At 60.2% G+C, this 57,522-nt stretch carries 52 protein-coding genes and 1 pseudogene (1 of these 53 only partly in view); 21 read left to right on the top strand and 32 right to left on the bottom strand.

Annotated features, from left to right (window positions below; all coding sequences use genetic code 11):
• Positions 1-186: the start of a YbfB/YjiJ family MFS transporter gene (locus M0808_RS23920; protein ID WP_247842638.1), read on the bottom strand. 1,005 nt of this gene lie to the left of the window's left edge; the window shows 186 of its 1,191 coding nt (coding positions 1-186); it begins with the start codon at positions 184-186; its stop codon lies off the left edge, out of view.
• A gap of 111 nt (positions 187-297) precedes the next feature.
• On the opposite strand from M0808_RS23920, the gene M0808_RS23915 reads away from it, so the two are divergent.
• Both M0808_RS23915 and M0808_RS23910 read left to right on the top strand, forming a co-directional pair.
• Positions 298-1,173, top strand: coding sequence for a LysR family transcriptional regulator (locus tag M0808_RS23915; RefSeq protein ID WP_247842637.1), 876 nt, complete (start codon positions 298-300; stop codon positions 1,171-1,173).
• Positions 1,174-1,344: 171 nt separating this feature from the next.
• Positions 1,345-1,833 (top strand): hypothetical protein, encoded by a 489-nt coding sequence (locus M0808_RS23910; RefSeq protein ID WP_247842636.1) that lies wholly within the window; start codon positions 1,345-1,347, stop codon positions 1,831-1,833.
• A 52-nt stretch (positions 1,834-1,885) separates the two neighbouring features.
• On the opposite strand, the gene M0808_RS23905 is transcribed toward M0808_RS23910, so the two are convergent.
• Complete coding sequence (locus tag M0808_RS23905; RefSeq protein WP_095136690.1) at positions 1,886-2,608, bottom strand: pirin family protein; 723 nt, start codon at positions 2,606-2,608, stop codon at positions 1,886-1,888.
• A 220-nt stretch (positions 2,609-2,828) separates the two neighbouring features.
• On the opposite strand from M0808_RS23905, the gene M0808_RS23900 reads away from it, so the two are divergent.
• Both M0808_RS23900 and M0808_RS23895 read left to right on the top strand, forming a co-directional pair.
• Positions 2,829-3,779, top strand: coding sequence for a GlxA family transcriptional regulator (locus M0808_RS23900; RefSeq protein WP_247842635.1), 951 nt, complete (start codon positions 2,829-2,831; stop codon positions 3,777-3,779).
• A gap of 90 nt (positions 3,780-3,869) precedes the next feature.
• Complete coding sequence (locus M0808_RS23895; RefSeq protein ID WP_247842634.1) at positions 3,870-5,339, top strand: winged helix-turn-helix domain-containing protein; 1,470 nt, start codon at positions 3,870-3,872, stop codon at positions 5,337-5,339.
• On the opposite strand, the gene M0808_RS23890 is transcribed toward M0808_RS23895, so the two are convergent.
• Positions 5,304-8,111 carry a winged helix-turn-helix domain-containing protein gene (locus M0808_RS23890; protein ID WP_247842633.1) on the bottom strand — a complete coding sequence of 936 codons (2,808 nt, stop codon included), beginning with the start codon at positions 8,109-8,111 and terminating at the stop codon, positions 5,304-5,306. The two genes, M0808_RS23895 and M0808_RS23890, sit on opposite strands and share 36 nt — an antisense overlap.
• A 354-nt stretch (positions 8,112-8,465) precedes the next feature.
• Here M0808_RS23890 and M0808_RS23885 point away from each other — a divergent pair, with 354 nt between their 5' ends.
• Complete coding sequence (locus M0808_RS23885; RefSeq protein ID WP_027611586.1) at positions 8,466-9,035, top strand: flavodoxin family protein; 570 nt, start codon at positions 8,466-8,468, stop codon at positions 9,033-9,035.
• A gap of 34 nt (positions 9,036-9,069) precedes the next feature.
• Here the strand turns inward: M0808_RS23885 and M0808_RS23880 are convergent, their stop codons facing one another.
• Positions 9,070-9,525: an AraC family transcriptional regulator gene (locus M0808_RS23880; protein ID WP_210558979.1), complete on the bottom strand. Its 456-nt coding sequence runs from the start codon at positions 9,523-9,525 to the stop codon at positions 9,070-9,072.
• Between the two features lie 118 nt (positions 9,526-9,643).
• On the opposite strand from M0808_RS23880, the gene M0808_RS28525 reads away from it, so the two are divergent.
• The 6 genes from M0808_RS28525 to ycaC all read left to right on the top strand — a co-directional run bounded on the left by M0808_RS28525 (position 9,644) and on the right by ycaC (position 14,567).
• Positions 9,644-9,775, top strand: coding sequence for a hypothetical protein (locus tag M0808_RS28525; RefSeq protein WP_263399141.1), 132 nt, complete (start codon positions 9,644-9,646; stop codon positions 9,773-9,775).
• Between the two features lie 57 nt (positions 9,776-9,832).
• Entirely contained in the window at positions 9,833-10,756 is a 924-nt protein-coding gene (locus M0808_RS23875; RefSeq protein WP_027611588.1) for a LysR family transcriptional regulator, read from the top strand.
• A gap of 214 nt (positions 10,757-10,970) precedes the next feature.
• Positions 10,971-11,387, top strand: a complete 417-nt coding sequence (locus M0808_RS23870; RefSeq protein WP_098964597.1) for a DoxX family protein — start codon at positions 10,971-10,973, stop codon at positions 11,385-11,387.
• Positions 11,380-12,006 carry an antibiotic biosynthesis monooxygenase gene (locus tag M0808_RS23865; RefSeq protein WP_095136682.1) on the top strand — a complete coding sequence of 209 codons (627 nt, stop codon included), beginning with the start codon at positions 11,380-11,382 and terminating at the stop codon, positions 12,004-12,006. The genes M0808_RS23870 and M0808_RS23865 overlap by 8 nt, the downstream gene beginning before the upstream one ends.
• 30 nt (positions 12,007-12,036) lie before the next feature.
• Complete coding sequence (locus tag M0808_RS23860; protein ID WP_247842632.1) at positions 12,037-13,875, top strand: amidohydrolase; 1,839 nt, start codon at positions 12,037-12,039, stop codon at positions 13,873-13,875.
• A 68-nt stretch (positions 13,876-13,943) separates the two neighbouring features.
• A complete protein-coding gene (gene ycaC, locus M0808_RS23855) occupies positions 13,944-14,567 on the top strand; it encodes an isochorismate family cysteine hydrolase YcaC (RefSeq protein WP_007961287.1) in 624 nt (207 codons plus the stop codon).
• A gap of 302 nt (positions 14,568-14,869) precedes the next feature.
• On the opposite strand, the gene M0808_RS23850 is transcribed toward ycaC, so the two are convergent.
• On the bottom strand, positions 14,870-16,297 hold the full coding sequence (locus tag M0808_RS23850) for a mechanosensitive ion channel family protein (protein ID WP_247842631.1): 1,428 nt from the start codon (positions 16,295-16,297) through the stop codon (positions 14,870-14,872).
• A 204-nt stretch (positions 16,298-16,501) separates the two neighbouring features.
• Positions 16,502-17,518 (bottom strand): alpha/beta hydrolase, encoded by a 1,017-nt coding sequence (locus tag M0808_RS23845; RefSeq protein ID WP_247842630.1) that lies wholly within the window; start codon positions 17,516-17,518, stop codon positions 16,502-16,504.
• Between the two features lie 129 nt (positions 17,519-17,647).
• Between M0808_RS23845 and M0808_RS23840 the strand changes: the two genes are divergently transcribed.
• Complete coding sequence (locus M0808_RS23840) at positions 17,648-18,535, top strand: LysR family transcriptional regulator (protein WP_096796201.1); 888 nt, start codon at positions 17,648-17,650, stop codon at positions 18,533-18,535.
• Positions 18,536-18,935: 400 nt separating this feature from the next.
• Complete coding sequence (locus tag M0808_RS23835; protein WP_247842629.1) at positions 18,936-19,742, top strand: class I SAM-dependent methyltransferase; 807 nt, start codon at positions 18,936-18,938, stop codon at positions 19,740-19,742.
• Positions 19,743-19,858: 116 nt separating this feature from the next.
• Here the strand turns inward: M0808_RS23835 and M0808_RS23830 are convergent, their stop codons facing one another.
• The 18 genes from M0808_RS23830 to M0808_RS23745 form a co-directional block, all read right to left on the bottom strand.
• Positions 19,859-20,059, bottom strand: a complete 201-nt coding sequence (locus tag M0808_RS23830; RefSeq protein WP_103483590.1) for a transcriptional regulator — start codon at positions 20,057-20,059, stop codon at positions 19,859-19,861.
• A gap of 262 nt (positions 20,060-20,321) precedes the next feature.
• Complete coding sequence (locus tag M0808_RS23825) at positions 20,322-21,014, bottom strand: N-acetyltransferase (RefSeq protein ID WP_247842628.1); 693 nt, start codon at positions 21,012-21,014, stop codon at positions 20,322-20,324.
• Positions 21,015-21,069: 55 nt separating this feature from the next.
• A complete protein-coding gene (locus M0808_RS23820; RefSeq protein WP_247842627.1) occupies positions 21,070-21,861 on the bottom strand; it encodes a ChbG/HpnK family deacetylase in 792 nt (263 codons plus the stop codon).
• Positions 21,833-23,017 carry a GNAT family N-acetyltransferase gene (locus M0808_RS23815; RefSeq protein WP_247842626.1) on the bottom strand — a complete coding sequence of 395 codons (1,185 nt, stop codon included), beginning with the start codon at positions 23,015-23,017 and terminating at the stop codon, positions 21,833-21,835. The genes M0808_RS23820 and M0808_RS23815 overlap by 29 nt, the downstream gene beginning before the upstream one ends.
• Before the next feature lie 4 nt (positions 23,018-23,021).
• Complete coding sequence (locus M0808_RS23810) at positions 23,022-23,711, bottom strand: N-acetyltransferase (RefSeq protein WP_134786787.1); 690 nt, start codon at positions 23,709-23,711, stop codon at positions 23,022-23,024.
• A gap of 219 nt (positions 23,712-23,930) precedes the next feature.
• Positions 23,931-25,850 carry a hypothetical protein gene (locus tag M0808_RS23805; protein WP_247842625.1) on the bottom strand — a complete coding sequence of 640 codons (1,920 nt, stop codon included), beginning with the start codon at positions 25,848-25,850 and terminating at the stop codon, positions 23,931-23,933.
• A complete protein-coding gene (locus M0808_RS23800) occupies positions 25,847-27,151 on the bottom strand; it encodes an oligosaccharide flippase family protein (RefSeq protein WP_135296944.1) in 1,305 nt (434 codons plus the stop codon). Before M0808_RS23800 ends, M0808_RS23805 begins: the two co-directional genes overlap by 4 nt.
• Complete coding sequence (locus tag M0808_RS23795; protein WP_135296170.1) at positions 27,148-28,149, bottom strand: polysaccharide deacetylase family protein; 1,002 nt, start codon at positions 28,147-28,149, stop codon at positions 27,148-27,150. The genes M0808_RS23800 and M0808_RS23795 overlap by 4 nt, the downstream gene beginning before the upstream one ends.
• 13 nt (positions 28,150-28,162) lie before the next feature.
• A complete protein-coding gene (locus tag M0808_RS23790; protein WP_134786786.1) occupies positions 28,163-29,299 on the bottom strand; it encodes a glycosyltransferase family 2 protein in 1,137 nt (378 codons plus the stop codon).
• Positions 29,292-30,260, bottom strand: coding sequence for a glycosyltransferase (locus M0808_RS23785; protein WP_098964579.1), 969 nt, complete (start codon positions 30,258-30,260; stop codon positions 29,292-29,294). Before M0808_RS23785 ends, M0808_RS23790 begins: the two co-directional genes overlap by 8 nt.
• On the bottom strand, positions 30,257-31,627 hold the full coding sequence (locus M0808_RS23780; protein ID WP_247842624.1) for an O-antigen ligase family protein: 1,371 nt from the start codon (positions 31,625-31,627) through the stop codon (positions 30,257-30,259). The genes M0808_RS23785 and M0808_RS23780 overlap by 4 nt, the downstream gene beginning before the upstream one ends.
• Entirely contained in the window at positions 31,624-32,715 is a 1,092-nt protein-coding gene (locus tag M0808_RS23775) for a glycosyltransferase family 4 protein (protein ID WP_247842623.1), read from the bottom strand. Before M0808_RS23775 ends, M0808_RS23780 begins: the two co-directional genes overlap by 4 nt.
• Positions 32,712-34,304 carry a Wzz/FepE/Etk N-terminal domain-containing protein gene (locus M0808_RS23770; protein WP_202370310.1) on the bottom strand — a complete coding sequence of 531 codons (1,593 nt, stop codon included), beginning with the start codon at positions 34,302-34,304 and terminating at the stop codon, positions 32,712-32,714. The genes M0808_RS23775 and M0808_RS23770 overlap by 4 nt, the downstream gene beginning before the upstream one ends.
• A 17-nt stretch (positions 34,305-34,321) precedes the next feature.
• Positions 34,322-35,347: a polysaccharide biosynthesis/export family protein gene (locus tag M0808_RS23765; protein ID WP_098964572.1), complete on the bottom strand. Its 1,026-nt coding sequence runs from the start codon at positions 35,345-35,347 to the stop codon at positions 34,322-34,324.
• A 21-nt stretch (positions 35,348-35,368) separates the two neighbouring features.
• Positions 35,369-36,016 carry a CpsD/CapB family tyrosine-protein kinase gene (locus tag M0808_RS23760; RefSeq protein WP_007961335.1) on the bottom strand — a complete coding sequence of 216 codons (648 nt, stop codon included), beginning with the start codon at positions 36,014-36,016 and terminating at the stop codon, positions 35,369-35,371.
• Positions 36,016-36,762 (bottom strand): sugar transferase, encoded by a 747-nt coding sequence (locus M0808_RS23755; protein WP_247842622.1) that lies wholly within the window; start codon positions 36,760-36,762, stop codon positions 36,016-36,018. Before M0808_RS23755 ends, M0808_RS23760 begins: the two co-directional genes overlap by 1 nt.
• A gap of 18 nt (positions 36,763-36,780) precedes the next feature.
• The gene (locus tag M0808_RS23750; protein ID WP_247842621.1) at positions 36,781-37,818 is read right to left on the bottom strand and encodes an NAD-dependent epimerase; all 1,038 of its coding nucleotides are present in this window, start codon (positions 37,816-37,818) and stop codon (positions 36,781-36,783) included.
• Positions 37,815-39,167: a UDP-glucose/GDP-mannose dehydrogenase family protein gene (locus M0808_RS23745; protein WP_247842620.1), complete on the bottom strand. Its 1,353-nt coding sequence runs from the start codon at positions 39,165-39,167 to the stop codon at positions 37,815-37,817. The genes M0808_RS23750 and M0808_RS23745 overlap by 4 nt, the downstream gene beginning before the upstream one ends.
• A 389-nt stretch (positions 39,168-39,556) precedes the next feature.
• Here M0808_RS23745 and M0808_RS23740 point away from each other — a divergent pair, with 389 nt between their 5' ends.
• From M0808_RS23740 to M0808_RS23710, 7 genes are all read left to right on the top strand, one after another.
• Positions 39,557-41,254 carry a sulfatase-like hydrolase/transferase gene (locus M0808_RS23740; protein WP_247842619.1) on the top strand — a complete coding sequence of 566 codons (1,698 nt, stop codon included), beginning with the start codon at positions 39,557-39,559 and terminating at the stop codon, positions 41,252-41,254.
• Between the two features lie 304 nt (positions 41,255-41,558).
• Positions 41,559-42,212, top strand: a complete 654-nt coding sequence (locus M0808_RS23735; protein WP_096796218.1) for an ABC transporter ATP-binding protein — start codon at positions 41,559-41,561, stop codon at positions 42,210-42,212.
• The gene (locus M0808_RS23730; protein ID WP_247842618.1) at positions 42,209-44,680 is read left to right on the top strand and encodes an ABC transporter permease; all 2,472 of its coding nucleotides are present in this window, start codon (positions 42,209-42,211) and stop codon (positions 44,678-44,680) included. Before M0808_RS23735 ends, M0808_RS23730 begins: the two co-directional genes overlap by 4 nt.
• The gene (locus tag M0808_RS23725; protein WP_247842617.1) at positions 44,670-45,740 is read left to right on the top strand and encodes a lipocalin-like domain-containing protein; all 1,071 of its coding nucleotides are present in this window, start codon (positions 44,670-44,672) and stop codon (positions 45,738-45,740) included. The genes M0808_RS23730 and M0808_RS23725 overlap by 11 nt, the downstream gene beginning before the upstream one ends.
• Positions 45,741-45,891: 151 nt before the next feature.
• A complete protein-coding gene (locus M0808_RS23720; RefSeq protein ID WP_097088770.1) occupies positions 45,892-46,134 on the top strand; it encodes a hypothetical protein in 243 nt (80 codons plus the stop codon).
• Between the two features lie 11 nt (positions 46,135-46,145).
• On the top strand, positions 46,146-46,328 hold the full coding sequence (locus M0808_RS23715; protein ID WP_095136647.1) for a hypothetical protein: 183 nt from the start codon (positions 46,146-46,148) through the stop codon (positions 46,326-46,328).
• Between the two features lie 85 nt (positions 46,329-46,413).
• On the top strand, positions 46,414-46,998 hold the full coding sequence (locus M0808_RS23710; protein WP_247842616.1) for a hypothetical protein: 585 nt from the start codon (positions 46,414-46,416) through the stop codon (positions 46,996-46,998).
• Positions 46,999-47,327: 329 nt separating this feature from the next.
• Here M0808_RS23710 and M0808_RS23705 read toward each other — a convergent pair whose 3' ends face one another.
• Positions 47,328-48,134 (bottom strand): glycosyltransferase, encoded by an 807-nt coding sequence (locus M0808_RS23705; RefSeq protein WP_247842615.1) that lies wholly within the window; start codon positions 48,132-48,134, stop codon positions 47,328-47,330.
• A gap of 215 nt (positions 48,135-48,349) precedes the next feature.
• Here M0808_RS23705 and M0808_RS23700 point away from each other — a divergent pair, with 215 nt between their 5' ends.
• Positions 48,350-49,162, top strand: a complete 813-nt coding sequence (locus tag M0808_RS23700) for a VanW family protein (RefSeq protein WP_247842614.1) — start codon at positions 48,350-48,352, stop codon at positions 49,160-49,162.
• Between the two features lie 38 nt (positions 49,163-49,200).
• Here M0808_RS23700 and M0808_RS23695 read toward each other — a convergent pair whose 3' ends face one another.
• From M0808_RS23695 to M0808_RS23665, 7 genes and pseudogenes are all read right to left on the bottom strand, one after another.
• Positions 49,201-49,698 carry a hypothetical protein gene (locus M0808_RS23695; RefSeq protein WP_247842613.1) on the bottom strand — a complete coding sequence of 166 codons (498 nt, stop codon included), beginning with the start codon at positions 49,696-49,698 and terminating at the stop codon, positions 49,201-49,203.
• A 903-nt stretch (positions 49,699-50,601) separates the two neighbouring features.
• Positions 50,602-51,048: an SMI1/KNR4 family protein gene (locus M0808_RS23690; protein WP_247842612.1), complete on the bottom strand. Its 447-nt coding sequence runs from the start codon at positions 51,046-51,048 to the stop codon at positions 50,602-50,604.
• A gap of 62 nt (positions 51,049-51,110) precedes the next feature.
• Positions 51,111-51,353: an HNH/ENDO VII family nuclease gene (locus tag M0808_RS23685; RefSeq protein WP_247842611.1), complete on the bottom strand. Its 243-nt coding sequence runs from the start codon at positions 51,351-51,353 to the stop codon at positions 51,111-51,113.
• A 235-nt stretch (positions 51,354-51,588) separates the two neighbouring features.
• Positions 51,589-51,990, bottom strand: coding sequence for a hypothetical protein (locus tag M0808_RS23680; RefSeq protein WP_247842610.1), 402 nt, complete (start codon positions 51,988-51,990; stop codon positions 51,589-51,591).
• Positions 51,987-56,642 (bottom strand): polymorphic toxin type 47 domain-containing protein, encoded by a 4,656-nt coding sequence (locus tag M0808_RS23675; protein ID WP_247842609.1) that lies wholly within the window; start codon positions 56,640-56,642, stop codon positions 51,987-51,989. The genes M0808_RS23680 and M0808_RS23675 overlap by 4 nt, the downstream gene beginning before the upstream one ends.
• Complete coding sequence (locus M0808_RS23670) at positions 56,642-57,379, bottom strand: DUF4123 domain-containing protein (protein ID WP_247842608.1); 738 nt, start codon at positions 57,377-57,379, stop codon at positions 56,642-56,644. The genes M0808_RS23675 and M0808_RS23670 overlap by 1 nt, the downstream gene beginning before the upstream one ends.
• Positions 57,369-57,522: pseudogene (locus M0808_RS23665) on the bottom strand (Rhs element Vgr protein); the annotation flags it as partial. The gene M0808_RS23670 and the pseudogene M0808_RS23665, both read right to left, overlap by 11 nt.

Raw genomic sequence — 57,522 nt, 5'->3', positions numbered from 1 at the left:
CAGGGCGCCGATCAGATAGCCGACCAGATTGGCTGCGCCGAGGTAGACCACGTCGTTGGCAGAAAACCACTGCGCCTGAATCAGCGAGGGAATAAGCGGTGTGTAGGCAAAACGCGCCAGACCAATGCCGACCAGGCTGGCGCAGAGTCCCGAGAAAATCGGTAACGCTGAGGTGGATGTACGCATGACAGCATTCCTGAGGAAGGTCTATGGCGCTCAGGATATCGGCTATCTTTGCTGCGGTAATGCAGCGATTTGGCTTTATAGTGATGCAAATTCGCATCGGTTAGGGGCAGCATGAACTGGGATGATGCGCGGGTATTTCTCGCAGTATGCAGAGAGTCGACCTTACGCGGCGCAGCGCGGGTTCTGGGGGTGGATCAGGCGACCGTCGGGCGACGGATCACGGCGTTGGAAAAGTCCCTGAGCGCGACCTTGTTCCTGCGCACCTCCGACGGCTACGCACTGACCGCGGTCGGCGAGGCCGCGCTCAAAAGCGTGGAAAAAATGGAGCATTCGGCGCTGGAACTTGAGCGGCAGATTCAGGGCCTGGATGATCGTTTGACCGGCACCGTACGCGTCAGCACCACCGACTCGCTGGCCATCGACTTCCTGATCCCGGCCATTAGCCGCCTGCACGCGCAGCACCCGGACGTGCGTGTGCAACTGGACGCCTCCACGCAGATCCTCAGCCTGGCCAAGCGCGAGGCCGACATCGCTGTGCGCAATACCCGGCCTGACAATCCCGATCTGATCGCGCGGCGGATTGCGCGCTGGCCCGTGGGATTGTTCGCATCACAGGCGTATATCGACGCCCATGGCATCCCGCCTCAGGGTACCGCGTTCGAAGGCCATGATCTGGTGGTCTACCAGCCGTATTTGCAGGCGCACAAAGACATGACGCTGGTTTGCGAACCGCTGCATCGCGGGCGGATTGTCGCCAGCCTGAGCTCCAGTCTGCTGGTACGCCGCTCGATTGCGGCTGGCCTGGGCGTAGGAGAAATTCCGCTGTACATGGGCGAGCGCGATGGCCTGATCAGGCTTTGGCCGGAGCGCAATCGCCCGCAACCGTATGAGGTCTGGCTGGTGACCCACGCGGACTTGCGCCACACCGCACGGGTCAGGGCGGTGATTGAGCAGATTGTCGAGGCGTTTGCACTGGAGAATGAGTGACGGCTCAAAGCGCTTTGGAGAAGCTACATCGTCTGACGAAACGCCCTACATCCACAGCAGAATCTGCCGGCTTGTGGGCTTGGAGCGCCAGTCCTAAGGTTGATGCAACTCGCAGCGCCAGGAAATCGGTGCGCCAGAGAAGGTATCGCTAACCCAGGGAAGGGGATCGGATTGAAAGCCAGGGAATTCGAGCAATATCAAAGCTTCGACACATTGAGCAAAGGTCGTAACACACAAGCCATGAACGCTATCAGCCGTGAAGAATTCAACGCCAGGATCGAGACCATCGAGGCAAGGATGGATGCTCGGGTAGAGCGAGTGCATGCAGATATCCGAGAGTTCCTTTGCTCCCAGGCAGAGCGAGACAAGGCGAATGAGCGCATTCAGGTCGAACGGGATAAACGCTACGACTCGATGATTCAAGGCATTGCCATCGAGTCCAGAGAGGCGCTCAAAAAGGCGGGTACCGTCAATGCCAACGTCTGGATGGCAACGGCTGTGCATCTGTTTGGTGTGGTCAGCATTGTCGTGGGTGGCTATTTCGCCAGTCAGGCCAACCTGTATGCAGCGATACAAACAACCTTGGCGGCGGTTCAGGCGGGCAAAGAAGTCGGCGCAGCCAAGCCTGCCGAGCAGCCATCACCGGTGTTGCCAAAATAAAAAAAACGGCCTTCAATCGAAGGCCGTTTTTGTTGGCTTTGGAAACCCTGCCTCATGGCATTTGCGGCAGCTCTTGCGGACGCAGGTCGAACACCAGGACTTCGGCATCCACGCCATTGCTCAGGGTCAATGCCTGTTCCTCGCGAACCCGCACGCCATCACCTTCCTGCAGCAACTGGCCATTGAGTTCAACACTGCCGCGAGCGACATGCACGTAGGCGTAACGGTTGGCCGACAGTTTCAGGGTGGCGCTTTCCTTGCCGTCGAACAACCCGGCGTAAACCCGAGCATCCTGGCGCACTGTCAGCGAACCATCGCTGCCGTCCGGCGAGATGATCAGTTGCAGGCGACCACGTTTTTTTTGCGCACTGAAGTGCTCCTGTTGATAGCGCGGTTTGGCGCCGCTGATCTCCGGCACAATCCAGATCTGCAAAAAGTGCACGGGCTTGGTGGCCGAATGGTTGAACTCGCTGTGCGCCACGCCGCTGCCGGCGCTCATCAGTTGTACGTCGCCAGGGCGGATCACCGAGCCGGTGCCCAACGTGTCTTTATGTTCCAGCGCACCTTCGAGCACGTAGGAAAAGATCTCCATGTCGCGATGCGGGTGCTGGCCGAAACCTTTTCCGGCGGCAACGCGGTCATCGTTGATCACCAGCAGGTCGGAAAAACCCTGTTCACGCGGGTCGCGGTAGCTGGCGAAGGAAAAGGTGTGGAACGACTTCAACCAGCCATGATTGGCGAGGCCACGATCTGAGGCTTTGCGAAGAGTCAGCATGATGAAATCTCCTTGGGGGACGTGAATTCGTCCGAGTGAGGAGAAGGTTACTGTTTACTCTTCGGGGTAATAAGTAGATGGAAATTGAAATACTGTCCCTTTCTGGTTGACAGTTGTGTGCGCTTGATCACGTATTTTTTTCCGACGATTGTGTCGCAGTTGGCCATAATGCTCAGCCAGTCTTGTCCGTCCATTTTTCATTATCAGTGATGTGTACCCCATGAAAACCGTGGCCATGGTGTTGTTCCCCGACTTTCTGCTGCTCGACATGGCCGGGCCGCTGGAAGTGTTTTCGGTGGCCAATCGCTATTTGAAACCGGAGTCGCACTATCAGCTGACGACCCTTGGCACCGAGCGCGGGCCGTTGCGTGCGTCCAACGGTGTGCTGGTACACACCGACCGGCATATCGAACAAGCCCTTGAGCGCTACGATTTGCTGCTGGTGCCAGGAGGGCCGGGGGCTTACAACGAAAAACACCCGGCGTTGCTGGCCTGGCTGAAAGCGGCGGTGCCCTGTGCCGAGCGATATGGTTCGATCTGCACCGGTGCCTTCGTGCTCGGCCATGCCGGGTTGCTCGACGGCTATCGGGTGACCACTCATTGGAACTACACCGAACGCCTGATCAAGGCATTTCCAAAGGCGAGCGTCGCCACCGACCAGATTTTCATTGAGGATCGCAATCTGATCACCTCTGGCGGGGTCACGGCCGGCATCGACCTGGCGCTGGCGCTGGTGGCGCAGGATCACGGCAAGAAGTTGGCCCAGGACGTCGCCAAAGTGCTGCTGGTGGTGATGAAACGTCAAGGCGGACAGGCGCAGTTCAGCCCCTTGATGGCGGCAGTGGCGCCTCAGGAAACACCGATCACCCGAGTACAGAATTACGTCCTGGACCATCTCGACGAAGTGTTCAGTGTCGAGCGCATGGCAGGATTGGCCAACATGAGTGCACGGCACTTCGCGCGGACGTTTGTCCGCGACATCAATATGACGCCGATGGAGTTCCTGCAAAGTGCGCGTATCGACTGCGCACGAAATCTTTTGGAAACCACTGACCTGCCTTTCAAAACCGTGGCCTACAAGAGTGGTTTTGGCAGTGTTCGGCACATGCGTCTGTTGTTCGCGGAAAAACTTGGTCTTACCCCTGTGCAATACCGCGAACAGTTCAGCTAGAGCGGTTCTGTCCGTTGTGCGCACCCGGATGTCCGTGCTGCGCCCTGTGTGAAGGTTGTGCCGTCATCGCAGGCTGCCAAGATAGTTGGCATGAACAGCCTCAACGATTTGCACTCGGCGTCAGTCCTGTATTTCGGCCCTTACGCCTTTCATTTGCGCCAACGGCTGATCCTCGACGGGGATCGGCAACTGCGCATGGGCGGGCGTGCGCTGGACATTCTGCAGGTGCTGGTCGAGCGTGCAGGCCGAGTGGTCAGAAAGGAAGAGTTGATTGCACGGGTCTGGCCCACTTCGGTGGTCGAAGAGATCAATCTTCGCGTCCACATTGCCGCCCTGCGCCGGGCGCTCGGTGACGGTGAGAACGGCCAGCGCTACATCGTCAATGTGCCGCAATGTGGCTACAGCTTCGTTGCTCCGGTGCACGGCGACAATTTCGAGCACGTGGCCCTGGAACACCTGCAAGCGCCACAACACAACTTGCCTGTGCGGCTGACGCCGGTGACCGGTCGCGATTCAGTGGTGGGCTCGATGGTGCGGCAATTGCCACTGTGCCGATTGATGACCGTGACGGGGCCTGCGGGTGTCGGCAAAACCACGGTGGCGTTGCGTGCTGCAGAGTTGCTGTTACAGCATTTTCGCGACGGGGTCTGGCTGGTGGACCTGGCGGTAGTCAACGACGCCACGCCACTGCTCGATTATCTGTTGCACACCCTCGAAACCGATCTCGTCACGCTGGCAGCGCGTCACAGCTTGCTGGTGCTGGATAACTGCGAGCATCTGCGTGAAGCCTGCAAGGCTCTGGTTGAACGTTTACTGGAGGCCGCGCCACGGTTGTCGATTCTTGCGACCAGTCGCGAAGCATTGCAGGCCAGTCTGGAGACCGTGCAAACCCTGCCGCCACTGGCCATTCCCAAGTCCTCAGCGTTGGGCAGTGTCGAAGAGACCATGAGCTATTCGGCCGTGCAATTGTTTGTCAGTCGTGCCCGAGCCCGGCAGCAGGGTTTTACCCTGCGTGAACAGGATCTCAATGCTGTGCGCGACATCTGTCGGCGGCTCGATGGGCTGCCACTGGCGATTGAACTGGCGGCGGCGCACATTGATGCGCTGGCGTTGGTCGGCTTGCAGTCTCAACTCGACAATTGTTTACAGCTGCTCAGCCATGGTCGGCGTACTGCCGTGCCACGCCATCAAACCCTGAAAGCCGCGCTGGACTGGAGCTATCAGCACCTGAGTGAGCAGGAACAGCGGGTGCTGCAACGCCTGTCGGTCTTCAAAACGGCGTTTGCCATTGATGCGGCGATGGGTGTCATCAGTTGCGCGCAATTACCCCCGTCGACGTTGGCCCTGATGATTGATCGGTTGGCGCAGAAGTCTTTGCTGGCGGTGGAGCGGGGCAGTGCCGGGTTGCGCTATCGCATGCTCAACACCACCCGTCGTTACGCCCGCGAACAACTGGAACGCAGCGGTGAATCCAACGAGTACGAGCGTCGGCATGCGCGCTTCGTCAGCCGCAGTCGTTGGGTGTCAGGCTCGCAGTTGGCGGCCCAACTCGTCGAGTAACCAGCGCACCTTGCGCAGGTCCGGGGTGGCGTAGCCCTCGGTGAAGCGTTGATAGATCGGGTTCAATAACTCCAGTGCTTCGCGGTAGCGGTTCTGCCGTTGCCACAACTGCGCCAGCGAAGTAGCACTGCGCAGTTCCCAGGCCAGGGCGCCCTGGGTTTGCGCGATCGACAGTGCCTGGAGCAAGACCTTTTCGGCTTGCCGGGTGCTGCTGTCGGGGCAAGCCGAATCTTCAATCAACATCTGATCGGCCCGAGCCCGCAGAATCTCCGCCGTGCTCCAGCCTGCTGCTCCGCTGTGTGCCCGCTCAAGCAACGCGTCATCAACAAAACTGCTGTCCAGGGTGACCATGATCTCCCTGATCAGGCCGCTGTCTTCGGTCGCTATCGGCACGGCGGCATCGGCGTCGAGAACCTGCGCGTACTGGCATGCCCAGCGATAGAACAGCAATACGGAATGCTTCTGCGCCTGCTCCAGCAACAGCTGCAGCAAAGCACGGGCGTTTTGCGGGTCACCGTTGTAATGAGCAATCAGGCAACTGGCCAGCGCCAGGGTGTAGCAGATCGAGGTGCCGTGGTTGATTTGCACGGCGATGTCCAGTGCCTGCCTGGCCGTGCGCCAGGCCTGTTCAGGGAAACCTTGCAGCCACAACACCCGGGCCAGCACCGTCAGCGAGGCGACGCTCTGGTCGTACTGCACGCCGAAGCCATGGGTGAAGCGGTTGGGGTTGCCGTTTTGCGCCATGCGCTGAATTACTTGCTCGGCATGCAGGCGTGCCTGCTGCTGGTCGCCGGCGTAATGCAGCGCCAGCACCCGCAGGCGATGTGTGCTCAGCGACAGCTGCGGGTCGCCGTGCAGGCCGAGTCGATCGAACTGTTCGCTCTGTTCCAGCGCCGACCGATAGTTGCCACAGCTGAGGTTGACCGCCATGTGCCCGGACACTGCACGCAGTTGGCCAGCCACGTCGTCGTACGCTTGCGCCAGCGCATGGGCATCGACGAATGCGGCGATGGTTTCCGGGGTACCACCCCAGGTGTGGTAGCAGGCGCTGCCGAGCGCCAGTTTCAGCGCGATCTTCACCCGAGGGCAAGGTTCGGCAGCGTTTTCCAGCAGGGCCAGCGCCTGACGCACGTAACCGCCGTATTCCTTGAGCAGCGACAACTCTTGCCACAGGGGCGCCGAGGTCGCGGCCAGATAAATCCCCACATCATTGGGGCCTGCACCGTTCAGACTCCAGTCGAGCGCCGCGCGCAGGTCTTCCAGACCGCGTGCGTAGCGTTCGATCCACAGGGCGGTTGAGGTCGTTTCCCAATCGGTCTGCGCCTGATACATAAGCGCCAGACAACGTTCAGCGTGGCGTTCGCGGGTTTCGGCGAGTTCGGCGCCTTGCTCGAGTTTTTCCAGGGCATAGCGGCGCGTGGTGTCGAGCAACCGATAGAACACTTCTTCGTCACCGACTTCGACGTTGAGCAACGATTTGGCGACCAGTTGGGTGATCGAACCGAACACCTCGCCGGGCTGGAGGTGCTGTCCACCGATCACCGCAGCGGCGGACTCCAGCGTGAAGCCGCCCCGAAACACGCCGAGCCGGCGCAGGCAGGTCTGTTCGCAATCGGTCAGCAGGTTGAAGCTCCAGTCCAGCGTGGCACGCAGCGTCTGGTGGCGCTCCACGCTGCTCTGATTGCCGGCAGCCGATACCGGCAGACGCCCTTGCAGCTGGCTGAGCAAACCCTGCAGGCCGAGTTCTCCAACCTGCGCCGCCGCCAGCTCCAGCGCCAGCGGAATGCCGTCCAGGCGTCGACAGATTTCAAGCGCATCGGGCAACTCGGCGTCGCTCAATTCAAAGCCCTCGTGCGCGGCCAGGGCGCGTTCGGCAAACAGTTGCAGTGCCGAAAAACTCAACGCCTGCGCACGATCAAGCACGGCAATCGGCGGCGGGTAATCAAGGGACTCGAGACGTTGCACATACTCGCCTTCGGCACGCAGGCTCTCGCGGCTGGTGGCCAGAATGTGGATCTGCGGCGCACCGCGCAAAATGCTCTCGCTGAGCAGTGCCATGGCGTCGATCAGGTGTTCGCAATTGTCGATCACCAGCAGCATCTGGCGCTCGCGCAGCGCATTGACGAGGTGGGTCAGCGGGTCGTTGTCATGCGGCACCACATCCAGCAGGGCCGCCAGGTGCGAGCAGATCATTCGTGCGTCGTTGATCGGCGACAGATCCAGCAGCCGGATACCGTCCCGATAGTGGCCGATCATCTGCTCGGCAACGCGCAGGGCCACGGTGGTTTTGCCGATGCCGCCGGGGCCGACCAGCGTGATGCAGCGCTGGCGTGGCAACTGCCTGATCAGGCTGTCGACCAGCGGCTGGCGGCCGATCATTCGCGTGCGGCGCAGTGGCAGGTTATGCCGGGTGCCGGTCTCTGCGCAGGTGTGCTGTTCGATCGATTGCAGCCTGATCGGTGCGACAAAGCTGTAGCCGCGCTGCGCCACCGTGACGATGTATCGCTGCCCGCCCTGACCATCGCCCAGGGCTTTGCGCAACGCCGCCATGTGCACCCGCAGATTGATGTCTTCGACGACGCTGTCCGGCCACACGCCGGCAATCAGTTGCTGCTTGCTCACGACATCGCCGGCATGCGCCAGCAGGATCAGCAGAATATCCATGGCACGTCGGCCCAGGCGTAACGGCTGCTCGCCCTCAAGCAGCAGCCGTTTGCCCGGCTGAATCCGATAGGGGCCGAAACCGAGGGCCTGATTCGGGGGAAGACTCAACAGCTCACTCCTGCGAAATTTTTATAATCCTGCCCACGGCGTGTGAAGCCTCCGTGAAGGGCAGCGCGGATCAGCGTCAGCGGCACGCAGCCTTCTAATCCGCAGTTTTGCGGACATATTCCGCAGGTTCTGGCGTCAGTGCAACGTGCAGATTGCCGGCAATGCTCGAAAGTGATGCAGCGATCGGCATTTTTGCCCGCTGCAATGTTCAGACCAGCGCTTTGTCTCGCGGACAATTAACAACGATTAACTCGTCTGTGTTCGCTTCAACCCCAAAAATCCGCTGAATCAAGCCTGGCCTCAGGCCAGGACCTGATGGCTGCAATGGAGTGCACCCGAGCGGAGGACGGCGCAATGAGCAACGTGGTGGTGGTCTATCACAGCGGCTATGGCCACACTCGCGTCATGGCAGAAGCCGTGGCGCAGGGCGTCGAACGGCACTTGGGCAGTACCTGTCGGTTGGTGGCGGTAGAAGAAGTCGAGTTCTATTGGGATGAGTTGCACCGCGCCGACGCGATCATTTTCGGTGCGCCGACTTACATGGGCAGCGCGTCGGCGGGCTTCAAGCATTTCATGGAGGCCAGCGCGGCGTTCTATCTGGCAAAACCATGGCGCAACAAGGTTGCCGCCGGGTTCACCAATTCCGGAAGCCTGTGCGGCGACAAGCTCAATACATTGCTGCAAATGGCGGTGTTCGCCGCGCAACATTCGATGATCTGGGTGGGTCTCGACCTGCTCCCGGCGCGCTCGGTGGCGGGCTGCTTCGATGGTCAGTTGAATCGTCTGGGCAGCGCGCTCGGGGCCATGTCCCAATCCAATGTCGAACAGCCCCCCGAGCAGGCGCCGCCGCTCGAAGACCGGCGCACGGCGGCACATCTGGGCGAGCGGGTGGCGCAAGTGGCGCAGCGCTTGAGGCAGCAATGACGCGAAGGGAAATGAGCTTGGCGCGCGACAGCGTCTAGACCGCCAGGCGTATGCCGACAGGCGCGGCCGCTGATTGCGGTCTTTCGGGCTTCATGCCCGGCACCTCACGACACCGCCAGGCGAAAGGGCTGATCCCTTCGCTGCGGGTGAAGATATGGCAGAAATGTGCCTGATCACAGAAGCCACATTCCAGGCTGATCTGCGTCAGGCTCAAGTGGGTGAGCCGGATCAACTGCTTGGCGCGAGCGATGCGCTGGGTGCGGATCCAGTCCTGTGGCGAGAGTCCGGTACTGCATTTGAACGCCCGGGAAAAATGACTGCGTGACAACGAACAGGCCTCTGCCAGCTCGGTGACTTCCAGGCTTTCACCCAGGCGATCGAGGATCAACTGCTTGGCCCGCCGTTCGCGTTGCGGACTGAGGCCGCCGATGCGCGGTGTGCAAGATTCGCTGGAGGGGGCGAGGGCGACTGTTTGTTGTAAGTGAGCCATGGCCAATGTCCGTGTCGGGGGGCAACGCACGCTCGGCACGTTTCCCTCTGGTCAAAAAAACAATGTTTCGCAGAGGGTTTCATTGTTGGACGGGGCCGGAAGACTGACGAGTTAAACGTTGTTAATTGCGCCGCAAAACGTTGAACTCAGCACATCGCTGCAAGTCGTCGCCATCGACAAACACTTTCAATGGGTGCCGGTGAAATACGGCCCATACAAACGTGCGGCCAGCGTACCGTTGATCAAGTAAAGTACGGCGCTATCGCACCCGACTGAACACGACTTCTCAAACAAGGAACTCGAGCCCATGAACCGTAACGATCTGCGTCGCGTCGACATGAACCTGTTGGTGATTTTCGAAGCGCTGATGTTCGAAAAGAACCTGACCCGCGTCGCTGAAAAACTGTTCATGGGCCAACCGGCGGTCAGTGCGGCGCTGGGTCGTTTGCGCGACCTGTTCGATGATCCGTTGCTGCTGCGCAACGGTCGCAGCATGGAGCCGACCGCCCGCGCGCTGGCGATTCTGCAGGAGCTGCAACCGGCGATGGACGTGATCTCCGGCGCGGTCAGCCGGGCCAAGGAGTTCGACCCGGCCAGCAGTTGCGACGTGTTCCGCATCGGCCTGTCGGACGACGCCGAATTCGGTCTGTTTCCGCCGCTGCTGCGACAGCTTCAGCAGGAAGCACCGGGGATTGTCGTGGTGGTGCGCCGTGCCAATTATCTGTTGATGCCGGCGCTGCTGGCGTCCGGGGAAATCTCGGTCGGCGTCAGTTACACCACCGATCTGCCGGCCAACGCCAAGCGCAAGAAACTGCGCGACATTCCCTGCAAAGTGCTACGCGGCGATGATCGCCCGGGGCCGCTGACGCTGGACGAATACTGCGAGCGCCCGCACGCAATGGTGTCGTTCTCCGGTGACCTGAGCGGCAACATCGATCTGGACCTGGCCAAGGTTGGCCGGCGTCGGCGCGTGGTGCTCGGTGTGCCACAGTTCAGCGGTTTGCGCGCGTTGCTTGCCGGCACTGAAATGATTGCCACCGTGCCGGACTATGCCGCGTGTGCGCTGGTCGAAGGTTGCGCCTTGCGCGCTGAAGATCCACCGTTCCCGATCGACGCCGCACAGCTGTCGATGGCCTGGAGCGGGGTGCACGACAACGACCCGGCGGAGCGCTGGCTGCGCTCGCGGATCAGCCAGTTCATGGCGGCGCCGCTGGATATTCCGCATTCCTGACGCGCCGAATTTCCCTGTGGGAGCGGGCTTGCTCGCGAAAGCGGTGTGTCATTCAACAATGATGCTGGCTGACCGGACGCCACTGTCGGATCGCCGCCCGCACCAGGCTCGCTCGCACAGGAATCCGACTCGCCTGAAAGAGAGCACATCCATTCAATTTTCCCTCGCCCGCACCGAGCATGATTCAACCCGATAAGGATTAAAGGGTAGGGTCATGAGCGCATCACAACACGATGAACAGGCACAGGATGTCGGTCTGCTGTTTCTGCGGGTCAGCGGCGGGCTGTTCCTGCTGTGGGTCCACGGTTTGCCCAAGCTGCTGGACTTCAACGCGCAATTGCAGCAGATCGAAGACCCGTTCCACCTCGGCGCGCACCTCACACTCTGCCTGGCGATTTTCGCTGAAGTCCTCTGTCCGCTACTGATCGTCGCCGGGGTGCTGGCGCGATTGGCCTGCTTGCCTATTCTTTTTGTTCTGCTGGTGGCGCTGCTGGTCGTGCATCCGCAATGGAGTGTGGCCGAGGGGCAATTCGGCTGGTTGCTGTTGATCCTGTTCGCCACTGTGTTTATCGCCGGGCCGGGACGCCTGGCGCTCAATGTTCGTCTGCCCGGAGTGCTGCGTTATGCCTGAAGCCCTGAGTCCAAAAGCACCGGGGGTCGGTGAAACGGTGACCCTGATCGTCAAGCACCGGGTCAAGGCCGGTTTTGAACAGCCTTACGAGGCGTGGTTGCGCAACATCGTCCGGGTCGCCGGGCAGCGCGACGGTCACCTCGGGGTCGACGTGGTGCGCGGCAAACTGGCCGGTCTCGACACCTACACCTGCGTCCTGCGCTTTTCCTCCACCGAGGCCATGCAGCTGTGGCTGGAATCGCCGCAGCGTCAGGCGCTGGTGGATGAGGCGGCGCCGATGCTCGCCGATGGCGACCAGACTGAAGTCGCACCGGTCAACGAATTCTGGTTCGCGCCGCTGGCCGATGCCGCGAAGCCGCCGCCGCGCTGGAAGCAAGCGGTGATCACCCTGCTGGTGATTCTGCCGCACACGCTGCTGGTGCCGCTGATCTGGGGGCCGCTGCTCAAGCTGCATCCGCTGCTTTCCAACTACGTGGTCGCCACGTTCCTGATCACCCTGACCATCGTCCTGTCGGTGGTGTACGTGTTCATGCCCCGCGTGACCCGGTTGTTCGCGCCGTGGCTGGAAGCCGGTCAGGCCCATGCTCACGTCGAACCGGCGAAACAGCCGTCACGCTGACACCCATTCATCTACTCGAAAGGAACTGCGATGAACGCCGATCTGATTCTGTTCAATGGCCAATTTCATACCGTAGACCGCAGCAAGCCGCTGGCCAGTGCCGTGGCGATCAAGGACGGCCGCTTTGTCGTCGTTGGCAACGACACCCAGGCCATGGCCCTGCGTGGTTCGGCCACGCAAGTGATCGACATGCACGGGCGCTGCGTGATCCCCGGTCTCAACGACTCGCACCTGCACCTGATCCGTGGCGGCCTCAACTACAACCTCGAACTGCGTTGGGAAGGCGTACCGTCGCTGGCCGATGCGTTGCGCATGCTCAAGGAGCAGGCCGACCGTACGCCGACTCCGCAGTGGGTGCGTGTGGTCGGTGGCTGGAACGAATTCCAGTTCGCCGAAAAACGCATGCCGACTCTTGAAGAGCTCAATCAGGCCGCGCCAGACACCCCGGTGTTCGTCCTGCACCTGTACGACCGCGCGCTGCTCAACCGCGCCGCACTGCGCGTCGCCGGTTACACCCGCGACACACCGAACCCGCCGGGTGGCGAGATCGTCCGCGATGCCAACGGCAACCCGACCGGGATGCTGGTGGCAAAACCCAACGCGATGATTCTGTACTCGACGCTGGCCAAGGGGCCGAAGCTGCCGCTGGAATATCAGGTCAACTCGACCCGGCAGTTCATGCGCGAACTCAATCGCCTCGGCCTGACCAGCGCGATCGATGCCGGCGGTGGTTTCCAGAACTATCCCGACGACTATCAGGTGATCGAGCAACTGGCCAAGGATGATCAGTTGACCGTGCGCATCGCCTACAACCTGTTCACCCAGAAGCCCAAAGAAGAGCTGACCGATTTCCAGAACTGGACCGGCAGCGTCCAGTTGCACCAGGGCGACGATTACCTGCGGCACAACGGCGCCGGCGAGATGCTGGTGTTCTCCGCCGCCGACTTCGAAGACTTCCTCGAACCGCGTCCGGACCTGCCGCAGACCATGGAACAGGAGCTGGAACCGGTGGTGCGCCATCTGGTCGAGCAGCGCTGGCCGTTCCGCTTGCACGCCACGTACAACGAATCGATCAGCCGCATGCTCGACGTGTTCGAGAAGGTCAATCGCGACATTCCGTTCAATGGCTTGCCGTGGTTCTTCGACCACGCCGAAACCATCACACCGCAGAACATCGAGCGGGTGCGGGCGCTGGGCGGCGGCATCGCGATTCAGGATCGCATGGCGTTCCAGGGTGAATACTTCGTCGACCGTTACGGCGCGAAAGCCGCCGAAGCCACGCCGCCGATCAAACGCATGCTTGCCGAAGGCATACCGGTCGGCGCCGGCACCGATGCCACCCGGGTATCCAGCTACAACCCATGGACATCTCTGTACTGGATGGTCAGCGGTCGCACCGTCGGCGGTTTGGCCCTGTACGAAGAAGGTCTGCCACGCACTACCGCACTGGAACTGTTCACCCACGGCAGCGCCTGGTTCTCGTCGGAACAGGGCAAGAAGGGCCAGATCAAGGTCGGGCAACTGGCGGATCTGGCGGCGCTGAGCGCGGACTTCTTCCATGTCGAGGAAGAAGCGATCAAGTGGATCGAGTCGGTATTGACCGTGGTCGGCGGCAAGATCGTCTACGCCGCCGGCGATTTCGAAGACCTCGGCCCGCGCTCGATCCCCGTGCTGCCGGACTGGTCGCCGGTGGTCAAGGTGCCGGGCCACTGGCGCCCGAACTTGCCTTTGCAGGCGCAAGTGCACCAGTGCGTCGGTGCTTGCGCAGTGCACGCGCACAGCCATGAAAAAGCCCGACTGTCGAACGCACCGGTCAGCGACTTCGCCGGTTTCTGGGGCGCGTTCGGCTGTTCCTGTTTCGCTTTCTGATCACTACAAAAAAGCGCCGGCCAACCGGTCGGCGCCTCACGCAACAACCATCCACCGAGGAGTTTCCCATGAGCGTTCCCTACAAGCGTCTGAACAAAGATGATGCGGTCGTGCTGCTGGTCGACCACCAGACCGGTCTGATCTCGCTGGTACAGGATTTCACCCCCAACGAGTTCAAGAACAACGTGCTGGCACTGGGCGACATCGCCAAGTTCTTCAAGCTGCCGACCATCCTCACCACCAGCTTCGACGCCGGCCCGAACGGCCCGATCGTGCCTGAGCTGCGCGAGCAATTCCCCGATGCACCGTTCATTCAGCGCCCTGGCCAGATCAATGCCTGGGACAACGAAGACTTCGTCAAAGCGATCAAGGCCACCGGCCGCAAGCAACTGATCATCGCCGGTGTGGTGACGGACGTCTGCGTAGCATTCCCGACCCTGTCGGCCATTGCTGAAGGTTTCGAAGTGTTCGTGGTCACCGATTCTTCCGGCACCTTCAACACCACCGTGCAACAAGCCGCGTGGGCGCGCATGTCGGCCGCCGGTGCACACCTGCTGAACTGGTTCTCGGTAGCGTGCGAGCTGCAAGGTGACTGGCGCAACGACATGGAAGGCCTGGCGCATCTGCTGTCCGAACGCCTGCCGAACTATCGCAACCTGATCAACAGCTACACCAAGTTCACGGCCAAGTGATGCCTGAAGCCCCTCACCCTAGCCCTCTCCCAGAGGGAGAGGGGACTGACCGAGGGGTTTGTTCGCGATACGCCGACCTGCAATACCGAGCCGATCTCCGAAATTGAAGTACCCGGAGATCGGCTCCCTTTCCCCCTCGTTTGGGGGAGAGGGGACTGACTGAGGGGTTTGTTCGCGATACGCCGACCTGCAATACCGAGCCGATCTCCGAAATTGAAGTACACGGAGATCGGCTCCCTTTCCCCCTCGCCCCCTTGGGGGAGAGGGTTGGGGTGAGGGGGGCTCTTGATCTTGCTCTCGCATCAGCGCTTTTGCAGCCAACCCAAAAAACCACCCTTGCGCACCGCCACCGGTTTGGCCATCAACGCCAGCCGGCTGTTCTGCTGTCGCACGGCCTGCAATTTGTTCAGCGCCTGGCCGACTTCGCTGCGCTGCTCCATGCATTGGCGGGTCAGCGCTTTGTCGAGGCGATAGATGATGCTCGACGTCAGCGCGGTGAATGTGGCTTGCGACGGGGTATCGGCGAGGATGCTCTGTTCGCCCATGACCTCGCTCGGCCCCATGCGTCCGGCCTCGGTCTGGCCGTTGCCGTCGGGCACGGTCGCACTGACCACGCCAGTGGCGATGACAAACAGACTGTCGGGCACTTCATCCAGCCCCAGCACCACCTGACCGGCCGCGTATTGCTGCGCGACCATCGATTCGGCGAGGTGATCACGTTCCTCATGGCTCAGCGAGCGGAAAACTTTCACTTCATCGAGCAACGCCCGGGCGCGGGTCGAGGGCTCGATCACGCCATCGGGATGCCGGGAAATACCTGCGGCTTCGAGATGTCGATGGGCGAGGTCGAACAGTTGATTGCGCACTTCGCCTTTCTTGCTCAGTTCACTGATGAAACCGCTGGCAACATACTCCGACATCTCCTCGCCGGCCTCTTTCAACATGGCTTTGGGCGGCGGATTGAGCAGCAGACTGCTGCTGCCCTGCAGCGTACGGTCGAGGGCGTCGAGCACCCGCCGCGGGCGAATGTGATTCGGCACCTTGATGCTGATCGACACCCCGTGCAGGTTGGTCGGGCGACTCAGATTGACGATCTTCGCCTTGGCCGCCACCGAGTTCGGCACCACCGCCAGGGTGCCGCTGCTGGTCAACAGATGCGTGGCGCGCCAGTCGATGTCGATGACCTTGCCCTCGACACCGTCGATCACCACGAAATCGTCGACCTGATACGGCTTGGTGGTGTTGAGCACGATCCCCGAGAACACGTCGCTCAAGGTGCTTTGCAACGCCAGACCAACGACGATCGCCACTACCCCGGAGGTCGCCAGCAGGCCCTTGACCGGCAGCTCCAGCACATAGCCGGCGGCCGCGACGATCGCCGCCAGAAACACCAGCGCGCCGATCACGTCTTGCAACAGCCGACCGCTGTGGCCGATGCGCCGCATCAGTGCCAGACCGATCACCTCGGTGAGCACCCGCGCGGCGTACAGCCACCAGACAATCCCCAACGCCGTTGCGCCCAGTTGCATCACCCGGTCATCGGCGAACAGCGGCGCCTGCAACGGGCTGATCTCGGCGTTGATGATCAGTGCGCTGAACGCCAGAAACAGCGCCAGGCGAATGCCGACTCTCGGTGCCCGATGCTGAAACGGCGCGAGGTGCCAGAGCAGCGCGTCGAGCAGCAGCAGGGAGGCGCTCCAGGACAGTGGGTGAGTGAGGAGGATGGACATGGCGATCTCCGGAACTGCATGAACGTTGGTGTAGAAGAGGCTTTTGTGGTGAGGGGATTCATCCCCGATGGACTGCGCAGCAGTCCCCTGCCTTTCTGGTTAGCGGCGGGGTCGCTTCGCACATCGGGGATGAATCCCCTCACCACAAGGGTTCCTGCAGACAAAAAACTCGCCACACCGTCAGGTGTGGCGAGTGAGGGGGGCTCAGTTCAGATGCGTCTTCAGCTCAGCCGCGGCCTGGCGCACGGCCGCTTTCACTTCGGGAATCTGGCTCAGTGGGTTGAGCAAGCCAAAGTCATGAATCATCCCGTTGTAACGCACCGACGTCACCGGCACACCGGCCGCATCCAGATGCCGCGCATAGCCTTCGCCTTCATCACGCAACACGTCGAACTCGGCGGTCTGCACCAGCGCGGCGGGCAGGCCCTTGAGCTGTTCGGCGCTGGCGTTCAGTGGCGAGGCGTGGATCTGTGCGCGCTCGGCCGGGTTGGTGGTGTAGTTGTCCCAGAACCATTGCATCATGCCCTTGGTGAGGAAGTGGCCCTCGGCGAATTGCTGGTACGAACCGTCGTCGAACTGCGCGTTGGTCACCGGCCACATCAGCAGCTGGAAGCGCAGGGCCGGGCTCTGCTTTTCTTTGGCCATCAGCGCCACGACCGCCGCCATGTTGCCGCCGACACTGTTGCCGGCCACCGCCAGACGCTTGCCGTCGACCCCGATCTGCTTGCCGTTTTTCGCGACCCATTGGGTCGCGGCGTAAGCCTGATTGATCGCTGTCGGGTACTGCGCTTCCGGCGACGGCGTGTAATCGACGTAGACCGCGACCGCTCCAGAACCGACCACCAGATCGCGAATCAAGCGTTGGTGCGTCGGGTAATCGCCCAACACCCAACCGCCGCCGTGGAAGAACATGAACACCGGCAATTCACCTTTGACCTTGGCCGGACGCACCACTTTGAGGTTGATCGTCTGGCCATCGACCTTGATTGCCTTGTCACTGACTTCAACTCCGGACAGGTCAACCTTTACCGAGGCCTGAGCGCCGGTCAGCACTGCACGGGCATCCTTCGGGCTGAGTTGCTCCAGCGGTTTGCCGCCGCCGGCGGCGAGGGCTTCGAGAAACGCTTGGGTGTTGTGTTCGACACCCGGGCTGCCGGCGGCGAATGCGTTACCGATGGACAGGGCGAGGAGGGATGCGGTCAGGGTTTTTTTGATGTTCATGCTCAATTCCATTTTCGAAAGTTATTGGTGTTGTGTCGGGCTGTTTTCAAACCGTGAGCACAGATTAATGAGCTGTCGAAAAGTGAAAAAGCGGCTATAAAGCGTTTGACTGTCTACCAGAGAGTGACAATGAACCCGTTCGAAGACATGCGTATTTTTTGCCAGGTCATGGACTCCGGCAGTTTCACTGCTGCGGCCGATCAGTTGGGCCTGTCCAAGCAGTTCGTCAGCCGCCGTTTGATGCAGCTCGAAGAACGCCTCGGTGTGCGGCTGTTGAACCGTTCCACCCGACGCCTCGATGTCACGCCACTGGGCCAGAGCTACTACGAATCGGCGCTGCGTCTGCTGGGCGAAGTGGAACAGGTCGAGCAGGGCATCGCCGGGCAGACTGCCGAGCCGCGCGGGACCATTCGCGTCAGTGCACCGCTGTCGTTTGCCGTGGCGCATCTGGGCTGTCTGCTGCCACTGTTTCTGCAGCGCTATCGCGATGTCACCGTGGAGGTGGATTTGAGCGACCGCCCGGTGGATCTGCTCGGCGAAGGTTATGATCTGGCGCTGCGCATCGGTGTGCTGGAAGACTCGACGTTGATTGCGCGGCGCATCGCCGCCATCGAACGGGTGTACTGCGCCAGCCCGGCATATCTGGCCGAACGCGGCACGCCGCTCAATCCCGAAGACCTGCACAGCCACGACTGCCTGCCGTACGGCCATGGTCGTTCGGTGCAGTGGCGCTTCAACGCGGGGCAGGGCAAGCCGCTGCTGGTCAACGTCACCGGACGCATGCGGGTGAACAATGGCGAGCTGCTGAGGGACGCGGCGGTGCAGGGGATGGGGATTACTTATCTGCCGACGTTCATCGTCGGCGCGGCGCTGAAGGACGGGCGGCTGATGCCAGTGCTCGACGACTACCGCCCCGAACCGCTGACCCTGTCGGCGGTGTATCCGCAGCACCGCCAGGCTTCGCGCCCGGTGCAGGCGCTGGTCGAATTCCTGCGCGAACGCCTCAACCAGATGTGACCACGCCAAAAGTGTGGGAGCGGGCTTGCTCGCGAAGAGGTCGTGTCAGTCGATGAAGATGTTGGCCGGACCGACGTCTTCGCGAGCAAGCCCGCTCCCACAGGTTTTGTGACGTGTGCAAATCTTGCGTTCTATCTGAAATCTTGTGGGAGCTTTTTGCAGCGATGAGGCCCGGTCGCAAAAATCTCTACGAAGCCGCCGCATTACCCCCTGTGGGAGCGGGCTTGCTCGCGAAAGCGGTGGTTCAGGCAATGAAGATGTTGGCTGGGCCGACGCCTTCGCGAGCAAGCTCGCTCCCACAGTGGAACGGCGGTGCGGCTTACAAAGTCGCAACAACCGTATTGATCGGGCTGTTCTAGACTCGGGTCCGCTCAATCACGAGCATCGCCCGGAGTGCGCCATGGAAGTGCCCAACAATAAAACCGCCATCGACAGCAATCGACAGGCGTGGAACGATTCTGCTCGTCATCACCGTGAGTCGGCGGAATGGCAAGCGCTGTTGAACGAGGTGTCAAAGGCTGATTTTTCTTGCCTCGACGACACCTTGCGTGGCGTGCTGGAACAGGTCGGCGTCGATGGCAAAGCGCTGATTCAACTCGGTTGCAACAACGGCCGCGAAAGCCTGTCGCTGTTCGCCCTCGGTGCGTGCAGCGTGGTCGGCGTCGATCAATCGGAGGCGTTTCTCGAACAGGCCCGTGAGTTGAACCAGCGCTCGCCGTACAACGCCGAATTCATCGAAAGCGATATCCATCACCTGCCGGCTGCGCTGCACAGCCGCTTCGACGTGGCGCTGATCACCATCGGCGTGCTGAACTGGATGCCCGACATCGGCGAGTTCTTCCGCCATGTCGCGCTGACTCTCAAACCGGGCGGCAAACTGGTGATCTACGAAACCCATCCGTTTCTGGAAATGGTCGATCCTGAAGGCGAAGACCCGTACCGCCTCGCCAGCTCCTACTTCCGCGTCGAGCCATTCGTGCAGGAAGAACCGATCGTCTACGTCGGCAAGGTCGAACAGCAGGCTGCCAAGTCATACTGGTTCGTGCACACCCTCGGCGCGATCTTCAGCGGTGCCATCGCGGCGGGGCTGAACATCGCGCACTTCAAGGAGTATGCGCATTCGAACCGGGAAGAAGTGTATGACCAGTACCTGAATCAGCCAGCGCAGATGCCGCTGTGCTTCACCCTGGTCGCCAGCAAGGCCTGAAGCTTTCCATCGATCCAACCGGCCTTTTCGCGAGCAAGCCCGCTCCCACATTGGATCTGCGTCGTACACAAATCCATTGTGGGAGCGGGCTTGCTCGCGAAGGCGTCGATAAGGTTTCAAGTCTGGCTGAAAGAATCTGAACCAACTCTGGCCGTTTGATCCCTTCGAATGTTCGAGCAAGCCTCTGCCACATAGCCGATGGCTCGAAGCAACTCTTCATCGTCGTCATCGCTTAGCACTTGCTTCAGATATTCACGAATTGCCGCGACATCTACGAGTAATGACGGCATCTCTAGGCTGGTGAGTTTGTGGCTCAACTTTCTGCTCCCTTCTGTTTTTGCACCAATTTACTTGATCACGCCATTGGCAACAGTCAGGCATAGACTTTAGGGCAGGAGGGCGATTCTTTTTTGGTTGTGGGCAAAGTCGTGTATTACGCAAAGAACATAACGAACGACTTCCCGCCTCATCGCGAGCAGGCTCACTCCTACAGTTGATCGGTGTCGTACACAAATCCACTGTAGGAGCGAGCCTGCTCGCGATGGCGGCCGAATGGCCGCCATGCCTTTTACAACCGAATCAAGCCTGCGCCGCCGCACTCACCGCCGGCCGCTCCGGTTTACGCAGTGGCTCCAGGCGTGAGCCGTCATAGCGGCTTTCGCGGTAGAAGCGCCAGCGGCCGAACAGGCCGTAAACGTGGGTGATGCGCCCTTGTTCGTGGTAGCCCATGCGGATGTGCAGTTTCATTGCCGGAATGTTGCGCGTTTCGCAGGTGTCCACGACGGTATGACAGCCTTGGGCGGCCATGGCTTCCCAGAGGGCGACTTGCACGTCAACCGACAGGCTGGTGCCGAAATACGGGCGGGCCATTTCGCCGCCGAATTCGAAGAACTCGCCGGGTTTGACCGGGAACCAGCAGCCGTAATAGTGGCGGTCGTGGTAGTTGCGAATGCTGCCCCAGATGAATGCCACCGCGTGGCCGTCGGCATCGAGGTACATGTGCCCGGTGTGGCCTTCGGCGGCGAGTTCGGCCATGGTTTCCACGCGGTCACCGAAATGCTTGGCGAACGCCCCGGTGTTGTGCGGTGTGATATCGATTTTGCGCACTCCCTCGTATGGCCGCAGCTTGTGTGGCGGCACCGGGGTCACCAGATCGCGCTCCATCCACAGCAGTTCCCAGTGGAAGAACACGTAGCGCTTCCACAGACTGGCGAAGAAGTTACGAAAGCCTTTTTGACGAATCCGGTCACGCAGTTTTCCGATGACGTTCATGTTGCCCTCCGTGGCCGAAGCCCGGTGTGGTGGTTGTTGCTGTTGGGGGGATGAATCAATCGAGTGCCGCGGCACCGCGTAAAAAATCCTTGTGCAGATCGGCATAGGACACCCGTGGCACACCCGGCAGCCGCTGCTCCAGCACGCGGCTCAGGGATTCTCCGGGATTGAGGTAGGCATCACCGAAATCGCTGCCCAGCTGATTCGGGTGGGCAACGACTTCCAGCACGCCGTCGCTCGGCGCGGGGTCGTTACGCAGATCCACCGGCGTGCACACATAGTCCGCCGTGGCTCCGGCCAGACTCTGCAAGCGCCAGTTGAGCAAACCTTTGAATATGCGTTTCGGCAGACTGAGGTTCTGCCCCAGGTTGCGCGCCAGGCGAATCGGCACGCCTTGCCGGGCGGCAAAGCGCGCGACGATTTCGCCGATCGGCCAGATGTTGTGTACGTGCTGATGCGAGTCGATATGGCTAGGTCGCACGCCATGTTCGAGACAGCGCTGCCACTGCGCCTGCAACTCTTCACGCACCGCGTCGCGATCCTCACGTCCGAGCCACAGGCTGTGCCGTGGCAGGCTCAGGTCGAATACGCCGTGGCTATCGCAGAAGGTGCGACTGCGCAGGATTGAGGTACTCAGCGGCCGCCCGTAGGTCAGGTTGAAATGCAACCCGACCCGACCTTGCAGCGACGGATGCCGGGCCATCGCGCAGGCTGCTTCGAACGCCGGCATGTTGGCCATGGCCGTGGCCGAGCTGATGACCCCGGCCTGAAACGCGGCGAAGATCGTCGCGTTTTCGTTCGGGCTCAAACCGAAATCGTCAGCGTTGACTATGACTTGGCGAGGCATGATCGCCCTCCGTGGTGATGACGACAGGTGTGGGCGCCGGTGCCGGTCTGGCCGCACGTCGCGCGCGCCATTGCTGCACCGTCGGTTTCAAGCGCTGCCAGAGGCGCAATCCCAGCCCCAGCAACATCCCGCTGGGGCGCCAGGAATAGAAACTCCAGCGCCAGTGTTCCAGTTGTCCGGTCATGCGTTCGTGCAGTTGGTGGCTGGAGTTTTCCAGACTGACCCGCGAGGCATCGATCCAGCGCCAGTGCTCATCCAGTCCCCAGCGAATCCATTCCTCCAGCAGCACCCGGCCGCTGCCCAGATCGGCGTATTGCGGCAGGAACGCGAGGTTGTAATCGTAGAGTCGGCCCTGCTCCAGCAAGCCGAGGCGATAGCTGATGCAACGCCCGTTGAGTTCCAGCGTCACCACCCGCACCAGGCCCTGGCCGGCGAGGGCGGTGAAGGCGCGTTCGATCCATTGCCGACTGCGCTCGCTGGCAAAGATCCCCACGCCTTCGTCACCTTTCCAGCTCACCGCTTCGACTTCGCTGATCGCCCGCAACAGCGGACCCATGCTCAGCGCGTCGGGGCAGATGCGTCGCACCTGGGCGCCACACGCGGCAATCCGTTTGCGCGCCCGCCGCAGCTTGTAGCGCGGGTCGCCGGAGACCTCCTGGTGATCCGCGTCGCTGATCAGATGCACCGGCACCCGGCAACTGAGGCGGCGTTCGCCCGCAGAACTGTGGACCATCCATTCGGTCAGGGCGCTTTCCTCACCCGCCGGCTCGGACAATTCGTTGAGTTGCAGCAGGGCGTGCGGCAGCTGTCGGCGGATCAGGTGCAAGGCTTCGCGCATGTCTTCGCCCTTGAGCAATGACAGCAGCGCCAGCCGGTCCGCCAGCGGATAGCCCAAGTGGTGCAGTACACGAAACGGCACGCCGGCAAAGCGCTCACGGCCCGCTACCAGCGGCAGGCACAGGCGCAATTCGTCCGCTTCCCAACCGAGCAGGATGTGCAGGCGCTCACCCGCGCCCAGTGCCTGCTCCGCCGCGCACAACCAGCCCAAGTGGTTGAACGGCGTGTGATCCGTCACCTGCAGGCGCAGCGCTTCATAGGCGGCTGCCGGGAAGTCGGCGGCGCACAGTGAAGTGCGCCATTCGAATCGCGCCGTCATAGGCTCAGACCGCCGTGGCTGTGACAGGTGGACGGGACGGTTTGCGCAGCGCATCCAGTCGCGAACCGCTGTAGCGGGTTTCGCGGTAGAAGTGCCAGCGACCGAACAGGGTGTAGACGTTCATGATCCGGCCTTGCTCGGTGTAACCCATGCGCAGGTGCAGTTTCAGCGCCGGGACGTTGTGGAATTCGCAGACGTCCACCACCTTGTCGCAGCCCTGGGCCGCCATGGCTTTCCACAGTTCCAGTTGCAGGTCCACCGAGAGTTCGCTGCCCCAGTAGGCACGGGTAAGCTCGCCGCCGAATTCGAAGAACTCGCCGGGTTTCACCGGGAACAGGCAGCCGTAGTAATGCCGGTCGAAATAGTCCCGCGCGCTACCCCAGATAAACGCCACGGCATCGCCCTGATCGTCCAGGTGCATGTGCCCGGTGTGCCCTTCGTTGGCCAGCTCGGCCATGGTCCCGACGCGGTCGCCGAAGTAGCGGGCGAAGGCGCTGGCGTTGTCGGCGGTGATCTTCACCACCCGCAACGGCGGATACGGTTTGAGGCTGTGCGGTGGCACCGGACTGACCAGATCGCGTTCCATCCACAGCAATTCCTGATGGAAAAACACGTAGTGCTTCCACGCCTTGGCGAGGGTGGCGCGCAGGCCTTTTTGTTTGATGTGCTGGCTGAGTTTGCTGACGGTACCCATGTTCTGTACTCCTGAACTCTTTGGCACGGCGAACCCTTGTGGTGAGGGAATTCCTGTGGTGAGGGGATTCCTGTGGCGAGGGGATTCATCCCCGATCGGCTGCGCAGCAGTCGTCGCTTTTAATCTTGAAAACCCCGGGCCGCTTCGCAGCCCATCGGGGATAAATCCCCTCGCTACAGGTTGTGTTCGCCTTGCGTTTTGCAATATTCGGGATTGGGTTCATGACGCGCTCCAGCTCAACGCGAACAGGGTTTCCCCTGGCAAGTCGAAGCTGACGCGTCCGTTGCGGCAGGCGAATGGCGCATCGCGGCTGCGGTTGTCCGCGCCGAAGTAACGCAACGCACCGTTGTTCAGCGGGCACTTGGCGCCACTCAGGTCAACACGCTGCAAACGCGTGCCCTTGTTCACACCGAGCAGACCCCGCTGCTCGTCGCCGGCCATCGCCAGCACATCGACTTCAAAGCCATCGTTCTCCAGCCACAGCACCTGGTGCAGCCAATGCTGCGCGATGAACTGCTGGGCCAGCCCCACCGGTTTCAGCTCAAAACGCTCATCGCCCAAAACCCGGATCATGCCCTTGGGATACTGCGGTTCATCGGCGGCCTGAAACCAGTTGAGCATGCTCAGCAAACCGTCCTGCGAAGCGTTGATCACCACCGAGGCCCACCACAGCGAGGCGTAGTGCGTCTCCTGATCGTAGGGGCTGAGGCTGGAACCACTGGACATATTGGTCTGATCCAGCAGCAAGGCTTTGCGCGGCTGGCCGTGGGCGTCGAGGCCAACCAGTTCGGCGGCGCGGCGCACGCTGTCGCGGTAGACCCGGGTGGCGAGCAGGTCGCGGATCATCCACTCGTGCCACGCCAGTGCGTCGATCTGCTCGGCGGACTCACCGAGCAAGCGCCGCGCCCAGTCGATGCCGCGCTTGTCTGCCGCGTTATCGGCGAACGGCCCGTTGACCAGCCGCGAACTGGCCGGCATGGCGATGCGCACGCCGGCCCTGGCATTCGCCGGATCGCTGCGCACTTGCCTGGCCATGCTGGCGAAAATTGCCCGGTATTGCTCGAAGCTCGAATAGTTGAGGTTCGGCTCATCGGCAAAACCGATGTAGTGCGTGCCTTTGCCGCCCAAGGCGCGGGTGCCGGCCAGCCATGCATCGAGGCCGCCATTGCTTTGCACGTCGGCGCGCAGATCGGCCTGACGCTGGCTGCCGGCGAGCAAGGTGATGTCCTGACGGATGCCGAAGCGCTCCTGATAAGCCTTGCGGAACGCGTCTTCGAAGTGCGGATTCTTCGCCGTGACATCGACAAAACTGTAGTAACTGGCGGCGGTCGCTTTCAGCGCATCCAGCACGGCATGACTACTGGCGGGCGGCATCACGTAGGGCAGGGCGATGCCCAGATCCGGGGTGCGCCCGAGGATTTTGTCGTGCAGGGTCAGGTGGATCTGGCCGGTCTCTTCGCGCACGGGTTTGAGTTGCTGCGGAGTCTGCGCAAACCGATTGGCCGTGCCGTCGAGCCAGAACGCCGCTTTGCCGCTGCCTTGCAGGCGCAGGCGCCAGACCTGTTCGCGCTCGCTGACCGGCAACGCCAGTTGATCGAACTGCCAATAGGCGCGATAGGGTTTGAGCGTCAGCGTCAGTGACTGATCATCGCCCACCCGCTGCGTCTGCAACGCATTGACCCCGCCATGGAACTTGCCGGCGAGTACCGCGTGTTCCCCCGGTGCGACCTTGAAATACAACTCGTCGTCGTTCTGCGTCTGGGCGCTGAAATGCACCTTGGCCGGCTCGAACAGCGCTACGGTGCGGTCGTCGTGTTCGACCCGGTAATTGCGGAAGCTGTAGCCGGGAATTTCCAGGCGATAACTGGCGGCACCCGGCAGCAACGCCCAGCTCTGGGTGCCACGGGTTTCGCTGGCCTTGATCAAGCGCTCGCCCTGCAATTTGCCCTGGCCGTCGAGCAGGTACAGATGCTCTTCGTTGGCCTCGGCCTGCCACGCGGGTGTCCAGCGCACGGTCACGGTGTCCGGACGGTCGGTTTGCAGGTACAGGCTGCCGTCGCGGATCTCGCCCCAGCGCATCGACGCGGCAAAAGCGTCCAGCGACAGGCTGAGACCGAGCAGCAGGACCAGGCCTTTCATGCGGCCTTCCGGTGCAGCATCTGCCACATCGGCGCGATGTCACTGGGCAGGATGATCAAAGTTTGCCAGAACGCCACGCCGCTCAAACGGCAGTACAACACCAGCATCGCCACGGTGACGGCCAGATAGGCAATCGACGATGCCGCTGCCGCGCCGACGATGCCGTAGGCCGGAATCAACACCAGGTTCAGCGCCAGATTGAGCAGGGCACCGAGGCCCATCAGCAGCGACACCGTGCCGGGGCGGTTTTTCCCCAGCAGGTCCAGACGCAGGATGCTCGCGTAGCACAGGCCGAGCAGCCCCGGCAGCAAGGCGAGCAGCGCCGGATACGCCGGTTGGTAGGCGATGCCGAACAGGGTGACGATCAGCCAGTTGCCGATCACGGCCATGCTCAGGCACGCGCCGAGCATCACCGTGGCGGTCAGGCGCAGGGCCAGCGGGGTGACCTTGTCCATGCCTTCGTCCTGTTGCAGCAGGCGCTTCATCAACGGCGTGGTCACCGCTTCCGGGACGATCAGCAGCAGTTCGGCGGCGGCGCTGGCCATCGCGTAATGACCGAGCGCGGTGCTGCCGAGCAGGGCGCCGATGAACAGGTAATCCGAGCGCAGAATCACTTGCTGGAACAGCAGGTCCGGATGGCTGCGCGCGCTGTAGCGCAGCAGTTCGTTCTGGCTGGCGCGATCCCACTGCAACTGCAGCGGTTGCGCCCGTTTCAGCCAGACCCAACCGGCCAGCACCACCAGGCTGATCCCGGCCAGCCAACTGATCAACGCCGCTTCCAGCGCCGCGCTTTTCCACATCCAGAACAGCGCGAGGAACAGCAGCAGTGGCGCCAGTGATTCGGTCAGGCGCAAGGCGTTGAACGCGACCACGCCGCCGGAGGCGTTGTGCAGGGTCAGCAGGCCGCTTTTCAGCACGGTCAGCGGCACCGCCAGCAGCAACAGCCACGCCAGCAGACCAAGCTGCACGGTGACATCCAGTTCACTGCCGAACTCACGCACCAGCGCCACCACCAGCAAGGTCAGCAGGCCGGCGAGCAAGCAACCAAACACCAGCACCTGACTCAGCAGCAGCCCCATCGGCCGTTGTTTGGCGGCTTGATAACCCACGGCCGAATTCAACCCGCCACTGGTGGCAGCGCTGATCAGATCGGGCAGGGTGCTAAGCAGCGCGAACAACCCGCGTTCACTCGGCCCGAGGATCCGCGCCAGCAACACGTTGCGCAGCAAGCGCAGGGCGATCATCGCCAGTTTGGTGCCCATGCTCAGCGCCAGATGCTTGAGGTAATGGCTGCGGCTCATGGCCGGTTTCCACGAAAGATGCGCCACGACAGCAACTCCGGGTTGCGCGCAGTACGCTGGCTGACGCCGAAACGCGGCAGGTTCAGCGGATCGCCTTCACCGCGATAGATGCCGGTGCCGGTGCCCAGGGCGAACGGATAATCGTGCGCGGCAATCTGTTTGCGCACGCGGTCGTCGTTGTTGCCGTTGGGGTAGCAATACACCGGCAACGGCCGGTTGCAGCCATTGTTCAAGGCGTCGCGGCTGCGGCTGATTTCTTCGCTCAGGCGCACATCGTCCAGTTCAGTGAGGATCGCGTGGCTGGCGCCGTGCGGGCCGAAACGCACCAGCCCCGAAGCCTCCAGCGCGCGTACCTGATGCCAGTCCAGCGCTTGCGGCTGCGCTTCGGGCGGGCATTCGTCGGTCAGGCGTTCGAGCATCGCCGGTTCAAGGGTTTTCAGGCTTTGCAGGTAATGCAGCAGCGACAGGCTGCGCCGATCAACGTCGATGTCGTCGACCAGCACCGGCACCGGGTGGTGGATTACGTGCAGGCATTCGATCAAGTGCATGCGGGCCTTTTCGCCGTGGCTGCCCCACAGGGTTTCGCCAAGGCTTTCCCACCAGAAGCGCTGACGGCTGCCGATGAAATCGGTGGAGAGAAAAATGCTCGCTGGCACCTGATGTTTTTGCAGCAACGGGAACGCATTGACCGCGTTGTCGCGCCAGCCATCGTCGAAGGTCAGCGCCACCCGTGGGCGTTCGCTGCGCAATGCGGTGGGCGTGAGGATGTCCATCAGCGGCACGCAATCGAAGTGCCGGCGCAGCCACACCAGCAGGTGCTCGAACGCCTTGGGCCCGACACACAGCTCATTGCGGTGCGGCAGGTCGGCGGCGCGGTCGTTGGCCAGCACCCGGTGCAGCATCAGAATCACCCCGGCGCCGTGCAACTGGTTTCGTCCCACGGGCGAGTTGAGGTAAAGCCAGCCACTGGTGCGTTTTATTAATTGTTTGATCGCCATGGCTTCGGTCCTCTCAACGGTTTTGTTCAGGGTTCCACTGGGCATATCGGTGGCCGCGCAGGAACTGCCACAGGCCGAGACTCATCCCGGCGAGGGTGACCAGCAGGAACGCGGCCAGACGAAACGGTTTGGGCAAGCGATGTTGCGAGTCCAGCAGTCCGGCCAGCGCAATGGCGTAGCCGAACAGTTGGGCGATCAGGGCCAGTCGATAGAAACCGTGGTCGTCCCACAGCCAGAAGTTGCTCAGCAGCAACGGCAGCAGGAGGATCGGTGCCAGGCGCCGGATCAGTTTGTGGCTGATCAGCGCCAGCGAATACAGGCCATGTTTGAGTGGGTTGAGCAGCTCACTGCGCTGGGCGAGGCTTTGCAGGCCACCGACGGTGACGCGTTGACGGCGGCGGAACTGTTTGTCCGCTTCGTCGACACCGTGGTCGATCACTTGCGCCTCGGGCACGTACACAATGCGCTTGAAGGCCACCGGTGCACAGGTGCTGAGAAAGAAGTCGTCGTTGACCTCCGCCGGCACGCTCTGGAACAGCTCGCGGCGCAGGGCGAGCAGGGCGCCGTCGGCCGAGACCATGCAGCCGGTGCGATTCTCCACCCGACGCAGCCAGCCCTCGTAATGCCGGTACAGACTGTCGCCGACGCTGAGGCCGCCGCCGGTCACCGGAATCACCATGTGCCCGGCGCAGGCCCCGACGTTGGGGTCGCTGAGTGGCGCGAGCAGGTAGCCGAGGGTTTCCCGCGACCATTGGTTGTCGGCGTCGGTGAACACCAGAATATCGCCAGTCGCCAAGGCTACGCCGGCATTCAGCGTCGCGGCTTTGCCCTGGCGCGGCAGGTCGAGGACAGTGATTCGCGAATCAACCACTTTGTGCGCGCAAGCCACGGTGTCGTCGGTCGAGCCATCGCTGGCGAGAATGATCTGCAGCGTGGCCGGCTGGTAGTCCTGTGCCAGCAGCGTGCGCAACTTGTGCTCGATGTGCCGCGCCTCATTGTGCGCGGCAATCACGATGCTGATGTTCAGCGGCGGCGCCGGGCTGTGGCGCCAGGCCGGGAACAGCGGCGCCAGCACAGTCAGCAGCAGCGGGTAGCCAAGGTAGGCGTACACCGGCAGCAGCAGGCACATCCAGAAAATGAATTCAGCCACGGGCAGGCCTCCTGGCGTTCCAATGACACAGACTGAGAATCAACGCCGCCCCGGCCAGGTGCAGCCGCACCCAGTGCAGGCCCCACAGTTGCAGGGTCAGGCCCACATCATGATGGCGTGAACTCTGGCGAATGCTCAGCACCAGCGCCGGTATCGTGGTCAGCATCACCATGACGGCCGCGTGGTGCGGAAAACCGTTGAGCAGTGCGGAAATCGCCAGCAAGTCGAGCAGCCACGCGCCAAGCGAGAGCAGCGGAAAGCGCAGCAGGCGCAGGCTGAAACCGTGAGTGCGCAGCAGTTGCAGATGACTGCCCTGACGCCACATTTCCTTGCCCATCCACTCGCGCCAGTTCATCTCGTAGCCCCAATGCAGGGCCACGCTGCTGTTCACCGACAGCAGCCGCGCGCCCTGTTCGTGCAGGCGCAGGGTAAATTCCTTGTCTTCGCCGGTACGCAGGTGTTCGTTGAAGCCGCCGACCTTGTCGAACCAGCGCCGGCGCATCAGCAGGTTGGAACTGGGCAGCCAGTCCACCGGGTGCGATGCCTGACTCGACGGGCGCAGCGTGCGCCGTTGCCAGGCGGCGGCGTACCACGGCGCAGTGGCGGGGGTGTGCAGGTCGAGACCGAAAACGTCGGCCTGACCCTCGGCTTGCAGCTCGAACAAGGGCTTGAGCCAGTCTTCGGGCATTTCGACGTCGGCATCAATGAACGCGATCCACTCGCCGCTTGCCAGCAGCGCACCGCGATTGCGCAGCGCGCCGATCAGCAGGCCCGGCAGCACCAGCACCTGTGCACCGAACTGGCGGGCGATGTGCGGGCCGTCGTCGCTCGAACCGTTGTCGACCACAATCAACTCGCACTCGACATCGGCCGCATGCGCGGCTTTTTGCGCGGCCAGCAGCGTGCGACCGATGTGCCGGGCCTCGTTGTACATCGGGATGATGATGCTGATCCGGCTCATGGGCGGACCTCGGTCAGTGGCGCCTGTTCGGCCTTGAGGCGCAGGACGCTGGTCAGCGCGAGCATGATCCACAGGTATTTCTGGTTCGGTGCGCTGAGGAACATCAGGAACAGTGTCAGCGACAGAAAGCTCACCCCGAGGTGAGTCATCAGGTCCGCCTGCTGCCAGTCGCGTCGCAGCATCCACGCGGCGCGGGCGCGGATCAGGTTGTACAGGCCCAGGCCGAGCATGCCGACAAACAGCAGGCCGGCGGGAATCCCCAGTTCACTGAAAATTTCCAGGTAGGTGTTGTGGGCACGGCGGTACAGGTCGCCGATCTTGCGGTTGGCGGAAAACGCCTTGGCGTAGCCGGTGGTCGCGTAGTGCAGCGGAAAGGTGCCGGGACCGGAGCCGAGCAGCGGGTTCTCGCGGATCATCTGCCCGCCGACCACGATGTACGAGGCGCGCCGGCCGAGGGATTCGTCGTCGTGGCCCTTGGCGCCGGCGCTCAACACGCTCAGGGACTGAATGCGCGCGAGGTAACCGGCGGGCATCGCGTAGATCGCCAGCGGAATCACGATGGCTGCGCCGAGCATGGCGAATCCCAAGTGCCGTGGGCGAATGCGGGTCAGTTGCGCGCGGTAGTGCCAGCAGCCGATCAACAGACTCAACGCCACCACCACCAGCCCGGAGCGCGATTCGGTCTTGGTCATGCCACCGAGCAGCAGCAGGCAGCAAGCGCCCCAGAACAACCGATGCAGCAGATTCGGCCCGCGAATCACCAGCAGCAGCGCCAGCGGAATGGCGAAGGCGATCAGCAGGGCGAAGGCGTTGGGGTCTTCCAGCAGCCCGGCGGCACGCCCCTGATCCTGGAATTTAGTCGAGAACATCGCCATGGCGCAGGTGGCGCTGACGCTCAGGGTCACCAGGCGGGCGAACAGGTCGAGGTTCAGTTCACGGCCGATCAGCAGGGTGATGACAAACAGGATCAGCCCGACGCTCAGTTCACGCAGATGCCCCAGCGACATGCCCAGGTCATCGGTGTTGAACAGGCTGAGGAAATACAGCGCCAGAAACCACAGCAGAAACCGCCAGATATTGCTGCGCAGGCGCTCGGAAGGAATCTGGTGCATGGCCAGTTGCAGCATCAGAATCACCGCCAGCGAGGCACCGATCAGTTTGCTCCCGGACAGCGCGCTGTCCTTGAAGAAACCTTCGAACGGCACCAGCGCGGCAATGCCCAGCAGACCCCAGGCCGGCTTGCGATACAACACCGTGAAACCCACTAGGCCAATGACCGCGCCGGGTGCGAGAAACGGATAAGGGCTGGCGAGCAGACCGATGCACACCATGCCGAGCAGCGTGACGATCGAGAGCGGGAAAATCATGCGCGTGCCTCCCGTGCCGTGCGGATGTACAGCTGCGACCAGCGTTCGGCGAGGGCCTTGAGGTCGTAGCGATCCTGTTGCGTACGCTTTGCGTTGTCGCACAAATGCCGGGCCAGCTTCGGCTCGCTCAACAGGTTGTCGAGCTGACGGGCGAGGTCGGCGCTGTCGGCGGGTGTCGCCAGCAGACCGTTATGCCGGTGCTCGAGCACATCGGGAATGCCGCCGACGGCGAACGCCACCACCGGCACGCCGCTCTGCATCGCTTCGAGCAGAATCATCGGCGTGCCTTCGGTGCGCGAGCTGATCACCAGCGCATCCAGGCGCTGCCACCACGGTTGCATGGCGGTCTGGTAGCCGGGCAGACGAATCCGTTGCTGCAAACCTGCGGCGTCGATCCGCGCCTGCAGCGCCTCACGTTCCGGGCCGTCGCCGAGCATCACCGCGTCCAGTTGCGGATGCTGGTGACACAGCGGAATCAGCGCATCGAGAAACAGGTCCGGGCCTTTCTCGCTGCTCAGGCGCCCGACGTAACCGGTGAGCCAGCGCTGGCTGTCAGTGGTGCTGATCAGCGCGTCGGCGGCGGGCAGTCCGTTGGGGATCACCTGGAGTTTGTCCGCCTGCACGCTGGCCTGACGATGCAGCACGGCAATGCTCTCGGCCACACACACCACCCGATCCACCGACGCCGTGCGGCACAACTGCAGACTCAACCAGGTGTAGAACTTCTGCTTGCGGCTGCGCGGGGTGAAGCCGTGTTGGGTAATGACCAGCGGCAAACGCAACAGCGTCGCCGCGACCCAACCGAACAACAGCCCTTTGAAATTGTGCGTGTTGATCAGCGGCCGTTCGCTGCGCCGGGCCCGCAGGTGGCGCAACAACTCGCCGAGCCCGGAGCAGCCACGGCAATCCACCCCGGCCTCACGAAAGCGCGCGATCAATGCCGGCGGCGCATCGAGAAACAGCACCTGATGCTGCCCCGGTGTCGCCAGGCAGTGATCGAGCAACATGCGCTCGGCCCCATAGAAGCCGCCGCTGCTGAGCAAATGAATGATCGGCAGCGCGGCATTCGGGGTGGAGGGCGTGTTCAATTGCGCACCCAGTGCACGAAGCTTGGCACGGTCCAGTTCTTGTGCGGATTGCTCGGCAGCACGTTCTCGTCGTTGATCACCAGCAACACTGGCAGGCCCAGTTCGTGGGTGATTTGCGCCGGATGTTTGAAGCGGTGATCGAAGAACTCACGCACATAGACCAGGGCAATCGCCAGCAGCAGACCGGTGAACAGTCCGAACGGAATGATCAGCAGCGGTTTGGGGAACGCCGGTTCGGTCGGCTCGAACGGCGGGCTGAGCACCTTGGCGTTCGACAGATCGTCGTTGAGCGAACCGGCGGTGCTGCTTTCGGCAAAGCGTTGCGCGTAGGTCGAGAACGCCGTGTGCAGCGCGTCGATTTCCGTGTCCATCTGCCGCAGCTTGCTCTGGGTCTGCTGCAAGGTGTGGATGCGGTTCTTGAACTCGGCGATGCGCGCGGTTTTCTGATCGATCACCTGTTGCACCACGGCCAGGTCGTTGGTGCGTTCCTGAATGCGGTTGCTCACCACTTTGAGGAACTGCTGACGGGTGCGGGCGATCTGCTCGCGGGTCAGCAGCATCGGCTCGCTGCCGGGCTGGAACACCGCGAGGTCATTCATGTAGCGGCTGACCTGAGTGGTCAGTTGCTCGCCCAATTGTTTGATTTCGCGATCCTCGAACGCCACGTTATCGACGGTGGTGGTGAAGGTGAAGGGGAAGGTGTAGTCGTTGAGCTTGTTGCTGCTGGCGGCCGTCAGCGCGGTTTTCAGGTATTCGAGCCAGCGCTGGCTCTGCAGCAGACGATCCTGATACAGGTTCAGGGCCTGCTCTTCGGTATTGATCGCGTTCAGGCGGAAGGTGATTTCTTCCTTCGGATCGGACGATGCAACACTTTCCAGCAGCGCTTGCCGATTACCTTCCAGCCCGTCGAGACGCACCTGATACAGATGTTTCTTGGTTTCGTAGAAGGATTGCGGCAGGTCGATCGATTGCAGCGCCTGACGGCTGCCCAGATAGTTCTGCAGCAGAGTGGCGACGAACGTCGTGCCCTGATGCGGATCGGGGAAGCTGTAGACGATCGAGATCACGTTGGAGCCTGGCAGGGTCTCGATTTTCAGGCTGTTGATCGCATCTTGCGTCAGGCCGTCGAGCACGGTGTCACGCACCGGATCGGTTTGCAGCCCGAGCATGTTGCGCAACGGATTGATCACGTACTCACGCAGCGGCGAAGAAACATAGCGGCGGAACGGGTCGCTCACCAGTTTGGCGAAGATGCCCGCCGGCGGGCTGTACTCGCCCTTGTCGCGCAGCTCGCTGATGGTCTGGCGGATCAGCGCCGGGGACCGCAGGATGTTGCTTTCGGTTTCCATGTCCGCCAGCGAAGGCGGAATGAAGGTGGCGTTATCGACCGTCAGTGACGTGGTGGCGTCACCCTGGGAGAGTTTTTTCGACTGCACGATCACCTGGGCGGTGATATCGAAGCTCTGTTTGAGCACCAGCGGCAGTACCAACGCAATGACTGCAAAGATCAGGAAGACCCGTTTCACCAGTTGCTTGTTGGCGAAGAAGATCCTGAAGAACTCATGCAGGTAGTTTTCCTTTGGATTCATGATCGGTCACCTGAGAGTCAGTTACTGCTGCTGCTTTTGTTGTCGACGCGGTAGCCGAAGCTGAAGCCCACGCCCTGGAACAACACCACGTCGGCCAGTTGCCGGGCGAGATCGCCGGCACTCGCCAGTTTGGTTTTTGGTACGAACAGCATGTCGTCCGGTTGCAGGTAGGCGATCTGCGACGCATCGCCCGACAGGGCTTTTTCCACGTCGTAGTGCACGGCCTGCACCTGGTTGCCGTTGCGCCGCATGATCACCACCGAGTCCAGGCGCGCCTTGACGTTGGTACCGCGCGCCAGGGTCAGCGCTTCAAGCACCGAGACCGGACGGCGGATCGGGTAGGAACCCGGTTGGCCGACTTCGCCGAGCACGTAGATCTCGTTGCCGGCGGTGGATTTGAGCATCACATCGACGCTCATCCGCCCCGGCAATTGCGCGTATTTCTGGTTGAGGAAGGTTTCCAGTTGGTTGATGGTCATGCCTTGCAGCGGCACGGCGCCGATTTCCGGAAAACTCGCATAACCGTCATTGCCCACGGTGATCTCGCGGCTCATGCCGGTGGCCGGGTGATTCAGTGCGCTTTTCAGGTTCTGCTCATTGGTCAGCGGGCTGATGACCTGCACGGTCAGCTGATTGCGGTTGGGCTGGAACAGCTGTTTGCGCTGGTAGGCACGCTGGATTTCATCGCGCGCCTCGTCGGCGGTCAGACCGGCGATTTTCACCGAGGTGTTGGCGCCTGGCAGGTTGATGGTGCCGTCAGGCAGCACCAACTGGTTGCCGTTGAGCTGGCTGGCAGCGGTGAAGTTCAGGCCGATCTGGTCACCCGACTGCACGCGGTAGGCGTCCGAACCGCTGGTGCTGATGTGGAAGATCACATCCAGCACGTCTTGCGGGCGCAGGGTCTGTTCGACCTTGGGCATATCGGTGGCCTGGGCGTTGGCCGGGGTGGCGGTGAGAATGTTCACCGGCATGTTCTGGGTTTCGGAAGTGCTGGAGCAGCCTGCAAGCGGCAGCATCAGCAGAACAAGTATCTTGGCGTTCATGGCGTCATCCTTCGCGTTTGCTTACAGGTTTTTGTAGAGCCACTTGGGCATGTAGTACTTGCGCCGGTTGAACACGCTGCCGACTACTTTCGCGCCGGCCTGGGTCAGGCGTTGCACGGCGGCCTGGGCGACTTCCCAGCGGGTGTCCTCAGCGCGGACCACGAACACCACGCCATCGACCTGAGTGGCGAGCACCAGCGTGTCGGCGGCGGAATACACCGCGTCGCCGTCGATCACCACGAAGCGGTACTGGGTGCCCAGGCGGTCGAGCAGCGGGCTCAGGCGCTCGGCGGTCAGGTGTTCCAGGGTGCGGATCGGCCGGCCATTGGGCAGCACATGGAAAGGCAGGCTCGAGACCTGCACCACGCAGTCCTGCAACAGCGGCGGGTTGTCCGGGTTGAACAGCAGGTCGCGCAGGCCGCGCTCCTTGCCCAGGTTCAATTGCTGCGTGAGGTTGCCCGCTGACTGGCTGGCATCGACCAGCAACACCTGGCCGCTGCTCATCTGCGCCAGTTGGCTGGCCAGCGCCAGCGCGCTGGTGGTGGTGCCCGCGCCGGGGTTGGCGGCGGTCAGGAACAGGATCCGCAGATCCAGATCCAGCACGGTCGAAATCAGGTTCGATTCGCTGGGGTTGGCAATGCTCAGGCTTTTGTTGGTTGAACCGTCCATTAGCTTGCTCCGTGGCCGCTGAATACTTTGAAGGGGGTTTTCAACAAGATCTTCAGATCAAGCAAAAGGCTTTGCTCGGCGATATAGCTGAGGTCCAACTCAACGCGCTGGTCGAAGTCAATGTTGCTGCGCCCGGAGATCTGCCAGAGGCCGGTCATGCCGGGGTAGATGCTCAGACGCGCAAGGTGGTTGTCCTTGTAGCGGTAGGCGTTGAACGAAGTCGGCCGCGGGCCGACCAGGCGCATGTCACCGCTGACCACGTTGAACAGGTTGGGCAGTTCATCGAGGCTGGTACGCCGCAGGAAACCGCCGATGCCGGTGATGCGTGGATCCTTGTCGATCTTGAAGTCGATGGCGTCGACCCCGTGCTTGTTGAGGTGGCGCAGCGATTCCTTCAGCTCTTCGGCGTTGCAGACCATGGTGCGGAACTTGTACATGCCGAAGGTGCGGCCGCGATAACCGGTGCGTTTCTGCACGAACATCACCGGTCCCGGGCTGGTGAATTTGATGGCCAGCGCCAGGCCCAGCAGCACCGGCGAAAACACCACCAGAATCAGCAGCGCACCGAAGCAGGCCAATACCCGGTTGGTGCGTGACAGCGTCCATGGCCGGCCACCGTCGCGGCCGGTCAACCAGCCACGGCCCTGCATGTGGATGGCGGAATCGAGGCGCATTCGGTGCTCGGGATCCATGCGCTTGTCACGGCGCATCTGATTGATCGGTACACCTTGTTCATGTCCAGTCATGGGGTCCTCCGCTGATGTTCAGCCGCGAGCGGCGCGTGGGCGATAGGCAGTGGGGTAGTAGTCGCGAAACCAGGCGATGAAACGCCCCAGTCCTTCATCCAGCTCGATCCGGGGCTGGAACCCGGTGGCCTGGGCCAGATCATCGGTCTCGGCACAGGTGTTGAGCACATCGCCCGGTTGCAGGGGCAAGAGCTCGACAATGGCTTTCTGGCCCAGGTGTTTTTCCATCAGTGCCAGATAGGTTTTCAGCTCCACCGGGTGGTGGCCGCCGATGTTGAACAGGCACCACGGCGCCATGCTGCTGCCCGCGTCGGGATGTTCACGATCCCACTCCGGGTGGTTGTGCGGCGGATGGTCGGTGAGGCGCGCGATGCTTTCGACGATGTCGTCTATATAAGTGAAATCGCGCTGGTGCTCGCCGTAGTTGAACAGCTTCAGCGGTGTGCCTTCGGTGATCGCCCGGGCAAATTGAATGGGCGACATGTCCGGCCGACCCCATGGCCCGTACACGGTGAAAAAGCGCAGGCCGGTGCTGGGAATGCCGAACAGGTGGCTATAACTGTGGGCCATCAGCTCGTTGGCTTTTTTGGTCGCGGCGTACAGCGACAGCGGATGATTCACCCCGTCATGCACCGAGTACGGCGTGTGCTGGTTGGCGCCATACACCGAGCTCGACGAGGCGTAGATCAAGTGCTCTACCGGATGGTGCCGGCAGCCTTCGAGAATGTTCAGGAAACCGCTGAGGTTGCTGTCGAGGTAGGCCTTCGGATTTTCCAGCGAGTAGCGCACCCCGGCCTGCGCCGCGAGGTGGATCACCACTTGCGGTTGCTCGCGGACAAACAGCGCTTCAATCGCCGCGGCATCGGCCAGATCGATCCGCGCCAGCGGGAAATGCCCGACCTGATCGCGCACCCATTGCACCCGATCGTGTTTCAGTTGCGGGTCGTAATAGCCGTTGAAGTTATCCAGGCCGACCACCGCATGCCCGTCGCGCATCAGCCGCAACACGCAATGGGCGCCAATGAAGCCGGCCGCGCCGGTGACCAGGATTCTCATGGGCGCAGTCCTTCCGGAGCGATGTGGCGCAGGCCGATGCCGCTGTAATGCAGACCGGCGGCGGCCACGTGTTCCGGGTTGTAGAGGTTGCGACCGTCGACAATCACTTTCGAGCGCAGCTTGCTCGCCAGCAACTCGAAATCCACTACGCGAAAGTTCTTCCACTCGGTGCAGATCACCAGCGCATCGGCATCTTCCAGGGTGTCGTCGCGGGTGGCGCACAGGTGCAGGTCGTTGCGATAGCCGTACAGGCGCCGGCATTCGGACATGGCTTCCGGATCGTAGGCCTGCACGCTGGCGCCTTCGGCCCACAGCGCGTCCATCAGGTAGCGGCTGGGGGCTTCGCGCATGTCATCGGTATTGGGTTTGAACGCCAGGCCCCAGATTGCGATCGACTTGCCGGCCAGGCCTTGCGGAAACTGCGCCTTGAGTTTGCTGAAAAGAATGTGCCGCTGGCTGTCGTTGACGTCGGTGACGCTGCGCAGCAGTTTCAGCGGCATGCCGTTGTGTTCGGCGGTGTGCAGCAGGGCGCGCAGATCCTTGGGGAAGCATGAACCGCCGAAGCCGCAACCGGGGTAAATGAAGTGGTAGCCGATGCGCGGGTCGGAGCCGATGCCTTTGCGCACCGCTTCGATGTCGGCGCCGAGCAGTTCGGTGAGGTTGGCCAGTTCGTTCATGAAGCTGATGCGCGTGGCGAGCATCGCGTTGGCCGCGTACTTGGTCAGCTCGGCGCTGCGGTTGTCCATGAACATCAGTTTTTCGTGGTTACGGCAGAACGGCGCGTACAACTCGCTCATCTGCTCGCGGGCTTCGTCATCGCGGGTGCCGACGATGATCCGGTCCGGGCGCATGCAATCGGCGAGGGCGCTGCCTTCCTTGAGGAATTCGGGGTTGGACACCACGCGGACCTTGAGGGCACTTTTGCCGCGACGGAGCAACTCTTCGCTGGCTTTGGCGGCGACCTGGTCAGCCGTGCCGACCGGCACCGTGGACTTGATGATCAGGGTGCGATCGGCCTCCATGTGCGAGGCGATTTCCCGGGCCACGTTCAGCACATGGGTCAGGTCGGCGGAACCGTCTTCATCGGCCGGCGTGCCCACGGCGATGAAAATCAGCTCGGCATGCTCCACCGCGTCGCTGGCCTGAGTGCTAAAGAGCAAGCGGCCGGCCTTGATGTTTTCTTCAAGGGTGCTGGAAAGACCTGGCTCACTAATAGGTGGCACAGCTTGTTGCAGTTGCTTGATCTTGTTGGGGTCAATATCGACACATAAAACCCGATGCCCTACATCTGCAAGTGCGGCGGCTTGAATTAATCCGACATAGCCGGTGCCAAATACGCTCACGTCCATCTGCGCACCCTCGATAGAGCGAAAAGAAGAAGTTCGGAAGAAGACTGTAAAAGGGGTATAGCGCAGGGTTTGGAAAGCGTGTCAGCAAAATGACATGTTGCACCTGTATAACACTTGAGCGCTTTTTGGCGATTGGCCATCAAGTCATTGCTGCGATTGGATTTGTTGTTTTTTTGCAGATTTGTTCAGATTTCAAATAAGCGATAAACGGTTGTAAGTCTTTAATTTAAAGGCTTCTAGCGTTTTGTGTGTGTCAGATTTGAGTCACCGGTTTTTTGACGCTTTCTAAAGAAAACAGTCAATTCTTGCGCTTTGATGGCTGGGTGCTAGTGTCAGGTTCTGACCGACAAACCTTTGACTCCCTGCCGTTTTGCACGAGCGGTATCGCCATGTTCAGATATGCCAAAGAAGTACTTTTAATTGTTTATTTGCTGCTTTATTCCGAATATTACGTTGATCGGTTAAATGCTATCGGCGTCGGTTTTGCTGTACTTCTTTTTGGCGCGATGTTTTTGGCGCTTACTTTAGCGTTATATCTAACGGCTTATATTCGTCAGGCTCTCATTCGCCACTTATTCGCAATAACACTGTTTGTCTCGGCGGTGTTTTTCGATGTCTATACCCGGGTCACCGCGGATTACCTGAGCTACAGCAGTTTTGTCTCGCTGGTGTACTCCGGCGGCTTCATTCAGGAGGCCGCCTACCAGTATCGCGACGCGATCATTCATGGCGCGCTCAGTGGTCTGCTGTTGCTGTTCGGCATCGGTCTGAAACCGCGCCATGCACTGGTGGTGCCCAACGCGTTGCGTGTGGCGGCGCCGGTGTGTGGTGTGCTGCTGTTGAGCGCGGTGTTGTTCCTGCGGGCGGGCGAGGGCGCGCGCGGTTTGCCGATCATGTACACGCCGCTGGCCTATCTGAACCTGTTCGCTTATGAAGCGCTGCACAACACGGTCGGCCCGCGCGAGCCGGTGACGCTGGCGCGCAACGCAGTGGCGATCAATCACGACATCGTGCTGATCATCGACGAAAGCATTTCCGGCAATTACCTGGACATCAACGCGCCGTTCGGAGTGCACAGCAACCTTAATCAGGCGCATCCGGGCGTCGACATTTTCAACTACGGCTACGCCGCATCCATCGCCAATTGCAGCGCCGACACCAACGTCACGTTGCGCTACGGCGGCACCCGCGACGATTACATGCGCATCAACAGCACGCTACCGTCGATCTGGCAGTACGCGAAAAAGGCCGGGTTGCGCACGGTGTACATCGACGCTCAGCGCACCGGCGGCAATCTGCAGAACCTGATGACCGACACCGAGAAAAAAGACATCGATGAATTCGTCCAGTTTGACCAGACCAGCGTGCGTGACCGCGACATGGCTGCCGCCGCCAAGCTGATCGAATTGCTCAACGATGATCAGCCGGAGTTGGTGGTGATCAACAAGGTCGGCGCGCATTTCCCGGTGCACGACAAATACCCCGACGCCTTCATGGCCTACCGTCCGACCTTGCCGCGCGGGCAATTCACCGAAGTCGCCGACACCGGCAAACGCGACGGTTTCAACGGCCAGCCGGATGACTGGGTGCTGTACCGCAACGCCTACAAGAACACCGTGCTGTGGAATGTCGGCGAGTTCTTCGCCCGAGTATTTGCCCAGGCCAATTTGCACAATGCGCTGCTGATCTACACCTCCGATCACGGCCAGGACCTGCATGAACGCGGCAACCCCGGGCTTAATACCCACTGCGGTGGCGATCCGGTGGAGGAAGAAGGGCTGGTGCCACTGGTGGTGATTCAGGGCGATCAACTGCACGGGCCGGACTGGGCGCATGCGTTGCCAGCGAACAAGGACCGCTCGAGCCACTACAACATTTTTCCGACGCTGCTGCAGGTGATGGGTTATGACCTGGCGGGAGTCGAGGCGCTGTACGGCAAACCGTTGACGCTGCCGACGGCGGACGACTTCACCTTCAACTACCGCTTCAATGCGCGGCTGGGGGCCAAGCCTGAGTGGAAGCACATTGATCTGAAGACCATCGTCACACCGGGTGCGGCGGCGACCAGTGTGGCGACCGGGGAGTGAGATTTGTGCCGGTTTCACTGGCCTCATCGCTGGCAAGCCAGCTCCCACAGTGTTTCAGGGTGAACCCGGTATTTGTGGACAACCTCAACCCCTGTAGGAGCTTGCCTGCAAGCGATGGGGCCAGTTCAAACACCACTGATCTGAAGATACTTCCCACAGTGTTTGATGGTGAGTCCAGTATTTGTGAGCAACCTCAATCCCTGTGGGAGCTGGCTTGCCAGCGATGAGGCCAGTACGAACACCTCTGATCCAATCAGGTCGCTATCCGCTATCCTTGCCCCACACTGACCCAACGGATGGCGGCATGCTTCAGGTTCAAGGCGTCTTCAAAAGTTACCTCACCCCCCAAGGCCCGCTCCCGGTGCTGCAAGGCGTCGACCTGACGCTCGAAGCCGGCAGCAGTCTGGCGCTGATGGGCGAATCCGGCAGCGGCAAAAGCACCTTGCTGCACCTGATCGCCGGCCTTGACAAGGTTGATCGCGGCAGCATTCACAGCGGCGAGCATCGGCTGGAGCAGATGAACGAGGCGCAACTGGCCGACTGGCGTCGCACCGAAATCGGTCTGGTGTTCCAGCAGTTCAACCTGATCGGCAGCCTGCGGGTCGAGGACAATCTGGCGTTTCAGGCGCGCCTGGCCGGGCGCCATGAGCCGCGCTGGCAGGCGCATCTGGTGCAGCGTCTGGGGCTGGGCGATTTGCTCAAGCGTTATCCCGAACAACTTTCCGGCGGTCAGCAGCAGCGGGTGGCGCTGGCCCGGGCCTTGGCATCACGGCCAAAATTGCTGCTCGCCGACGAACCCACCGGCAGCCTCGACGAAGCCACCAGCGACGAAGTGCTGCGCCTGTTGCTCGAGTTGCTGGATGACACGCCGACCACGCTGTTGATGGTCACGCACAGCCCACGCGTGGCGGCGCGACTGGCGCAGCGGGTGGTGTTGTCCAGCGGCCGTCTGACGTGAACGTATTCTGGCAAACCCTGCGTGCGCTGCTCAGCCACTGGCGGCGGCATCCGGTGCAATTCTTCAGTGTGCTGACCGGGTTGTGGCTGGCGACCAGTCTGCTGACCGGGGTCGAGGCGCTGAACAGTCAGGCCCGCGACAGTTACGCCCGGGCCAGTCAGATGATCGGCGGCGAACCCCAGGCCAGTCTGGCCACACCGAGCGGTGCGACGTTCACCCAGCAGTGGTTCATCGATCTGCGCCGCGTAGGCTGGCCGGTGTCGCCGCTGCTGCAAGGCCGGCTGATGCTCAAGGATCACCCGGATCAGCGCCTGCAACTGATAGGCATCGAACCGGTGTCGCTGCCGACGGACGCTGCGGTGGCCGGGCAGGCGATGCCGATTGAGCGCATTGTCGAATTCTTCTCACCGCCGGGCAGCACCTGGATTTCCCCGGAAACCCTGCACGCCTTGGGCTTGACCGAAGGCGCCACGCCGCAAACCGTCAACGGCCAGACACTGCCGCCGCTGCGCGCGCAACAGGACATGGCGCCGGGCGTGTTGCTGGTGGACATCGGTGTTGCGCAAACCCTGCTCGAACAGCACGGGCAACTGTCACGCCTGTTACTGCCCAAGGATTTTCATGGCGAGCTGCCGGCCGCGTTCAACGGTCGGCTGCAGCTCAAAAGCAGCGCCGAGGAAAACAATCTTTCGCGCCTGACCGAGAGCTTTCACCTCAACCTCGATGCCTTGGGCTTTCTCTCGTTTCTGGTCGGACTGTTCATCGTGCACGCGGCGATCGGTCTGGCACTGGAACAACGTCGCGGCCTGCTGCGTACGTTGCGCGCCTGCGGGGTCAGTGCGCGGATGTTGATCGGCTGTCTGGTCGTCGAGCTCGGTGTGCTGGCGTTGGTTGGCGGGGTGTTCGGGGTCATCAGCGGTTACTGGCTGGCGAGCGTGTTGCTGCCGGATGTCGCCGCCAGCCTGCGCGGTCTGTACGGCGCGGAAGTGGCGGGGCAGTTGCGCTTGAGCCCGTGGTGGTGGTTCAGCGGTATTGGTTTGAGCCTGTTCGGCGCATTGCTGGCCGGTGCCAACAGTCTGCTGCGTGCGGCACGCTTGCCGCTGTTGGCGGTGGCGGATCCGCAGGCCTGGCATCAGCAACATGCGCGCTGGTTGCGCCGTCAGGGTTGGCTGGCGGCGGTGCTGGGACTGATTGCGCTGTTGGCATTGCTGTTCGGTGACAGCCTCGGTAGCGGGTTTGTGTTGATGGCCGGGTTGCTGCTCGGCGCTGCGCTGGCGTTGCCGGTGGTGCTCAGCGCAGTGCTTACTCCTTTGCTCGGGCGCAGTCGTTCGGTGCTCGGTCAGTGGTTTCTCGCCGATTGCCGCCAGCAACTGCCGGCACTCAGTCTGGCGCTGATGGCGTTGCTGCTGGCGCTGTCAGCCAACATCGGCGCCGGCAGCATGACCGCCGGTTTTCGTCAGACCTTCGACGACTGGCTCGAACAACGCCTCAGTGCCGAGCTGTACCTCAACCCGGTCAATCCGGCGCAATCGCGCGAGATGTACACCTGGCTCAAGCAACAGCCTAACGTCAGCGCGGTGCTGCCCAACTGGCAAGTCGCGGTCACCCTGCAAGGCTGGCCGGCGGATGTCTTCGGGGTGATCGATCATCCTTATTACCGGCAGCACTGGCCGTTGCTCGAGACGATCGCCGGTGATCCGTGGGCGCATCTGGCGAACGACGATTCAGTGATGCTCAGCGAACAACTGGCACGACGGCTGAAGGTGCGGGCGGGGAATCATTTGAACGTGCCGACACCGGGCGGGGCGTGGTCACCGCGGATCGTCGGGATCTACGCCGACTACGGCAATCCCAAGGGGCACGTGCTGGTCAACAGCAATCATCTGCTGCGGCTGTGGCCGTCACTGACGCCGAACCGTTTCAACCTGCGCATCGCGCCGCCCGATATCCCGCCGTTTTTGTCTGCGCTGCAAACGCGCTTTCAGCTCGACGACAGCCGCATCGTCGATCAGGCGCGACTCAAGGGTTGGTCGGTGCAGGTTTTCGAACGCACTTTCGCCGCCACCGCCGCGCTCAACAGCCTGACTTTGGCGGTGGCCGGTGTTGCGCTGTTCATCAGCCTGCTGACTCAGAGCCAGAGCCGCCTAGGGCAACTGGCGCCGCTGTGGGCCTTGGGCGTGACGCGCCGCCAGTTGATGCTGCTCAACCTCGGCCAGACCTGGCTGCTGGCGGTGTTGACGCTGGTGCTGGCGTTGCCGCTGGGGATCGCGCTGGCGTGGTGTCTGGACGCGGTGATCAATGTGCAGGCATTCGGCTGGCGTTTGCCGTTGCGGATCTTTCCGCTGCAACTGCTGCAGTTGCTAGGGCTGGCGTTGCTGGCGACGCTGTTGGCCTCGGCGTGGCCGCTGTATTCGTTGTACCGCACGCAACCGGCGGATCTGCTGAGGACGTTTGCTCATGAGGATTAACCGGGTTGCGCTACTGTTCGCGCTGCTGCTGTTGGGCGGCTGCGATCAGCCTGCGCCTGAGCAAAAGGGCTTCGCCGGGCTTGGCGATCAGGCTGCGCAGTTCACCGCTGTGGTGCCGGGGCGGGTGTTCAGCTTCCCGGCAGATCACGGCGCGCATGATGGTTTTCGTATCGAGTGGTGGTATGTCACCGCCAATCTCAAGGATCAGCAGGGCCACGATTTCGGCGTGCAATGGACGTTGTTTCGCAGCGCCTTAAAGCCTGCGGCAGAGCAATCGGGCTGGGCCAATCAGACGATCTGGCTCGGACATGCCGCGGTGACGTCGGCCACCGCACACCATGCTGCCGAGCGCTATGCCCGGGGCGGAGTGGGGCAAGCAGGCGTGAACGTCGCGCCGTTCGAGGCGTGGATCGATGATTGGCGCTTCGCCAGTCAGGCGCAGGATCCGCTGACCGATCTGCAACTCAGTGCCAGCGACAAAGCTTTCAGCTATCAATTGCACCTCACCTCCAGTTGTCCACTGGTGTTGCAAGGTGACAACGGTTTCAGCCGAAAATCCGAACAGGGTCAGGCTTCGTACTACTACAGTCAGCCGTTTTTTCAGGCCAGCGGCACCCTGCAAATCGACGGCCAGACTTACACCGTCAGCGGCCCGGCGTGGCTGGATCGGGAGTGGAGCAGTCAGCCGCTGGCAGCCAATCAGACCGGCTGGGACTGGTTTTCCCTGCACTTGGACAGCGGCGAATCGCTGATGCTGTTTCGCACCCGGCAAACCGACGGCGCGCCGTATCTGACCGGCACCTGGATCAACGCCGACGGCCAGACCGAAACCCTGCACGGCGCGCAGATCAAACTCACGCCTCAGGACACCGCAAAAGTTGCCGGCCGCCAGATGCCGGTGCGCTGGTCGATCAGCATTCCCGACAAACACCTCGACATCAGCCTCGACGCGCTCAATCCCGACGCCTGGATGAACCTGCGCATCCCTTACTGGGAAGGGCCGGTGCGGATCAGCGGCAGCCATGGCGGGCGCGGCTATCTGGAAATGACCGGGTACTGAGTTTCGTACACAACCCCCTGTGGGAGCGGGCTTGCCCGCGAAGGCGCCGGTACAGTCACCCACAGAGCAATTGCCCGGAACTCCGCCCCGTCTACCACCCTCTACCGATCAATCCCGGCCCATTTCCGAGACCCCGGCGAGGAGCCCGCCCATGAGCGACGACCTGCAACCCCCAGACCTCACCACCTGGCAGCGCCTGTTCGACGATCAGACCTACTGGCAGCAATCCCCCGACGCTCACTATTTCGACCTGCAACGCATTGCCGACGATCTGCTCGGCCAGGGCGCGATCGATCTGGAGCAGTGGCAGATCCTGCGCGCCAAGGCCGATGACCTGCACAAGGATTCGCCTGCCGTGAACGTTACCAATGAACTGGATGACCCTGACGCCTGAGGAGAACCACCATGAAACCCGTATCCCCCAGCGAACACCCCGACGAACCCCGGCCACCGGGAGAAACCGAGCGCGACAACGACGCCCTGCGCCCGACCGACCCCAAACAGCGCGAAGACAGCGGCAAGGGCACCGCCAGTGGCGAGTCCACCGCGCAGGAGACCGCCGCGGCAGAAACGAAAGCCAAGCCCTGAACAGCGTCTATGCTCAGTGGCACATCCGCCGCCGACCCTGCGTTGGCGCCGGTTGCTGCCATTCATTACAGGGAAAGTACCGCTTATGAAGCTTCACACTCTGGCCAAGGCCATCACCCTCGCAACCGTTCTGTCCGCCACCAGCTTCGGCGCCATGGCGGCCGATATTCCGCTGTCTGCCACCGTCGAGGCCGATCAGGTCACCACCAAAGTGCTGGCCGTCGATGCGGCCAACCATCAGGTCGTGCTCGAAGGCGCCGAAGGTCGTCAGGTTCACGTTCAGCTAAGCGACAAGGCGAAAAACCTCGCCAATCTTCAGGTCGGCGATCTGGTAAAAGTCGAAGTACAACGCTCGGTGGCGGCTTACCTCGATACCGATGTGGATAAAGGTCTGCCTGGCACCGTCGAGCGTAGCGGCGAGCTGCGCAAGGCGCCGGGCAGCGAAAACCCGGGCGGCGAGGCTTATCGCCAGATTCAGGTGCAACTGAAAATCACCAAAATTGATTTGAAGAATAATCAGGTGACCCTGGAAAACCCTCAAGGTCAGTCGAAAATCCTCGACGTCAAAAAGCCTGAAATTCAGGCCAAGCTGAAAGATCTGAAAGTCGGGCAGAGCGTAGTTGTCACTTATACCGATGTATTAAAAGTGACCAGTCAGCATGAAAGCTGAGTATTAACTCTACAAGATGATTGTTCTTGTACAAATTATTGTATGAGAACAATCATCTGAAATGAGCTGAGCCGTGCTTTGAAAGTTTCACGAAAGGATTTCGTCGATAAATATCTATTAACTTTTTCGTACATAAAATTTACCTTTGTGTATGACGACATATCTGCCAACTTCTATTAAAATCCTTCCCGTTCGCCCAGTGTCAGGGCTCTTTACCGGTGCATGGATTGCCAGGCCATTACACTGGGCGAACACCTCTTCGGAGCGGATGTATACAATTTCAGATAAAAAAAGGGCGACTTTGCAGTCGCCCTTTTTTGTGTTCGCAATTATGCCGATGCCTGCCCCGCAAAGCGTTTGAGGGTGGCTTCATACATCTTGGTGCGGCGGTGGTTTTTGCCGTACGTGCCGGCGGCGGCGACGGTTCCTGCCTGGATGTGATCCAGATAGCGGAAAATCTTGCGTGGTGACAGCAGCTTGATGCCATAGCCCAGACCGACCATTCGATCCTGCAGGGTATAACCGGGCACTCGGTCATCCATGCAAAAGTGCAGTCCATGGGACTTCATCAACTTGGCGTTCCACAAAGTGCAGAAACTCTTGAGGTGAGTTTCCCGATAAGGTTTCGGCTCTTTACTGCGCAAACCCAACGCAGTTTTCGCCCGGCGAATATAGTGTTTGCAAAACCGCGAAGTTAGTCGCCAGGTGTCTCTGACAATCCCACGATTGATTTGCTCGACACACCCGACTGCGGCGATATCCGCAGACTTTGTACACTCACGCAGCATCATCGCGAAGACTTCCTTGTCGTAGACAAAGGTGTCGGTGTGCAGCAGAAACAGATAGTCGGTTTCAACTTTTTCCAGCGCCAGATCCAGCGCCTTGCCATGCGCAATATGTCCCGCTTCTTTGCCGGGGGAGGGACGTTCGATCAGATTGATCCAGTCCAGCGAACGCAAGTAATCCAGGCTGGCATCCGCCGAATCATTGTCCACCACCCAAACCGGAACGCGCTGCGCCTGAACGTGCTGACGCAATAACTCCAGGCACATCCGGGTGATGTCCGGGGTTTTGTAATTTACCAATACAAGACTAAAATTCGGCTGCGTAACGGCTGGTAAATCAAACTGGCTCATTCGGTAAGCTCATCCGCGGTTGATCGGCGACAGGTATCTCTCTGGCCGGGATGCTAGCGACGCAAGCTTAGTTGAAGCTTAATTCGCCGTTCAGCAAGCAATTCGAAGTGTGTCGAGCCACGACATCTCGCGCACGACGCAAGCCGTCCCACAGGCTAAACTGCGCGCCCCTAACACGCTTCAAGGACAAAACGGCGCCTGCCGTTGCCTCACGGATGAAACCACTTTCCCTCTACCACCCGGCCCTGTACTGGCTGCGCGTGTGGCAAAAAAGACTGTTCCGCCAGATCGCCTGGCGTTGCTCCAGCAAACGCTACGCACGCCTGGTTGCCGGCGCTGACCGTCTGCCATTCCGCTACCTGAAACACACCTCGAAACTCATCCGCAAACTCGGCGACTCCGACCTCGCCCTGCAACACAACAAAGTCATCAACCTCAAACTCGCCGTCGCCGCCATCGACGGCCTCATCATCGCCCCCGGCGAACACTTCTCCTTCTGCCGCCTCGTCGGCCGCCCAACCCGCAAACGCGGCTACGTCGAAGGAATGGAACTGTCCTTCGGCGAAGCGCGACGCGGTATCGGCGGCGGAATCTGCCAACTGAGCAACCTGATCCACTGGATGGCGATCCACTCACCGCTGATAGTCGTTGAACGCTCCAACCACAGCTTCGACCCATTCCCGGACGAAGGCCGAGTACTGCCATTCGGTTCCGGCGCGGCGATTTTCTACAACTACGTTGACCTGGTACTGCACAACCCGACGGATCGGAGTTTTCAGTTGAATTTGAATGTGGGGGACACGCAGCTGGAGGGCGAGTTGTTGTGCGATCAGGTGCGGGAGTATCGGTATCACGTGTTTCAGGAAGGGCACCGGTTTGTACGGGAGGGAGAGCGGGTGTATCGGGAGAATGAGATTTGGCGGGAAGTGCGGGAGAAGGGGCAGGTGGGGGAGTTGGTGGAGAGGGTGAGGTTGTATCGGAATCGGGTGGTGGTTAAGTATGAGGTGATGGACGAGTTGATCGGGTAGGGCGCACAAATAGCTACGATGATATTGGCGCCCACTGATCAGTTTCTGAAATAGAGTTCATCCAGTTGGCGTTTGCGTATGGATAGATACTCTTCCCATACCTTGGGGAAGTCTTCATCTTTGGTCAGCGGGAAGGTCAGATAGATGTACCTTCCAACCACACTGATGTATTGCCTCACACGCTTGAAGGCGGGTTGTTCGTAAGCTGCCACGCTTTCGTCATAGGCGTCATGGTAGTGATGGATGCTCACTCGGTGCGGGGCGATCATGCACCGCGAGAAATCGATCACCCAGCAGCTGTCAACGGCTGTACTCAAATAACCGTAGACACCGTCGCTGGATAGACGAATGCAAGAATTAGCCTGGGTGCCGTCGTCATCGTTGACCAAAATGATCTTGTCCGCGAAATAATTGATATTTCTGCCGTCAGGTCCTTGCAGGACTAAGCTCCAGCCTTCGGCTCCCATGCGGAATTCACCGTTGTTTTCGAAGGTGGCGATCCAGTTGTTGGCGAGTGTGATTTGATGTTTATTCATGGGTGCTCATGTAAACCGAAGGGCCGCAAAGTAATGGGTATAATTTCTGCCTAAAACTAGAGAGCCCAAGAGTCATTTTTATGAAGGCGCTTAGATTGTAAGATAATCGCATCTATGTAAAAAGAAACTGTGATCTGTACCCGATATTGTCGGTAATGCCTGAATGCATTACTGTCTATAAAAGTGTCAGTGAGCGCATTGCACTATACTGCGCCGTCATTATTGTATGCCTTAATATTGGCTATGCTAATATTTTTTGCTTGGCATGTGACTACACAGCTATTTTCAAATTTAATTGTGACTTTGTAGTCTGAGGATTTTCCCTCGATTGTTAAGGTGGTGGTGCCGCTGAAGTTGAAATTCTCTACATTAAAATTTTCTATGTCTACTATGTAGAGCTGAAACTCATACTCGTTGTAATTCTTTGTCAGCCACTTTTTAGGGGCCGCTTGCTCTATTTTGCTGGATAATTTTATGCATATAGAGTTTCCGTCCAGCATTACGTATGACGTACGCATGCTTGAGGGGGAATATGTTTCTCCGAAAATAGACGTCCACTGTTTTTTGTTCGATATTGATGATGTCCACATTTTAGATTGCTCAAAATATGTAGTAGGCTTTACTAGATGCTTCGCCTGTTATAGAGTTTTCAACTGGTCGTTGATTGAAATGAAGTAAAAGGGCGACGAGTTTATTTTCAATCCCTTTTGAATCGAAAGGGGAGCCGGTCGAAAAATAAATCTGTTCATTTGCCTTTAAGTCTCTACACCTCGGCAAGGTGATTGATGTACATGCCACCTTCGGAGACCGAGATACAGATATCTGTTCGGGGCTAGACCACGTCTAGAAAATCGAATGTAGAATGCCCCTTGCCGCTTATCAGATAGTTCAGGGTTGAATAAGTCAGATTCTAAGTTCGACGTATTCTTTAAAGAATGAATAAAAGTTATCTGCTATTTTTTTTGACGGTTTTTTCTTAAACAGATCGTAGCTAATGATCTGGCCGTTTCCTGTGGGTCCACAATCTATTACCCAGCAAACTTCGTCATCCTTTAAGTAAATCACTGCGAAGTTTCTAGGTAGTTCAAATTCTGATCGACAATACACGGTGCTGTAATTTACAGTTCCGCCATTATCTAAGGTCGCATCATTGTTCTCAATTCCACATATTTCTGAGCCTGCTGCTCCACCGCCACCGCATACACTCAAGAAATCAACGAAATCTTCAGGTAGTTTTATGTCTAAAATGATTTCGAGCTTTTTAATTTGCTCAGTAGTGGCGGAGTCGAGCCAAAAAGTTTCTTCGTCGGAGTTGTCGAGCTTTGTTATCAAATCTTGATAGTTATGCATGGGTTTCCTCACCCAAAGTCTTTGGCTCGTTCTTTCCAATATGCTTTTCTAAATTTTGAATACTATAATTCTAGCTTTGGGTCATTCCTGAAGCTATCACCGTCTTCAATAGTGCCATGAAGTTCTTTATGGTATTTCTTGTGTACGGTTCCGGTTAACTCCACCATCGGCCCCGGCTCATCGCCTGTAACGTGGTGAAGGTTGATGTATTTCCCATCTGGACCAATGGGAGCGTTTCCGTTTTTCATCAGGTCCAGGTTACTCCATCCGTCTTCTTCGATTTTTTTTGCGTATTCTAGGGTCAACGTTCTTGTCGGTTGTTCCAGCCCAGTTGATGGCGGCTGCCATCGGGGGTGACGAATCTCCAGCAATCTGCCCTGACGATCATAGCTGTAGTGGGTCTAGTTGCCGTCCGGATCGGTTTGTTGGGTGATATCACCCTGACAGTTGGGCTCATATTTCCAAGACGAAAAAGGGGGGGCAAGCCGGAAAATAAATCTGTCCCCTTCCGGTTGGCCAGTAACCTGACGTTGGGTGTATTTATTGGCTGCAATCACTGGTATGAACGCAGTCATGATCATCCATATAGATTAGGACTTTGAAATTGTCGTCGGCTATCCAGAATGGAAACCCAGTCGTTTCGGAAAATAGCATTTTCAGATCTGCAGAGGTTTCTAGCTTCCAAGCATGAATCTTACTGTCTTGAACTATTAGGAACGGTTTTTCAAAATTTTGAAGCCTGTCGACTTTTCTCCAAAATTCTGGATCATGTTTTTTTTGAGTGTTCTTCAAGTGGTAAGGGTCGAGACCCTTTGTTTCAGGAAAAAAAAATAATGTTGTTAGCTTGGTGATTAATTTAGATAGTTCATCGTCGCATAGTTTCTCATGCGCTAAGGACTGCTCTGCCAATGTTGAGTCTATTTCTTTTTCTAGGTAGTTCATTGAGGGTCTCCAATTCTCGCGCGTGATACAGGCACGGATTCTAACAAAATATGTCCTCTAACAGCCCCACCTGTACCCCGTTTGCCAGGCGTTTGATACCCGACATGAGGGTCTGCAGGACCGTCGGTGGATGGAACGAGACGAGGATCATCGATGTTCACCTCTGCACCCTTATTTTTGCCCTCTAGTACACGCCATTCCGTAGGATAAGATTTTCCGTATTGGTCTTTACCCCACTTGGTAACTGTAAATTCATTTTTTGGTACGCCAGTTCGAGTAAATGCCTCGTCTAATTCTTTATGCATCTGCTGATACGACGTTCCTGGCGTATGTCTCCAGTCGAGGTCAACCTCTGAATTGAATTTCCATGTCCCACCTGGAACAGGTTGTGGGCAATTTGTTGGACCACTGGCCAAGCCTAGAGGGTCTACCCACCCAGTAGGATTAGGCACGTACTGGTAGTTGTTCAACCCACCCGCAAGCTTGATCGGATCCGGCGTCAAAAACCGTCCAGTGCCCGGATTGTAGTAGCGGTGGCGGTTGTAATGTAACCCTGTCTCGGCATCGAAATACTGACCCTGGAAGCGCAGTGGGTTATCGATTTCGCTGACGTCCAGCGTAGCGAGGTTACCGTAGGCGCGGTACTTCGCGGACCACATGATCTCGCCACTGTAGTCGGTGAGTTCCTGCGGTGTGCCGAGGTGGTCGAGTTGGTAGTAAAACGGCGTGGCTTTGCGCGGACCTTCGCCATCGAGCATCGCCAATGGACGGAAGCTGCCGGGCTCATAGATGTAGCTGCGGTAGCGGTTGTCGGCGCTTTCAGCGATCAGACGTTCGCCTTGCCACAGGAATTCCGTAGTGTGGCCGTCGACGGTTTTTTCGACACGGCGACCAAAGGCGTCGTATTTGTAGGACGCGTTGCTGCCTCCGGGCAGGCTTACGCCGATCAGGCGATGTTGGCAGTCGTAGCGGTATTCAGTGACGAGTTTCTGGCCCGTGCCGCGACGTTCGCGGATCAGGTTGCCATAGGCGTCATAGTCGTAATGACGGTCGCCCTGCATCAGCAGGCGGTTGCCTTTGACGTTGGCGAGGTTGGCTGTGCCTTCGTTGTTCTGACCCAGCAGGTTACCCGCCGGGTCGTGGGCGAAGCTCTCCGGTGTAGCGCCGCGCACGCTGATGAGTCGGTCGAGCGGGTCATAGTGATAGCTGCGATTGCCTTTGCGGCTGTCATCGATACCGGCGAGGTTGCCGTTGGCGTCGTAGTTGTAGCGACGCTGGAACAGGTTTTTATCACGCTGGCCGACGGTGTGTGCTTGCAGGCGGCCTTGTTCGTCGTATTGGTATTGGCTGAGCAGCAGGCCTTGCTGGCGCTGTTGTTCACGACCGGCGCTGAACTGATGGCTGGTCAGGCGTGAGCCGTTGAGGTCGATGCTGCTCAGGCGTCCGCCGGACAGGTGACGGTAGCCGAGTGTGCTGCCGTCAGGGAGACGGCAGTGACTCAGTTGGCCAACGCTGTCGTACTCATAGCGGAGGGTGCCCCAGCCTTGGTGTTCCTCGATGAGGCGGTCTTGCAGGTCGTACTTGTAGGCGAGCGGCCAGTGGCCGTCGTCAACGTTTACGAGGCGCCCGAGGGCGTCGTAGCTGTAGTGAATTTCTTCGCCGTCGGGCAGGGTTTTGACTAGCAAACGGCCAGCGGCATCGCGTTGATACTCGGTAACGAGTTCGCTGCCGTCATCACCGAACTCGGTTTTCTTCAGCAACTGGCCGTTGAGGTCGTATTCGTAGGCGGTACGACGACCGTCGAAGCCGGTTTCCTGCTGGATCAGGCCGTTCGAGTAGTAATCGAGTTGGTAATGTTCGCCGCGCTCGTTCTCTATTTCGGTGAGCAACAGACGCGAGTTGTCGTAGCGGTAGCGCAGCTGGCTGCCGTCCGGATTGATGCGGCGGCTGACCAGGTGCAGGTTGTCCGCATACTCATATCGCGTGACGCGACCGAGTTCGTCGCGTTCGGCGGTGACGTTGCCATAGGCGTTGTAGGTGAAGGCACGTGTTGCACCGCCCGGCAGCGTGACTTGTGCCAGGCGGTTGGCCGCATCCCATTGGTAGTGGGTGATGGCGCCGGATTCTTCCTGGCGGGTAATCTGCCGACCCAGTGCGTCGTAGCGATACTTGCGTTGACCGCCGTCCGGCAGGCGTTCTTCCAGTAACTGCCCGAGGTTGTTCCAACCGAGTTGATGGCGGCTGCCATCGGGGTGGCGGATCTCCAGCAGGCGACCCTGGGCATCGTAGCTATATAGCGTGGCATTGCCGTCCGGGTCGATTTGCTGGGTGATGTCGCCCTGACGGTTACGTTGGTACTTCCAGCTGGCTTTGCCGCGATGAACATCGCTGACGAAGCCATTGATGTATTCATACGTGGTGGCTTCGTCTTCCGGCGGGATAACGGCAGTCATCAGTCCGTTGTCGTCGTACCGGTATTCGGTGACGGCACCCAAAGGATCCTTTTCCGCAATCAACTGACCTTTGTCGTTATAGGCCTTGAGGTGTTCGGCGCCGTCCGGGTCGACCTTGCTGATCAGTCGCGCCTGGTCGTCGTGGGTGTAGACCTCTTCGCTGCCATCGGCGTTGGTTACCGTTACGCTGCCTTTATCGTCCCAGGCGTAATGCGCTTCCATCTGCGAGAAGTTGGCCCAGTGACGGATGCAGCGAGACAGTTTGCCTTCGTTCTCCCACTCCCAGTAGAAGGCCGCGCCGCCTGCCAGTTGCCGCTCCAGAATCACGTGCTGATCGTTGTAGCGATAGCGCTCGGCTTCGCCGGCCGCGTTCTTCGCTTCGATTAGACGGTGATGTGCGTCATAGCTGTACGTCACCAGCGTTTGAACGGTGTTCCAAGCATCTTCCAGGTTGTCCGCTGGCAGGAACTGTTGATAGTCCACAGCGATAATGTGTTTGCGGTCGTAACGCAGCAGCAGGGCGCGACCGGCACCGTTATCGAGACGCTTGATCCGACCGTGGATATCGCGCGTGACGTGCAGCCGATTGCCATAGCTGTCGCTGATGGCGATCAGGGTTGCGCCTTTGCTGTTGAAGCGGAAGTGGTAGAACGATGGACGTTTGCCTGCCTGTGCCAGAACCAGTTCTGACGGATCGTCTCCAAGAAATATCGCGGCCTTCGACAGGCTGTTGGTAATTGCCGGACGTTGTTCGCTTGGGAGGGGGAAGGGTGTCGAGCGGTTTTCGTGGTCGGTCCAGATGACTTCGTCGTCACTGATCTCGAGGCGATGCGCCAGCGCATGGCTCCAGCCATAACCCAGGCCACAATCGATTTCCACTGCACTGGTTCGGTAGAGACGGGTCCATTCAAACGGCAGCAGACCGTCAAGTTGGCCGTCGGTCAGCGTCAACAGTTCTTCACCGGTAACCATTGAAACCGGACATCCATTGGTGCAAGTGTCGGCTGCCGGCTCCGCGCTTTTCTCGGCAGGCGTTTTTGCCTGTTTGGAAGCATCGTCGGCTATTTTGCCATCCGCGAGTTTGGCGTTTTTCTTCCCGTCAAAACGCAACTCGGAAATACCATTCCTCACCTTGGCCGTCACACCCCGCGCCGCAACAGCTGTGTACTTCGCGACGTATTCCATAAAGCCGTTGATGATCTTGAACAACGACTTCACGAAACCGATGACGGCGTTGAGCACCAACTCACCATACTTCTTGAGTCGGGCAGCGAGATAGATGATCCCGGTGCCTTCGGCTGCGATGGTAAGTACCACACCAATCACGATGTCGATGGCGATGCCGACGACGATCGCTGTGGTCATTTTCGCCACGTCGCCTGCCATCTTCATGGGTGGCAAACCGGCCAGCCAGATCACTGCACTGCGCACCAGCAGGAACAGTGCGGCTTCGTCACTGGCCAGCAACATGGCCTTTTTCATGACATCTGGCGAGCTTTTGGCGACCTTGATCAGCTCATCAGCACCAGCCCCAAGATCCTTAGCAAATTTCTTCGGGTCTTGCAGGATATCGAGCACCAGACTGATGCCATCCCACACACCCTTGATGGCCTCCCAGCCACCTTCAAGAATGCCATTGCCGATGGCCATCGCGGTGCCCGAAGCTGACAGGTTCGACCATTGCGGCTTGAACCCTGCCCACTCTTTACGCAGGAAACCCTCCAGGTCAGCGGTCACGCCGCTGTAGGAGCTGAAGAGGGCGTCGATCTGCGCCGGTGTCACTTCGTTGTGAACGCGGATCTGATAGAACTTGCCGGGAATACCTCCGGTCCACTCAGCCTTGCCTTGAGCGTCGAGTTTGACTTTGCTGACCGCACCACCTTCCACCGCGACGATTTCGACTTCGATGTCGCCAATCGGGATGTCGTAAACAGATTCGAATTTACTTTCGATCAGCAATGGACCTTTGAGAGGACACTGAGCCACGTTCGAGGAGAAATCACCGTCGGTCATGCTCACCGATTTACTGGTGTCGCCAACCTTGATCACACGCTCCATGCCTAGCAAGGAGGGCAGGTCTGCGGCTCGACTGGCCTTGTCGGCGGCCCTTGCGTACCAGGTTTTGGTTTGTTCCTGATACAGCTTCAGACTGTCCTTGAAGGTGTTCAGTTGGTTGTCAACAAAGGCAACGCGATCCATCAGCCTTGCTCCAGAATCAGGTGGTTTAACAGTGCTTCTTTAAGGTTTTTCGGCGCGTCCGGGCGGCGCACGAAACGGCTGACTTTCAGCTTCAGGTTGTGCTCAGGCCAAGCGTTGTAAATGTCCGGGCGATCTTCTTCCAGCCACTGCATCAGGTTGCTGATCAGTGTCGTCGGGTTCTCTTTGGCTAAGCCATCCAGCAAATCCTTCGGCACCTCCCACCACGGCCAATCCTTCACCTTCGGCAACACCCGTGTCCCAACCTCCAGCGTCTGCCCATTAATCAAATACCGCTCAAACACCGGCAATACTTCCCCAGCCTTCTCCCCAAGCCCCTTTAGAATCGGGTAGATATGCCGCCCATCCCAGAAGCGGAAAAACACCTCGGTCCCGTCCGGCATCTTCACCTGTGTCAGGCTGCGCAGGTGTTCGAACACCTCGTTCGGTTCGGCGCGTGATACTGCCAGCCAGCCCCAGTCGAGGGCGTCGGTTTCGGCGATCCACGGCAGGAATGCCGAGTTCGGTTTGAGTTCGGTGACGTAGGGCATCACCGGTTGCCAGGTGGAGTAGGGCGTGCCGCCCCAGATCGGCAGGAGCTGGGCGGTGGGTTCGGTCAGGTACAGGGTTTTCAGCGCGTCGGCATCGCTTGCTGCGCTGACGATCAGGTACAAACGCTCGCCATTTTGCAGCGGCTGTTGCGCCAGCCAGTCCTTGGGTGTCAGTCGATCAGATGGCACAGGCACCTGCCTTGCATTTTTCGCATTCTTCGCAGAACGGCGCGTTGCGTTTGAGGGTGTTGATCTGGGCCGGGGTCAGGACCTGGCCGGCCTTGTCGGCGTCCGCCTGTTTCAGCACGCCGGGCATCAGCGGGGCGGCGGGA

Source organism: Pseudomonas sp. MWU12-3103b (genome assembly GCF_023100615.1).
GTDB classification, from domain to species: domain Bacteria; phylum Pseudomonadota; class Gammaproteobacteria; order Pseudomonadales; family Pseudomonadaceae; genus Aquipseudomonas; species Aquipseudomonas putida_A.
This window is presented reverse-complemented; position numbering and strand designations above follow the sequence as displayed.

Excerpts from the sequence above, each read along its gene's own strand:
- M0808_RS23915 (WP_247842637.1), top strand. The coding sequence starts at position 298 with ATGAACTGGGATGATGCGCGGGTATTTCTCGCAGTATGCAGAGAGTCG.
- M0808_RS23905 (WP_095136690.1), bottom strand. The coding sequence starts at position 2,608 with ATGCTGACTCTTCGCAAAGCCTCAGATCGTGGCCTCGCCAATCATGGC.
- M0808_RS23900 (WP_247842635.1), top strand. The coding sequence starts at position 2,829 with ATGAAAACCGTGGCCATGGTGTTGTTCCCCGACTTTCTGCTGCTCGAC.
- M0808_RS23895 (WP_247842634.1), top strand. The coding sequence starts at position 3,870 with ATGAACAGCCTCAACGATTTGCACTCGGCGTCAGTCCTGTATTTCGGC.
- M0808_RS23885 (WP_027611586.1), top strand. The coding sequence starts at position 8,466 with ATGAGCAACGTGGTGGTGGTCTATCACAGCGGCTATGGCCACACTCGC.
- M0808_RS23880 (WP_210558979.1), bottom strand. The coding sequence starts at position 9,525 with ATGGCTCACTTACAACAAACAGTCGCCCTCGCCCCCTCCAGCGAATCT.
- M0808_RS23875 (WP_027611588.1), top strand. The coding sequence starts at position 9,833 with ATGAACCGTAACGATCTGCGTCGCGTCGACATGAACCTGTTGGTGATT.
- M0808_RS23870 (WP_098964597.1), top strand. The coding sequence starts at position 10,971 with ATGAGCGCATCACAACACGATGAACAGGCACAGGATGTCGGTCTGCTG.
- M0808_RS23865 (WP_095136682.1), top strand. The coding sequence starts at position 11,380 with ATGCCTGAAGCCCTGAGTCCAAAAGCACCGGGGGTCGGTGAAACGGTG.
- M0808_RS23860 (WP_247842632.1), top strand. The coding sequence starts at position 12,037 with ATGAACGCCGATCTGATTCTGTTCAATGGCCAATTTCATACCGTAGAC.
- ycaC (WP_007961287.1), top strand. The coding sequence starts at position 13,944 with ATGAGCGTTCCCTACAAGCGTCTGAACAAAGATGATGCGGTCGTGCTG.
- M0808_RS23850 (WP_247842631.1), bottom strand. The coding sequence starts at position 16,297 with ATGTCCATCCTCCTCACTCACCCACTGTCCTGGAGCGCCTCCCTGCTG.
- M0808_RS23845 (WP_247842630.1), bottom strand. The coding sequence starts at position 17,518 with ATGAACATCAAAAAAACCCTGACCGCATCCCTCCTCGCCCTGTCCATC.
- M0808_RS23840 (WP_096796201.1), top strand. The coding sequence starts at position 17,648 with ATGAACCCGTTCGAAGACATGCGTATTTTTTGCCAGGTCATGGACTCC.
- M0808_RS23835 (WP_247842629.1), top strand. The coding sequence starts at position 18,936 with ATGGAAGTGCCCAACAATAAAACCGCCATCGACAGCAATCGACAGGCG.
- M0808_RS23825 (WP_247842628.1), bottom strand. The coding sequence starts at position 21,014 with ATGAACGTCATCGGAAAACTGCGTGACCGGATTCGTCAAAAAGGCTTT.
- M0808_RS23820 (WP_247842627.1), bottom strand. The coding sequence starts at position 21,861 with ATGCCTCGCCAAGTCATAGTCAACGCTGACGATTTCGGTTTGAGCCCG.
- M0808_RS23815 (WP_247842626.1), bottom strand. The coding sequence starts at position 23,017 with ATGACGGCGCGATTCGAATGGCGCACTTCACTGTGCGCCGCCGACTTC.
- M0808_RS23810 (WP_134786787.1), bottom strand. The coding sequence starts at position 23,711 with ATGGGTACCGTCAGCAAACTCAGCCAGCACATCAAACAAAAAGGCCTG.
- M0808_RS23805 (WP_247842625.1), bottom strand. The coding sequence starts at position 25,850 with ATGAAAGGCCTGGTCCTGCTGCTCGGTCTCAGCCTGTCGCTGGACGCT.
- M0808_RS23800 (WP_135296944.1), bottom strand. The coding sequence starts at position 27,151 with ATGAGCCGCAGCCATTACCTCAAGCATCTGGCGCTGAGCATGGGCACC.
- M0808_RS23795 (WP_135296170.1), bottom strand. The coding sequence starts at position 28,149 with ATGGCGATCAAACAATTAATAAAACGCACCAGTGGCTGGCTTTACCTC.
- M0808_RS23785 (WP_098964579.1), bottom strand. The coding sequence starts at position 30,260 with ATGAGCCGGATCAGCATCATCATCCCGATGTACAACGAGGCCCGGCAC.
- M0808_RS23780 (WP_247842624.1), bottom strand. The coding sequence starts at position 31,627 with ATGATTTTCCCGCTCTCGATCGTCACGCTGCTCGGCATGGTGTGCATC.
- M0808_RS23770 (WP_202370310.1), bottom strand. The coding sequence starts at position 34,304 with ATGAATCCAAAGGAAAACTACCTGCATGAGTTCTTCAGGATCTTCTTC.
- M0808_RS23765 (WP_098964572.1), bottom strand. The coding sequence starts at position 35,347 with ATGAACGCCAAGATACTTGTTCTGCTGATGCTGCCGCTTGCAGGCTGC.
- M0808_RS23760 (WP_007961335.1), bottom strand. The coding sequence starts at position 36,016 with ATGGACGGTTCAACCAACAAAAGCCTGAGCATTGCCAACCCCAGCGAA.
- M0808_RS23755 (WP_247842622.1), bottom strand. The coding sequence starts at position 36,762 with ATGACTGGACATGAACAAGGTGTACCGATCAATCAGATGCGCCGTGAC.
- M0808_RS23750 (WP_247842621.1), bottom strand. The coding sequence starts at position 37,818 with ATGAGAATCCTGGTCACCGGCGCGGCCGGCTTCATTGGCGCCCATTGC.
- M0808_RS23745 (WP_247842620.1), bottom strand. The coding sequence starts at position 39,167 with ATGGACGTGAGCGTATTTGGCACCGGCTATGTCGGATTAATTCAAGCC.
- M0808_RS23740 (WP_247842619.1), top strand. The coding sequence starts at position 39,557 with ATGTTCAGATATGCCAAAGAAGTACTTTTAATTGTTTATTTGCTGCTT.
- M0808_RS23735 (WP_096796218.1), top strand. The coding sequence starts at position 41,559 with ATGCTTCAGGTTCAAGGCGTCTTCAAAAGTTACCTCACCCCCCAAGGC.
- M0808_RS23725 (WP_247842617.1), top strand. The coding sequence starts at position 44,670 with ATGAGGATTAACCGGGTTGCGCTACTGTTCGCGCTGCTGCTGTTGGGC.
- M0808_RS23720 (WP_097088770.1), top strand. The coding sequence starts at position 45,892 with ATGAGCGACGACCTGCAACCCCCAGACCTCACCACCTGGCAGCGCCTG.
- M0808_RS23715 (WP_095136647.1), top strand. The coding sequence starts at position 46,146 with ATGAAACCCGTATCCCCCAGCGAACACCCCGACGAACCCCGGCCACCG.
- M0808_RS23710 (WP_247842616.1), top strand. The coding sequence starts at position 46,414 with ATGAAGCTTCACACTCTGGCCAAGGCCATCACCCTCGCAACCGTTCTG.
- M0808_RS23705 (WP_247842615.1), bottom strand. The coding sequence starts at position 48,134 with ATGAGCCAGTTTGATTTACCAGCCGTTACGCAGCCGAATTTTAGTCTT.
- M0808_RS23700 (WP_247842614.1), top strand. The coding sequence starts at position 48,350 with ATGAAACCACTTTCCCTCTACCACCCGGCCCTGTACTGGCTGCGCGTG.
- M0808_RS23695 (WP_247842613.1), bottom strand. The coding sequence starts at position 49,698 with ATGAATAAACATCAAATCACACTCGCCAACAACTGGATCGCCACCTTC.
- M0808_RS23690 (WP_247842612.1), bottom strand. The coding sequence starts at position 51,048 with ATGCATAACTATCAAGATTTGATAACAAAGCTCGACAACTCCGACGAA.
- M0808_RS23680 (WP_247842610.1), bottom strand. The coding sequence starts at position 51,990 with ATGAACTACCTAGAAAAAGAAATAGACTCAACATTGGCAGAGCAGTCC.
- M0808_RS23675 (WP_247842609.1), bottom strand. The coding sequence starts at position 56,642 with ATGGATCGCGTTGCCTTTGTTGACAACCAACTGAACACCTTCAAGGAC.